The organism is Acinetobacter sp. WCHA39 (assembly GCF_002165385.1).
Classification (GTDB): domain Bacteria; phylum Pseudomonadota; class Gammaproteobacteria; order Pseudomonadales; family Moraxellaceae; genus Acinetobacter.
In genome coordinates this window covers 1-56,250 of record NZ_NHRP01000019.1, presented here as the reverse complement: position 1 = coordinate 56,250, position 56,250 = coordinate 1, and the positions used below count along the sequence as shown (strand labels likewise).

General features: G+C 40.3%; 55 protein-coding genes, 2 tRNA genes, 3 pseudogenes and 1 CRISPR repeat array. Of the genes and pseudogenes, 34 read left to right on the top strand and 26 right to left on the bottom strand.

Annotation, left to right across the window (positions count from 1 at the left end; genetic code table 11):
• The first annotated feature begins 121 nt into the window (after positions 1–121).
• From CDG56_RS11030 to istB, 4 genes are all read left to right on the top strand, one after another.
• Positions 122–505: a hypothetical protein gene (locus tag CDG56_RS11030; RefSeq protein WP_227519060.1), complete on the top strand. Its 384-nt coding sequence runs from the start codon at positions 122–124 to the stop codon at positions 503–505.
• A gap of 119 nt (positions 506–624) precedes the next feature.
• Positions 625–819: a DNA-binding protein gene (locus CDG56_RS11025; RefSeq protein WP_087547885.1), complete on the top strand. Its 195-nt coding sequence runs from the start codon at positions 625–627 to the stop codon at positions 817–819.
• A gap of 180 nt (positions 820–999) precedes the next feature.
• A complete protein-coding gene (istA, locus tag CDG56_RS11020) occupies positions 1,000–2,544 on the top strand; it encodes an IS21 family transposase (protein WP_087547884.1) in 1,545 nt (514 codons plus the stop codon).
• 8 nt (positions 2,545–2,552) lie between these two features.
• The gene (istB, locus tag CDG56_RS11015) at positions 2,553–3,302 is read left to right on the top strand and encodes an IS21-like element helper ATPase IstB (RefSeq protein WP_087547883.1); all 750 of its coding nucleotides are present in this window, start codon (positions 2,553–2,555) and stop codon (positions 3,300–3,302) included.
• A 105-nt stretch (positions 3,303–3,407) separates the two neighbouring features.
• Positions 3,408–3,855: a CRISPR direct-repeat array (repeat unit 28 nt; unit sequence GTTCACTGCCGTATAGGCAGCTTAGAAA).
• Positions 3,856–3,959: 104 nt separating this feature from the next.
• Here istB and CDG56_RS11010 read toward each other — a convergent pair.
• From CDG56_RS11010 to CDG56_RS10990, 5 genes are all read right to left on the bottom strand, one after another.
• Positions 3,960–4,706 carry an ATP-binding protein gene (locus CDG56_RS11010; protein ID WP_087547882.1) on the bottom strand — a complete coding sequence of 249 codons (747 nt, stop codon included), beginning with the start codon at positions 4,704–4,706 and terminating at the stop codon, positions 3,960–3,962.
• A gap of 10 nt (positions 4,707–4,716) precedes the next feature.
• Positions 4,717–5,253 (bottom strand): DUF1376 domain-containing protein, encoded by a 537-nt coding sequence (locus tag CDG56_RS11005; RefSeq protein WP_087547881.1) that lies wholly within the window; start codon positions 5,251–5,253, stop codon positions 4,717–4,719.
• A 65-nt stretch (positions 5,254–5,318) separates the two neighbouring features.
• A complete protein-coding gene (locus tag CDG56_RS11000; protein ID WP_087547880.1) occupies positions 5,319–5,570 on the bottom strand; it encodes a hypothetical protein in 252 nt (83 codons plus the stop codon).
• On the bottom strand, positions 5,563–6,744 hold the full coding sequence (locus tag CDG56_RS10995; protein WP_087547879.1) for a site-specific integrase: 1,182 nt from the start codon (positions 6,742–6,744) through the stop codon (positions 5,563–5,565). Before CDG56_RS10995 ends, CDG56_RS11000 begins: the two co-directional genes overlap by 8 nt.
• A gap of 19 nt (positions 6,745–6,763) precedes the next feature.
• Positions 6,764–6,973 carry a hypothetical protein gene (locus CDG56_RS10990; protein ID WP_000122748.1) on the bottom strand — a complete coding sequence of 70 codons (210 nt, stop codon included), beginning with the start codon at positions 6,971–6,973 and terminating at the stop codon, positions 6,764–6,766.
• A gap of 112 nt (positions 6,974–7,085) precedes the next feature.
• On the opposite strand from CDG56_RS10990, the gene CDG56_RS10985 reads away from it, so the two are divergent.
• A complete protein-coding gene (locus CDG56_RS10985; RefSeq protein WP_000587224.1) occupies positions 7,086–7,313 on the top strand; it encodes a helix-turn-helix domain-containing protein in 228 nt (75 codons plus the stop codon).
• Between the two features lie 335 nt (positions 7,314–7,648).
• On the opposite strand, the gene CDG56_RS10980 is transcribed toward CDG56_RS10985, so the two are convergent.
• Positions 7,649–7,724, bottom strand: a tRNA-Gly gene (locus CDG56_RS10980).
• 45 nt (positions 7,725–7,769) lie between these two features.
• A tRNA-Gly gene (locus CDG56_RS10975) sits at positions 7,770–7,845 on the bottom strand.
• 227 nt (positions 7,846–8,072) lie between these two features.
• On the opposite strand from CDG56_RS10975, the gene CDG56_RS10970 reads away from it, so the two are divergent.
• The 5 genes from CDG56_RS10970 to CDG56_RS10950 all read left to right on the top strand — a co-directional run bounded on the left by CDG56_RS10970 (position 8,073) and on the right by CDG56_RS10950 (position 10,905).
• Positions 8,073–8,381: a BolA family protein gene (locus CDG56_RS10970; protein WP_087547878.1), complete on the top strand. Its 309-nt coding sequence runs from the start codon at positions 8,073–8,075 to the stop codon at positions 8,379–8,381.
• 9 nt (positions 8,382–8,390) lie between these two features.
• A complete protein-coding gene (locus CDG56_RS10965; RefSeq protein WP_004756701.1) occupies positions 8,391–8,783 on the top strand; it encodes a SirB2 family protein in 393 nt (130 codons plus the stop codon).
• Positions 8,784–8,863: 80 nt separating this feature from the next.
• Positions 8,864–9,706, top strand: a complete 843-nt coding sequence (locus CDG56_RS10960; protein ID WP_087547877.1) for a ParA family protein — start codon at positions 8,864–8,866, stop codon at positions 9,704–9,706.
• A gap of 9 nt (positions 9,707–9,715) precedes the next feature.
• Complete coding sequence (locus CDG56_RS10955) at positions 9,716–10,105, top strand: hypothetical protein (RefSeq protein ID WP_004680087.1); 390 nt, start codon at positions 9,716–9,718, stop codon at positions 10,103–10,105.
• A 209-nt stretch (positions 10,106–10,314) separates the two neighbouring features.
• A complete protein-coding gene (locus CDG56_RS10950) occupies positions 10,315–10,905 on the top strand; it encodes a LysE family translocator (protein WP_171295147.1) in 591 nt (196 codons plus the stop codon).
• A gap of 12 nt (positions 10,906–10,917) precedes the next feature.
• Here CDG56_RS10950 and CDG56_RS10945 read toward each other — a convergent pair whose 3' ends face one another.
• Positions 10,918–11,556, bottom strand: coding sequence for a DedA family protein (locus CDG56_RS10945; RefSeq protein ID WP_087547875.1), 639 nt, complete (start codon positions 11,554–11,556; stop codon positions 10,918–10,920).
• A 253-nt stretch (positions 11,557–11,809) separates the two neighbouring features.
• Between CDG56_RS10945 and CDG56_RS10940 the strand changes: the two are divergent.
• A pseudogene (locus tag CDG56_RS10940) lies at positions 11,810–12,025 on the top strand (DoxX family protein); the annotation flags it as partial.
• Between the two features lie 67 nt (positions 12,026–12,092).
• Here CDG56_RS10940 and CDG56_RS10935 read toward each other — a convergent pair.
• Complete coding sequence (locus CDG56_RS10935) at positions 12,093–13,319, bottom strand: DUF445 family protein (protein ID WP_171295146.1); 1,227 nt, start codon at positions 13,317–13,319, stop codon at positions 12,093–12,095.
• 443 nt (positions 13,320–13,762) lie between these two features.
• Between CDG56_RS10935 and guaA the strand changes: the two genes are divergently transcribed.
• Positions 13,763–15,331, top strand: coding sequence for a glutamine-hydrolyzing GMP synthase (gene guaA, locus CDG56_RS10925; RefSeq protein ID WP_005155336.1), 1,569 nt, complete (start codon positions 13,763–13,765; stop codon positions 15,329–15,331).
• Between the two features lie 268 nt (positions 15,332–15,599).
• On the opposite strand, the gene CDG56_RS10920 is transcribed toward guaA, so the two are convergent.
• Positions 15,600–16,874: a GGDEF domain-containing protein gene (locus CDG56_RS10920; protein ID WP_171295145.1), complete on the bottom strand. Its 1,275-nt coding sequence runs from the start codon at positions 16,872–16,874 to the stop codon at positions 15,600–15,602.
• A 295-nt stretch (positions 16,875–17,169) separates the two neighbouring features.
• Between CDG56_RS10920 and CDG56_RS10915 the strand changes: the two genes are divergently transcribed.
• The 3 genes and pseudogenes from CDG56_RS10915 to CDG56_RS10905 all read left to right on the top strand — a co-directional run bounded on the left by CDG56_RS10915 (position 17,170) and on the right by CDG56_RS10905 (position 19,262).
• Entirely contained in the window at positions 17,170–18,117 is a 948-nt protein-coding gene (locus CDG56_RS10915; protein ID WP_087547871.1) for a pirin family protein, read from the top strand.
• A pseudogene (locus tag CDG56_RS10910) lies at positions 18,114–18,513 on the top strand (OsmC family protein). The gene CDG56_RS10915 and the pseudogene CDG56_RS10910 overlap by 4 nt, the downstream one beginning before the upstream one ends.
• Positions 18,514–18,608: 95 nt before the next feature.
• Positions 18,609–19,262, top strand: a complete 654-nt coding sequence (locus CDG56_RS10905) for a glutathione S-transferase family protein (protein ID WP_087547870.1) — start codon at positions 18,609–18,611, stop codon at positions 19,260–19,262.
• Between the two features lie 62 nt (positions 19,263–19,324).
• On the opposite strand, the gene CDG56_RS10900 is transcribed toward CDG56_RS10905, so the two are convergent.
• The 6 genes from CDG56_RS10900 to CDG56_RS10875 form a co-directional block, all read right to left on the bottom strand.
• The gene (locus tag CDG56_RS10900) at positions 19,325–19,930 is read right to left on the bottom strand and encodes an SPOR domain-containing protein (RefSeq protein WP_087536711.1); all 606 of its coding nucleotides are present in this window, start codon (positions 19,928–19,930) and stop codon (positions 19,325–19,327) included.
• Positions 19,931–20,123: 193 nt separating this feature from the next.
• Positions 20,124–21,923, bottom strand: coding sequence for an arginine--tRNA ligase (argS, locus tag CDG56_RS10895; RefSeq protein ID WP_087547869.1), 1,800 nt, complete (start codon positions 21,921–21,923; stop codon positions 20,124–20,126).
• A gap of 170 nt (positions 21,924–22,093) precedes the next feature.
• Positions 22,094–23,014: a Dyp-type peroxidase gene (locus tag CDG56_RS10890; protein WP_087547868.1), complete on the bottom strand. Its 921-nt coding sequence runs from the start codon at positions 23,012–23,014 to the stop codon at positions 22,094–22,096.
• Between the two features lie 162 nt (positions 23,015–23,176).
• Positions 23,177–23,986 (bottom strand): zinc ABC transporter permease subunit ZnuB, encoded by an 810-nt coding sequence (gene znuB / locus CDG56_RS10885; RefSeq protein WP_087536714.1) that lies wholly within the window; start codon positions 23,984–23,986, stop codon positions 23,177–23,179.
• Between the two features lie 3 nt (positions 23,987–23,989).
• Positions 23,990–24,778: a zinc ABC transporter ATP-binding protein ZnuC gene (gene znuC, locus CDG56_RS10880; protein ID WP_087547867.1), complete on the bottom strand. Its 789-nt coding sequence runs from the start codon at positions 24,776–24,778 to the stop codon at positions 23,990–23,992.
• Entirely contained in the window at positions 24,751–25,248 is a 498-nt protein-coding gene (locus CDG56_RS10875) for a transcriptional repressor (protein ID WP_087536716.1), read from the bottom strand. Before CDG56_RS10875 ends, znuC begins: the two co-directional genes overlap by 28 nt.
• 216 nt (positions 25,249–25,464) lie before the next feature.
• Here CDG56_RS10875 and CDG56_RS10870 point away from each other — a divergent pair, with 216 nt between their 5' ends.
• The 10 genes from CDG56_RS10870 (at position 25,465) to CDG56_RS10825 (ending at position 33,632) form a co-directional block, all read left to right on the top strand.
• Positions 25,465–26,304: a metal ABC transporter substrate-binding protein gene (locus tag CDG56_RS10870; protein ID WP_087536717.1), complete on the top strand. Its 840-nt coding sequence runs from the start codon at positions 25,465–25,467 to the stop codon at positions 26,302–26,304.
• Positions 26,305–26,475: 171 nt separating this feature from the next.
• Positions 26,476–26,874: an ATP synthase subunit I gene (locus tag CDG56_RS10865; RefSeq protein ID WP_087547866.1), complete on the top strand. Its 399-nt coding sequence runs from the start codon at positions 26,476–26,478 to the stop codon at positions 26,872–26,874.
• Positions 26,875–26,973: 99 nt separating this feature from the next.
• A complete protein-coding gene (gene atpB / locus CDG56_RS10860; RefSeq protein WP_004665210.1) occupies positions 26,974–27,849 on the top strand; it encodes a F0F1 ATP synthase subunit A in 876 nt (291 codons plus the stop codon).
• A gap of 82 nt (positions 27,850–27,931) precedes the next feature.
• On the top strand, positions 27,932–28,177 hold the full coding sequence (gene atpE, locus CDG56_RS10855; RefSeq protein ID WP_000424060.1) for a F0F1 ATP synthase subunit C: 246 nt from the start codon (positions 27,932–27,934) through the stop codon (positions 28,175–28,177).
• Between the two features lie 39 nt (positions 28,178–28,216).
• The gene (locus tag CDG56_RS10850) at positions 28,217–28,687 is read left to right on the top strand and encodes a F0F1 ATP synthase subunit B (RefSeq protein ID WP_004881997.1); all 471 of its coding nucleotides are present in this window, start codon (positions 28,217–28,219) and stop codon (positions 28,685–28,687) included.
• A gap of 12 nt (positions 28,688–28,699) precedes the next feature.
• A complete protein-coding gene (locus tag CDG56_RS10845) occupies positions 28,700–29,236 on the top strand; it encodes a F0F1 ATP synthase subunit delta (RefSeq protein ID WP_004905545.1) in 537 nt (178 codons plus the stop codon).
• Positions 29,237–29,278: 42 nt separating this feature from the next.
• On the top strand, positions 29,279–30,823 hold the full coding sequence (gene atpA, locus CDG56_RS10840) for a F0F1 ATP synthase subunit alpha (protein WP_087544534.1): 1,545 nt from the start codon (positions 29,279–29,281) through the stop codon (positions 30,821–30,823).
• Between the two features lie 77 nt (positions 30,824–30,900).
• Positions 30,901–31,770 (top strand): F0F1 ATP synthase subunit gamma, encoded by an 870-nt coding sequence (gene atpG, locus CDG56_RS10835; RefSeq protein WP_004665202.1) that lies wholly within the window; start codon positions 30,901–30,903, stop codon positions 31,768–31,770.
• 30 nt (positions 31,771–31,800) lie between these two features.
• Complete coding sequence (atpD, locus tag CDG56_RS10830) at positions 31,801–33,195, top strand: F0F1 ATP synthase subunit beta (RefSeq protein WP_087544536.1); 1,395 nt, start codon at positions 31,801–31,803, stop codon at positions 33,193–33,195.
• A 17-nt stretch (positions 33,196–33,212) separates the two neighbouring features.
• Positions 33,213–33,632 (top strand): F0F1 ATP synthase subunit epsilon, encoded by a 420-nt coding sequence (locus CDG56_RS10825; protein ID WP_004665198.1) that lies wholly within the window; start codon positions 33,213–33,215, stop codon positions 33,630–33,632.
• A gap of 297 nt (positions 33,633–33,929) precedes the next feature.
• Here the strand turns inward: CDG56_RS10825 and CDG56_RS10820 are convergent, their stop codons facing one another.
• From CDG56_RS10820 to CDG56_RS17320, 4 genes and pseudogenes are all read right to left on the bottom strand, one after another.
• Positions 33,930–34,625: a phospholipase D family protein gene (locus tag CDG56_RS10820; RefSeq protein ID WP_005155294.1), complete on the bottom strand. Its 696-nt coding sequence runs from the start codon at positions 34,623–34,625 to the stop codon at positions 33,930–33,932.
• A gap of 104 nt (positions 34,626–34,729) precedes the next feature.
• The gene (locus tag CDG56_RS10815) at positions 34,730–35,275 is read right to left on the bottom strand and encodes a glutathione peroxidase (RefSeq protein WP_087547865.1); all 546 of its coding nucleotides are present in this window, start codon (positions 35,273–35,275) and stop codon (positions 34,730–34,732) included.
• A 116-nt stretch (positions 35,276–35,391) separates the two neighbouring features.
• Positions 35,392–36,165 (bottom strand): AraC family transcriptional regulator, encoded by a 774-nt coding sequence (locus CDG56_RS10810; RefSeq protein WP_087547864.1) that lies wholly within the window; start codon positions 36,163–36,165, stop codon positions 35,392–35,394.
• Positions 36,166–36,178: 13 nt separating this feature from the next.
• Positions 36,179–36,307, bottom strand: a pseudogene (locus CDG56_RS17320) (MFS transporter); the annotation flags it as partial.
• Between the two features lie 136 nt (positions 36,308–36,443).
• Between CDG56_RS17320 and CDG56_RS10800 the strand changes: the two are divergent.
• On the top strand, positions 36,444–37,352 hold the full coding sequence (locus CDG56_RS10800; RefSeq protein WP_087536721.1) for a DMT family transporter: 909 nt from the start codon (positions 36,444–36,446) through the stop codon (positions 37,350–37,352).
• A gap of 403 nt (positions 37,353–37,755) precedes the next feature.
• On the opposite strand, the gene CDG56_RS10795 is transcribed toward CDG56_RS10800, so the two are convergent.
• Genes CDG56_RS10795 through CDG56_RS10785 form a run of 3 tightly spaced genes read right to left on the bottom strand, consistent with a single transcriptional unit; the run spans position 37,756 to position 40,654 of the window.
• Positions 37,756–38,325, bottom strand: coding sequence for a Sua5/YciO/YrdC/YwlC family protein (locus CDG56_RS10795; protein WP_087536722.1), 570 nt, complete (start codon positions 38,323–38,325; stop codon positions 37,756–37,758).
• 33 nt (positions 38,326–38,358) lie between these two features.
• A complete protein-coding gene (gene dprA / locus CDG56_RS10790; protein ID WP_087536723.1) occupies positions 38,359–39,489 on the bottom strand; it encodes a DNA-processing protein DprA in 1,131 nt (376 codons plus the stop codon).
• 13 nt (positions 39,490–39,502) lie between these two features.
• Positions 39,503–40,654, bottom strand: coding sequence for a LysM peptidoglycan-binding domain-containing protein (locus CDG56_RS10785; RefSeq protein WP_005155273.1), 1,152 nt, complete (start codon positions 40,652–40,654; stop codon positions 39,503–39,505).
• Between the two features lie 120 nt (positions 40,655–40,774).
• On the opposite strand from CDG56_RS10785, the gene def reads away from it, so the two are divergent.
• The 3 genes from def (at position 40,775) to CDG56_RS10770 (ending at position 43,930) form a co-directional block, all read left to right on the top strand.
• Positions 40,775–41,305, top strand: a complete 531-nt coding sequence (gene def, locus CDG56_RS10780) for a peptide deformylase (protein WP_004680037.1) — start codon at positions 40,775–40,777, stop codon at positions 41,303–41,305.
• 50 nt (positions 41,306–41,355) lie between these two features.
• Positions 41,356–41,766 (top strand): DUF2946 family protein, encoded by a 411-nt coding sequence (locus CDG56_RS10775; RefSeq protein WP_087536731.1) that lies wholly within the window; start codon positions 41,356–41,358, stop codon positions 41,764–41,766.
• 73 nt (positions 41,767–41,839) lie between these two features.
• Entirely contained in the window at positions 41,840–43,930 is a 2,091-nt protein-coding gene (locus tag CDG56_RS10770; protein ID WP_087536724.1) for a TonB-dependent copper receptor, read from the top strand.
• A gap of 44 nt (positions 43,931–43,974) precedes the next feature.
• Here the strand turns inward: CDG56_RS10770 and CDG56_RS10765 are convergent, their stop codons facing one another.
• Together CDG56_RS10765 and CDG56_RS10760 are read right to left on the bottom strand one after the other, a co-directional pair.
• The gene (locus tag CDG56_RS10765) at positions 43,975–44,736 is read right to left on the bottom strand and encodes a hypothetical protein (protein ID WP_087536725.1); all 762 of its coding nucleotides are present in this window, start codon (positions 44,734–44,736) and stop codon (positions 43,975–43,977) included.
• Between the two features lie 313 nt (positions 44,737–45,049).
• Entirely contained in the window at positions 45,050–48,544 is a 3,495-nt protein-coding gene (locus tag CDG56_RS10760; RefSeq protein ID WP_162620875.1) for a PAS domain-containing hybrid sensor histidine kinase/response regulator, read from the bottom strand.
• Positions 48,545–48,729: 185 nt separating this feature from the next.
• On the opposite strand from CDG56_RS10760, the gene CDG56_RS10755 reads away from it, so the two are divergent.
• Positions 48,730–49,062, top strand: a complete 333-nt coding sequence (locus CDG56_RS10755; RefSeq protein WP_005155260.1) for a DUF485 domain-containing protein — start codon at positions 48,730–48,732, stop codon at positions 49,060–49,062.
• Between the two features lies 1 nt (position 49,063).
• A complete protein-coding gene (locus tag CDG56_RS10750) occupies positions 49,064–50,779 on the top strand; it encodes a cation acetate symporter (protein WP_034602428.1) in 1,716 nt (571 codons plus the stop codon).
• A gap of 51 nt (positions 50,780–50,830) precedes the next feature.
• Here CDG56_RS10750 and CDG56_RS10745 read toward each other — a convergent pair whose 3' ends face one another.
• Positions 50,831–52,039 (bottom strand): oxygenase MpaB family protein, encoded by a 1,209-nt coding sequence (locus CDG56_RS10745; RefSeq protein WP_087547863.1) that lies wholly within the window; start codon positions 52,037–52,039, stop codon positions 50,831–50,833.
• Positions 52,040–52,124: 85 nt separating this feature from the next.
• On the opposite strand from CDG56_RS10745, the gene CDG56_RS10740 reads away from it, so the two are divergent.
• The 3 genes from CDG56_RS10740 to CDG56_RS10730 all read left to right on the top strand — a co-directional run bounded on the left by CDG56_RS10740 (position 52,125) and on the right by CDG56_RS10730 (position 55,590).
• On the top strand, positions 52,125–52,721 hold the full coding sequence (locus tag CDG56_RS10740) for a TetR/AcrR family transcriptional regulator (protein WP_087547862.1): 597 nt from the start codon (positions 52,125–52,127) through the stop codon (positions 52,719–52,721).
• A gap of 45 nt (positions 52,722–52,766) precedes the next feature.
• A complete protein-coding gene (locus CDG56_RS10735; RefSeq protein ID WP_005155251.1) occupies positions 52,767–53,462 on the top strand; it encodes an ion channel in 696 nt (231 codons plus the stop codon).
• A gap of 151 nt (positions 53,463–53,613) precedes the next feature.
• On the top strand, positions 53,614–55,590 hold the full coding sequence (locus CDG56_RS10730) for a BCCT family transporter (protein WP_087547861.1): 1,977 nt from the start codon (positions 53,614–53,616) through the stop codon (positions 55,588–55,590).
• The last annotated feature ends 660 nt before the right edge of the window (positions 55,591–56,250 follow it).

Below are 56,250 nucleotides of genomic sequence, written 5' to 3'. Positions count from 1 at the left end.
AACAGATACGAGTTTTGAAGCCATGATTCAATTGTGCGCGAGTTTAATTAACTCTCGGTAATTCTCAACAGACCCTAACAATGAAATACATAATTGGCAAGCAAAACATTTCTGGGAAAAAATGGGACTTAATCAGCGTTATAGAGCTAGACGCTGCAAACGTCTTATGTATGCTGGTTTGAGAGTTCTATTAAAATGTAATTATTTAGAATTAGATATCGAAAGCTCTAAAAAAAACGCTTTCAGTTATAAGGAAACCCCACACTTAAACAAATTAAGGGAGTTATATAAAAAACAAAAACTTACAGAATTATTTTCAACTAAAAAGTTGGTTTTATTAGATGAATTACAAGAAAAAGAGAATATTATTGAATTCATAAACGATTTATTATTAGACGATAAATCTTTAGAGAAATATTTTATTGATCATAAAAAAACATTAGAGAATGATATTAAAAAAATTAACTCTAACATTAGATTTATGGATGATATTTTAAATATATAAAATATTAATGAATTAAAATTATTATAATAAAATCATAAAGTTAATTTATATTTATTGTGCTTGACTTAAGGATTTTCTTCTTTTATTTTTTCGTCAAATTTATTCAATTTTCATTAAAAATGATCAAATCAATTACTCAAGTTAGAGAAGAATTTTCCGGTGCTGGAAAGTCCATAGCTGAATGGGCTAGAGAGAATGATTTTTCTCCTGATCTTGTCTATCGGATTTTAAAGAACAACAAAATTCCTAAACGTGGTGAAAGTCATAGGATTGCTGTCAAACTTGGAATAAAGGAGCAAAAAATTATGGATTAGTTAATCTCATTATTTGTTAATTTTATCGCAGAAAGTATAAAGACTCATGCGGGAACATGAGTCTTTATAAATTTGTCTTTACTTAGCGTAGCAAGACAAATTGATTCTAAGAAACATTGATATATTTATCAATGTTCAGGGTGCTTTCTGCCTCTTTTTTTTGTAGAGGAGGCCAAATCTATGCGTATTGAAACTGACAAAATACGTAGTGTCGTTAGATTGCTTAATTTAAATTTTAGTCAAAGAAAAATTGCTCAGCAAATTGGTATTTCTAGAAAATCTATTAGTACTATCCATGAAAAGTTAAAAATTTTTCCTTTAAAAAACTCCGAGTTAAATTTATTAACCAATAATGAATTACTCGAGTATCTTGAAATTTCTCGTATTATCAATTATCCAACACGTAAGATCTATCCTAATTTTAGTTATATTAATCAAGAGCTTAAAAAGAGGGATATGACACTTGAGTTATTGTGGCAAGAGTATATTGTGGAAATTCCAAATGGTCTTTCATACCCCCGATTCTGTGCAGTTTTTAATAAATATCGCAAAAAACGTCATGCTTCCATGCGGCAGTTTTATAAAAGTGGAGAAGCTTTACTTGTTGACTTTTGTGGACGCACAGTAGAAATCATCTCACCTATAGATGGTTCAAAAAGTTATGCTCAAGTATTTGTTGCCGTTCTTGGAGCATCTAGTTATATGTTCGCATATGCAGTACCTTCTCAAAAAGTTGAACACTGGTTAGAATACTTCATAAAGACTTTTGAACATATAGGTGGAGTACCTGATACAGTTATTACGGATAATCTAAAAGCAGCTGTCATTAAAAACAACAGGTCCGGATTAGCACTTCAAAAAGATTTTGAAGACTTTGCTGCACATTATGATTTTGCAATTCTTCCAACAAGACCACGTAAGCCTAAAGATAAAAGCCCTGCTGAAGTAAGTGTCAAAATTGTACAGTGTTCAATATTAGCGGCCTTAAGAAACCATAAATTCTTTTCAATTGAAGAATTGAATCAGGCCCTCCAACAAAGGTTAGATATAATTAATAAAAAAACGACTCGACGTTTTACCATTAGCCGCTACGAACAATTTTTAACATTAGATAGTCATGATCTAAATCCCTTACCATTTTACCCATATGAATTATGTACTTGGAAAAGAAATGTCCGGGTTAGTGATTCATATCGAGTCGAATATAAAACGAATAATTATTCTGTACCCTATACACATATACATTTATATGTCGATATTAAAATCACAGCATCCGCTATCCATATTTTTTATGAGCGCGAGAAAATTGCTGAACATTTAATTAACACAGGTACCTACCAAGATGTTTGTTTAGATGAGCATATGGCACCAGAACATATAGCTCAGAAAGGTCTATCGAGAGATGAAATCATTTATTGGGCTAATCGCATAGGTACCCATACTACTCAGTATGTTCATCATATTCTTAGTCAAAAACGTGATCTTGCTAAAAAAATTCGATCATTAAATAAGTTTAGAAAATGGGTAGTTGAAAATCAAAAATCACATTGTTTAGAAGAGGCTTGCTATTTTGCAATGCAACGTCAGATTTTTACTATAAAGCGTTTACAAAGCCTCATTTCAAATAATGCCTATCAAATGCCACAACCGTCAGATGAAATTTCGTATTACGCACCTACTGCTCATTCGAATATTCGTGGTGTTGAGTACTATTTACACAATTGAGGCATATCATGCTTAAAAAATCAGTAAAAACCAAGTTAGAACAATTGAAATTAAAAGGCTTTCTTCGTTCAGTAGAAAGTCATATGGATCAAACGTTTGAAAATGGATCTTCTTTTGAAGACTTTTTAGATTTTTGTTTAGATGCAGAATTAAATGATCGCGCTAATCGAAGAATCAACCGGTTATTTTCGCAAGCAAAATTTCGCTATCCAAATGCCAGATTAGAACATATAGATTATGCGGCTGAGCGAAAGATCACAAAGGCAGATATTAATCGTTTTGCAAATTGTGAATGGATAAACGATTGCCGTGGATTAATTATATCTGGCGCAACAGGAGTTGGTAAATCTTGGCTAGCATGTGCAATCGGAGCAGAAGCCTGCCATCGTAGTTATAATGTAATGTATTTTAACGCGATAAGTTTATTTGATGAAATTAGTAATTCAATTGCCTTAGGAGAAATTAAAGATTTTAAGAAAAAAATATGTTCTACAAAATTACTCATCATAGATGATTTCGGATTAGGTGGTTTTAATCAATCATTAGCGCCATCATTTCTTGATATCATTGATAAACAATCACAAAATGGTGGAATACTAATTACAAGCCAAGTTCCTAAAAAGTTGTGGTTTGAACAATTTCAAGATCTATCTATTGCAGATGCAGTTATGGATAGAATTTTACACCGTTCATATGATTTAGAAATTTCAGGAAGATCTTACAGAGAAAAAGTTTTCGCTAAAAAGAAGACTAGTTAACTTCGACCTATGTGGTCTACTTGAAATAGTAATTGATGGTAGACCACGAACAAGAATAGGTGGCTGAATTATCCAGTAATTTGCAATCGCGCTACAAAGGCGCATGTTCACTGCCGTATAGGCAGCTTAGAAAAATGCGTAACCAACAGTACCCACATTAGCTAAGTTCACTGCCGTATAGGCAGCTTAGAAAATGCATCTTCCGCAATCTCCATTCCATATACAGTTCACTGCCGTATAGGCAGCTTAGAAACACAAAGATGCTATCAATGAAATCGCAGAGCTGTTCACTGCCGTATAGGCAGCTTAGAAAGACCATGGCATATTTAGCATAAGTTGATGTGTGTTCACTGCCGTATAGGCAGCTTAGAAAGAATAGAGAATGAAACACGATATACAACCCCAGTTCACTGCCGTATAGGCAGCTTAGAAAACCTTCAAGTACTGCCAAATCACCATCATCACGTTCACTGCCGTATAGGCAGCTTAGAAATTCAAGGTGGGTTTGATACAGCTCCAAGCTGTGTTCACTGCCGTATAGGCAGCTTAGAAGTATTATTTTCAGTTATACTTATGCAAGCGAGATATTCTGTAAGTAATTCTTGTAATAAAAGCCAATTATTTCAGTGAGATAATTGGCTTAAGTGAGAGTTGCGATTATCCGCTAATTCGTCGGTCATCCCAATAACACGGCACTACAATCAAATGGTTCTCATGCAACCGTGACCATAATCGGACACCTAAATCCCGTTGCATATTCTGTAATGTGAAATTGGAAATTAGCAGCGTCGACTTCATATTGTCATAACGGCTATACAGAACCTTATGCACCATCTCCAGACGTTTCTCATGCCGGTCATGCAGGCCATATTCATCAATCACTAATAAATCAAAACTGGAGAAATGGTCGATGACTTCTTTCTCAGCGCGTGAAGTGTCTGACCAGGTATCCATCATTTTTTGAGCAATTTCTGCACTGGTATAGTAGCGTGCAGATTTTGTACTGTTATGCAGAATGTTGCGAATAATTGATGCGCTCAGATGGGTTTTACCTGTACCCGGTGTACCAATCATCAACATGTTCGGATTGTGACCAGAAATAATCTGCTGCGCAAAAGTTTGACATAGTTTGATGGCATTGTCTTGAGCAGGACATGCAACTACAAAATTCTTGAAGCCACGGTCCAGATAGCGTTTATTGAGCCCTGAGTTTTTGATTTTCTGTTGTAGCAATCGCTGTTGCAGTTCATCCTCATAGGCTGCATTTGAGTGATGGACGGTTTCTTTAGCACACAATTTACAGAGCCTGTGACCTGCAATTTCCATCAGGGGTATATGATGGGTAGCGCAAAGTGTTTCCGTTGTTTCTGCGCGAAACTGGAGTGTTTTAAGCATGGTATTCATGACTGATCTCCTAAATCCACTTTGAATTTTCTAAAAAATTCTCATTTTTTTCTTCAAAATTTGAAGATGAAGATGAAGATGAAGATGAAGATGAAGGGCATGATTCAAGCATGGCTTGAGTAATACTCGAGCTCTTCTCAGGAGTTGCTTGAGCATTTACTTTTCGTTGCTTGGTTGATGCTTGAGCATTACTAGCGGATTTCCCCCAACGTGCTTGAGCTGCATTTTTAGCTTTATCAGATTTCATTTGCTGATTTTGCAATGCCTGGCTTTTTAAACTGCTTAAGAAATTTGAATGAATCTGCTCAGACTCGACTTCAAACAATTCTAGGGCCATCAGCGTATTTAACAAAGTTTTAGCCTTGGTGTGCTGCGGTAATTTCGTGATGCTGCATACCGTTGCTAAATCATGAGGAATGGCACCATTTTTCCAGAAATCCATCATTAACAGCAGTGCCGCACCAATTTGTTCTGCTGTCATTCGTGCAAATTTCGCCTGTAGGTCGCCAATATAGAGTGGCATCCAAATTGAAATATCTTTATGCATATGTTCACCTTTTTATAGGTATAAAGGGGCTAAGGTCATCGATTTGATGACCTTTTATCTTTGTTTTATGGATGAGCGAGACTCATTAAGCGGAGACGGGCCTGTTGAGCCAAGTCATCGTAATGAGCTTGCCCTTCATCCAGCATTCGCTGTAACCAGAGTCTCAATGCTTGGTGATCATCGAAGCATTTGTTGATCTCCAGCAAAAATGCCAGATTGTGTAGTTTGGGAATGTGTAGCTCATGGATTAATTCACGAGCGACCATATCTGCTTCAGGACTGACGACCACACCACCAAAGAAAGCTTTACTATTCATGTGCAAGCTCCTCTGTATTTAGTTTTTCCAGCATGGCTTCAAAAGCACTGCCATCGCGACGCGTAACATTGGGGATGTAACGGCTATAGACCCGGAATAGCATTTCAGTCGTTGAATGCCCCAATTGACGTGCGATCCATTCCGGATTCTCTCCCGCCGATAGCCAGAGTGTTGCTGCGGTATGACGTGTTTGATAGGCTCTTCTAGGCTTCAATCCTAGAAAGCGCAAGATCGGATGCCAGACACGTTTATTCACCAGACGGTAATCGAGAGGTCCACCGTCACGGTTGCAGAAGACGAAGTCCGATTTTCCGTTGTTGAGGCTTTTCTGTTGCAGAAAGGCCTGATAAACCCGATCACTCATTTGGATGGTACGGTCAGAACCATAAGTTTTGGTTCCACCAAGCACACCATTCACTAACGCTTCACGGATATGGATCTCACGACGTTGCAAGTCGATATTTTTCCATTGCAATCCATCGATCTCACTGGTACGCATACCCGTAAAAAAGCGAATGGTGTAATAGGGGCGGAAGTCTTCACGCACCGTGGTAAGAATTTTATGTACCTCTTCCAGAGAAAAGGGAGTGACTTCAATCTTGCTTTCCTTCAGATTGTTAATATTTTTATAAGGCGACTCAAACTCGTATCGTTCAGCCGCATCATTGAGTATCATACGTAAAGGCGTCATGATTTGATTAATCCGCGATGCTTTCAGACTTGTTTGATCTTTTCCGTGTGTCACTTTGGCGAGGGAAGCACGGAAGTTCAGCAAGTCTGACTTCTTGATTTTCGAGAGAACTTGATTACCAAAAGCAGGAATCAAATAGTTTTTGATCACAATTGAAACCTTTTGCTGGTATGAGATTCTCCATTCAACTTGTTTCTGCTTAAACCACAATTCAGTAAACTCTTTAAAAAGAGGCACTTTGGTCTGTACAGCAATTTGCTGACTTCTTTTTTCCTTAAACTCCTCAACACGGTTACTTTTTGGAAAGTACTTTTCGTATTCAAAAGTTCCCAAAGTAATTTCAGCTTCAAGCTGTTCGAGACGTTTTTTCAAAATGCGTCGGTTATAAGCATTGTCTTCAAGATTGGTTGTTTCTCTGCAACGAATGCCCATGTAGCGAAAGTCGGCAATCAGTTTGCCACTTCGTTCCCGGATGGTAGCCATCAGTTAAACCTCCTAAGCCTTATTGCAGGGCATCCATGCTTAAACCAGTGAATTTAAGCATTTCAGTTTCAATGCGTTCCCAAACAAAAAGAATTTTGCGGCCACCAAAAGGACGGATGTAGTGAACACCTTCGATAAAGACACTGTCCTTTAGCTGGTTGCGAATAGTACGAGCGTCGTACTGGATTTTTTCAGCCAGTTGCTGGGCTGTGAGATAGGTATATGACATAATAGAGCCTCATATTTTTTACTAGGTAACTAGGAAAAATTATTCCTAAGACATAAATTATCATATTTTTATGTCGTTGCAAGTACTTTTTATGATTTAAGTAGGAAATTTTATGATTATTTCAAACTTGGCAGTTTTATTAGCAGAAAGGAAACTTAAGGTTGCTGATTTGGTAAGAAGTACTGGAATTAATAAATCTACTTTGCACAAACTTTATAATGATGAATCTGTACGGATTGATTTTGAAACCATTGATAAAATTTGTATTGCATTAGATGTGGGAGTGGGTGATTTATTGATTTTTAAGAAAATTGATAATAATCAAAATGATAATGATTAGTTTGGTCACAAATGGTCACATCAAAAAGTAAAATGGTCACAAATTATTGAATGATTGGTAAAAAAACACTGTGCTTTGAAAAGAGTTAGGTGTTTTTTACAGCCAAAAAAGCTCTGAGGGGGCTAAAAAGTAGAGATGGAATGAGAGCATTTGAGATCAATTAAGACCATTTTTATTGTCGTGGGCACGCCATGGTCACATCTTGGTCACAAAATACAAATTACATTAAGAATATTTTTTATTGAATTGAATCACAAAGGAAGGCGGAATTTTCAAAAATATAATAAAATCAACAAGAAAAAAGCCCTAATCTTTCGACTAGGGCCTTTTAAATTTGGAGCGGGAAACGAGACTCGAACTCGCGACCCCAACCTTGGCAAGGTTATGCTCTACCAACTGAGCTATTCCCGCATATTGAGCAGTTTTTACTAAAACTTACACTTAAAAAAACCAATCTGGAGCGGGAAACGAGACTCGAACTCGCGACCCCAACCTTGGCAAGGTTATGCTCTACCAACTGAGCTATTCCCGCGTGCCAGCTATAATACATTAAGCAAAACAACGGTCAATAACTTTATGCAAAGAAATTGCTTAATTGCATAAAATAAAAGCATTTTCAGCCTAAAAACCAAGAAAAACGCACTTTTACTCAGGATTGGGTAATTCAGACATCGAAGTCGCTGTGAAATCTCAACAGACCCACCACTTTTAGTCATGTATACTTGGCAGCTATCTCAATCTGACCTGACAGAGTGACCGATGAATTTAGAACAACAGTTGATTGAACGTTTACAAACCTTGGCACCCATCCATCTTGAGGTGATCAATGAGTCGGCAGGGCATGGGGGATATTTCCCAGGCAAGGAATCCCACTTTAAGGTGATTGTGGTGAGTGAAGAGTTTCAGGGGCTGCGTCTGGTACAGCGCCATCAAAAGATCTATGCCGTTGGGGCAGGGTTGATGAATCCTGGGCAGATTCACGCACTGGCAATTCACGCCTATATTCCAACGGAATGGCAGGGGCAGGCACCTGCAAGCCCTGAATGTGCTCATGCACCAAAAAACTAAGGATCAATCATGGACGCACATTTACTCACTAAAATTGTTCATATGTCGGCTGTAAGTCTATTGATTCTGGTGTTTTTTACCCGTGCGGCAACCCTATATATGGGTGTCAGGGACCAGCAGCCGAACCACCATGCACGTAAAGGCTTTGTTGCATTACAGCATCTATCCCTCACCCTAATTATTGTGACGGGTGCGGTTCTACTGTTTATGAATAACTTTGATGTACAGCCATGGTTTTATGCCAAGATCATTCTATTTTTTGTGTTGTGGTCTTCCCTGATCAAAACCTACAACAAAGATGACAGTATCTTGTTGGTGCAGCGGCGTGCTGGTTTATTGATAGGTACGGTGGCGCTGGTGGGGATTCTGGGGCTGGTCATCATTAAACCAGTTTTTGCGTAATTGTTTGACATTGTTTTAGTAATTGTTTTTGCACTAGGTTAAACTGCGTGCAGTTTACAAAAATCTTGTAGAGGGAAATCATGTTAACTCGTGTGGTATTTAACCAAAAAGGTGGTGTAGGGAAATCAAGTACTACAGTCAACTTAGCTGCAATTAGTGCTAAGCAAGGTTTAAGAACTTTGGTGATTGATCTTGATCCACAAGCAAACTCAAGCCAGTACCTTTTGGGTGAAGATGCTACCTATTCTGCCGATAAGGCAGCATTGGAGCCAAACATTGAAAACTTCTTTGAGGATATTTTGGGAAGCACGCAGCAAAAGGGCTTGATTGGTAACGCAATTGGTTCAATTTTGAAAGCACCACGTGGTAAGGGTTTAGAAAGTTACGTTCATCGAACCTCTTTTGAAAACTTAGATGTGATTCCTGCAAGCCCAAGTCTTGGTGCTTTGGAGCATGCATTAGAAAGCAAGCACAAGATTTATAAATTACGTGACTCAATTCAGGCGCTCAGCGCCCGCTATGACCGTATCTTTATTGATACACCGCCAGCATTTAACTTTTTTACGTTATCAGCATTAATTTCAGCAGACCGTGTGCTGATTCCATTTGACTGCGATGTGTTCTCAAAGCGTGCGTTACAAACTTTGATTGAAAATGTGATCGAAACCCAAGATGATCATAATAATCGCTTGGAGATTGAAGGGATTGTGGTCAATCAGTTCCAGTCTCAAGCAAAGTTACCGCGTGAAGTGGTTCAGCAGTTAAAAGATGAAGGTTTGCCTGTTTTAGAAAGCATGTTACCGCCATCCGTGTTGATGAAAGAATCACATCAAAAGAATTTACCCTTGATTCATTTGGCATCTGAACATAAATTGACCGTCGCTTATGTCACGCTGTTCAATGAGATTGAGTCAAAGAAATAAGAGAATCTTATGAAACGCTTATATTGGATGCCTGTGTTGGCAGCGAGTATGTTGTTGGGTGCCTGTGCATCGACGGTTAAACCAGCCTACGTGTCACCCACTCAGTACCAGTCGCTCAATTGCCAGCAGTTGCAGGCAGAGTACAACCGTATCCAGCAGTATATTGATAATGGCGTGCAGACACCAAAACGTACAGGTGTGGGCGTGGGTGTTGGACTTGGTGGTGGCTGGGGCAAAGGCGGATGGGGTTTTGGTCCATCCATCTCGGTTAATATGGGGCAGTCCATGAACACCAAGAATACCGAGCTTGCCAACGTGCTTGGACAGCAGGATGCCATTGTGCAGGCGGCACGGTTCAAGGGTTGTCCAATTATTGTGAAGCAACGTCCAAAATCATAAGTGTTGATCTTCTGTCACCGTGGTTTGCCACGGTGACATATAACTAAATTTTAGCAAAATGTTTCAATAAATAATCAATAGAATCAATATATTGTAAATTTTAAACCACTGATCCTGCGTATTTTTCCTCTCAGACAACATCCTAAAATTTGTGTTCTTGTCCCAAATTCGTTTAAGGTGGCGGGCGTGTAGGGTTATTCGGTATGTCTATGATTGAGAGTTGGTTTTTTGTTTTTGCGATGATCGCGGTGTTATTGATTCCTGGGCCGACCAATGCTTTGCTCGCCAGTTCAACCCATCAACAAGGTGTGTTGAAAACCCTGCCGTTTATTCCTATGGAATGGTTGGGCTATGTCTATAGCATCGGGTTGTGGGCACTCTTTATCCATCTGTTCCATCCCATCTGGCCAGCACTCACCCACATTCTGCATGTTGCCAGTGTAGCTTATGTGTTATGGCTGGCCTTTGATTTATGGAAAAGTTCACACCTGCAAAAACATGACCAGCATCACCCACATATCCGAACGCCAGAGTTGTTTGTCTCGGCCTTGCGAAACCCTAAAACCTTGCTGCTGGCGGCAGGAATTTTTCCCAGTGAAACATGGGACTCGGTAGAGAATACAGTTCTGGTGTTTGCGGTATTCAGTGTGGTGCTGATCCCTGTTTCAATCTTCTGGATGGTGTTTGGCCGTGCCTTACTGGCAGGTAGCCTGGTTGGAATCAAGGCCGACCATTTATATAAAGGATCGGCTATGCTGCTGCTGATGTGTATGTTGCCAATGATCTTTCGTTTCTTCTAGGCAGACATTGAATTATTGTGCTTTACGGTTATCCAGTTTCTGGCGAATAAAACCAATCACACCTGGCAGGATACTGATAATGATGATGCCAAAAATGAGGTGGGTGAAGTTGTCTTTCACAATTGGCATATTTCCGAATAAATAACCGAGGGTAATGAAAGAGGCAACCCAACAGAAAGCGCCAACCACATTATAGGTCAGGAAAAACTTATAATTCATGCTGCCTGCACCCGCAACAAAAGGCGCAAAGGTACGTGCAAACGGCACAAAACGAGCAAAGATTATGGTTTTTCCACCATGACGCTGAAAAAACTGCTGGGTGTTGATCAAGTGTTGCTGATTGATAAAACGTGAGTTGATTTCAAATACACGCGGGCCAATGTAGCGGCCAATATGGTAATTGACGGTATCACCCAATACCGCCGCAATAAACAGCAGGATTCCGAGTGCCCAGGGGTCCATTGCACCTGTTGACGCAGCCAGCGCACCCGCAGCGAACAACAGGCTGTCACCTGGTAAAAATGGCATCACTACGAGACCAGTTTCAACAAAGATAATTAAAAACAGAATGGCATAAATCCAGATGCCATAATTGGTAATGAACTCTAAAAGATGTTCGTCAACGTGCAGAATAAAATCAATGAGTTCCATGAAGCTGTTAACAGTATGAATTTGAGCTAAATCCTAGCAGTGCCTCTGGGGAAAGTCAGTATAAAAAGCAAAATAATTGGTAACTTTACAATGTGGTTGAAAAATAGTGGGGATACGGCTAAAAAGACTTTTTTGTTGCAAATATGGAATGATGTATTCACAAATATGCTGCTTATTGCAAAATAAAATATTCCTACACTGGTATCATGTTAAAAAACAAACAGTATGGAACTGATCATGTTTAATACGAATGTTATTATTTGGTTTTCAGGCACGCTTTGCAGCCTTTGGACTGGCTATTTTCAGCATTATCACTGCATTTATCTTCCACAGTGCCGATGATCAAGCGCAACACATCAACTTTATGAAAAATCTGGTCATGTCAGGTGGCCTGTTTTATTTAATGCTGCATGGCGCAGGCCGTTTGAGCCTTGATCACGCAATTGAAAAGGTTGCCCATACCCATTAAATAACTTCAATTGATATAAAAACAGGAAGCCAATTGCTCCCTGTTTTTGCTGGTATGGATTTTAGATTTACAGCATAAAGTGAATTTGCATTTCCCCAACAAGGAAGCCGAGTACTGCGCCAACAATGATCAATGACCATTCATCTTCTTTAAATGCAGGGCGGAGCATACCTTCAAATTCTTCAGGACTGAGCTGTTGCATCCGCTCTACCAAGGTATTGCGAACATCCATGGCATCTTCAGCATAGGACTCTACATAACGCATGGTTTCTGGTAGTTGCTGTAAGATACGCTCAGCGACTTCTGCTTTCAGATTTTGATATTTTTCACCACCAATCGCATAAACAACCAATGGACGAACAATCCCTGCCTGTAGGTCAATTTCTTGTTTGACATGGCGACTGACAAGTTCGATGACTTTATCTGAATTTGTTCCAGAGAAAAGCTCTTCCATCATATTACGGGATGTGAGTAATTGTTTAGAAATGAGCGCTGCATAGTCTGCCGCGACTTCATTTTGACGCTTGATGAACAAACCTTGCCATGTGTAGCCCAAAATCTTCTTTGGGTACAATGGTCTAAACATCATTTGTAAAGCCATCCAGTCACTGAAAAAGCCGACAAAGCCACCGAACATTGGCAGCATCCAAGGATATTTTCCTTGAGTGACCACCCAGCACAACATTTGTACAACACCGATCGCAAAACCAAAGACAAAGCCGACATTACTAAAGAATTTAAACTCTTGCTTACCGACTTTTTTGAAAATTTCGTTGAGAAGACGCTTATCTTTGAGGAGATTGCTAATCACCATGTGTTTGATGTCAAAGTATTTGATCACATCTTTTTGCACTTCGCCCATGATATGTTCAACAATCTCAGGGGCTTTGGCTTGAACTCGCTTAATTAATTTCTTGCGTGCGAACTCAGGCATACCTTCCCATAAACCCGGTTGATATTGTTGTGCAACTTCGCGAGTAATATCCTCGGCAGAGGCCATTAACGGTTTTTCAATTTCCTGAGCAATACGTTTGGGATCCAGTCTGGCAAAAATTTCTTGGGGCTGAATTAACTTTGAGGTCATTAACTCAACGGCTATGGTCGCCATTTTTTCAGCTTTTCGTGGGACGATGCCTTGCCATCCGATTGGAAGACCAAATAACCTTAGTCCCTTAAATTCAAGTGGTGCAAACATCATTTGAATGGCAATAACTTTCGTTACATAGCCAATAAAGCCACTAATAAATGGGATCGAAATATATAACCAGAAATTCTGTTGAAAATCCGCAATCATTTCTTGAAACATTATTTTATTGGTCCTTCAAGTCCTAATTGTTGCTCATGATAGGGCAAGCCATAGATGATAGTGAAATATTTTACAATATTGACTGAGCCAATATCTTTTAGGCTTTTAGTTACCTTTTTATTTTTCCTCTTTCCAAGGATAGTGCAGTCGCACAAAAAGGAAACGATGATGCCGACTGCATACCTTTCCGTGGTAATGCATATTTTCGACTCATCATCTTAGCACCAATTTTTGCTTTTTGTTGATCGGAATCAGCAAGAATTGTTGATTTAATTCTCTTTTTCAACACGTGCTTGGGGAATTTTAGTTTAAATATCAGTCGTAATTGATCATACATGCTAAAAAATAAGATAGATGATGAATTGCGGTGCGCCAAAGTGTGAAAAATGTTAGAATATGGCGCTTAATTCATTTGCCTTTAATGTTTAGCCATGACGACCAATACTCAAATTACTGAAGATCGTATCCTTATTTTGGATTTCGGCTCTCAATATAGCCAGCTGATTGCACGTCGCGTACGTGAAGCGGGTGTTTATTCTGAAATGTATGCTTTCGATATGTCTGAAGAAGACATTCGTGCGTTTAATCCAAACGGGATTATTTTGTCAGGTGGTCCTGAGAGCGTACATGAAGAAGGTAGTCCACGTGCGCCACAAGTTGTATTTGAACTTGGTGTACCAGTATTGGGTATTTGCTATGGCTTACAAACCATGTCTGAACAGCTTGGTGGTAAAGTAGAACCAGGTACAGTTCACGAATTTGGTTATGCTGCTGTTGATGTATTGGTACGCGATCAATTGTTGGGTGATCTCAATGATGGTGACGACAAGCTTAATGTTTGGATGAGTCATGGCGATAAAGTCAGTGTGATTCCTGAAGGTTTCTCTGTTACTGCAAGCACACCAAGCTGTCCATTTGCCGCGGTAAGTGATGAAGCACGTCGTTTCTATGGTGTTCAATTCCACCCTGAAGTGACCCATACGGCGAAAGGCGCAGAGTTATTATCGAACTTTGTGCATGGGATTTGTGGATGCCGTAATCTCTGGAATTCTGAAAACATCATCGACTTGCGTGTTGAACAATTACGTGAGCAAATTGGTGATCAAAAAGTTCTGTTAGGTCTTTCTGGTGGTGTTGATTCTTCTGTTGTTGCTGCACTTTTACACCGTGCGATTGGCGATCAGTTGACTTGCGTATTTGTAGACAATGGTTTACTTCGTTTAAACGAAGGTGAACAAGTGATGGACATGTTTGCGAAAAACATGGGTATCCGTGTGATTCGTGCTGATGCTGAACAGCGCTTCTTAACTGCGTTAGCGGGTGAAGTTGATCCTGAGAAAAAACGTAAAATTATTGGTCGTGAGTTTATCGAAGTTTTTGCTGAAGAAGCACGTAAACTTGATGGTGTAAATTTCCTTGCACAAGGTACGATTTACCCTGATGTGATCGAATCTGCTGCAACCAAAAATGGTAAAGCACATGTAATTAAATCACACCACAATGTGGGCGGTTTACCTGATGATTTAGCTTTTGAATTGGTTGAGCCGATTCGTGATTTGTTTAAAGATGAAGTACGCCGTCTAGGTACAACTTTAGGTTTACCACATGAAATGCTTTATCGTCACCCATTCCCAGGTCCAGGTTTGGGCGTGCGTATTTTGGGTGAAGTGAAAAAAGAATATGCGGATATTCTTCGTCTTGCGGATGACATCTTTATGCAAGAGCTTCGTGCAAGCGGTTGGTATGATAAAACTGCGCAAGCATTTGCGGTATTCCAACCTGTAAAATCGGTCGGTGTTGTCGGTGATGGTCGCCGTTATGCATGGGTGATTGCACTTCGTGCGGTTGAAACAGTTGATTTTATGACAGCTCGTTTTGCACATCTCCCTTATGATCTTGTAGATAAAATCTCAACGCGTATCATGAACGAAATCAAAGATGTTTCACGTGTTGTATATGACGTGTCATCTAAGCCACCAGCAACGATTGAATGGGAGTAAAACTGGCAAGCAGCAACGCTGCTTGCCAGTTTTACGCCAAAGGCTATGCCTGCGGCAGAGGGATTTCAAGAAACAACATTTCTTGCCTAAATTACGCCATGAACGAGTTTTAAAGTGAAACTTTAAAACGAAGTGCAAGATGCCTGCGGCAGAGGGATTTCAAGCATGAGTGCGTGTTTAAAGCAACGCTTTAAACCAAACGAAGCTGCTTGCCAGTTTTACGCCGAAAAAGGACGCAATTGCGTCCTTTTTTATAGTTTAGACCGATCTAGATAGTCGGAAGGTCAAAACTGGCCACTTGGTTGCGTCCGTTTTGCTTTGCACGATAAAGCGCAATATCTGCTTCTTTGATCAGTGAATGTAAATTTATATTGTCTGAATTTAGTTTTGACACACCAACCGAAACGGTGAAACTAATTTTGATATCATTTCCAATACAGACAGGGTGAGACTCGATATTTTTTCTTAGACGCCCTGCAATCATAATGGCATCTTCCAGTGTCGTTTCGGGAAGCAAGGCAACAAATTCTTCGCCTCCAAAACGCGCGAGAACATCGGCACGGCGCATTTCCTTACGTGCAAGTTCGGCAAATTTTTGCAATACCTGATCGCCAATATCATGGCCATAACTGTCATTAATTCTTTTAAAATAATCCACATCAAACATCAGTAGACAGATGGATTGATACGGCGGCCAAGCATGAATCATCTTATCTGCAATCAACTCAAATTGGCGACGATTACTCAGCTGGGTGAGTTCATCTGTATGGGCAAGTTCACGCAGCAGGTGTCGATCCCATTCCTTCAGCATAGAACGTAAAAATGCACGCCGCGCATTTAAGGTGTTGTTCCAACAGACATATAGGCTAAAAAACATCATTGGACTATAAACCAGCGCAAAAATCACACTGTGTTGCACATCATTGATGCGTATTGCGCCGCAAATAATCACCAAGCTAATCAGTGTGGTGGCTAAAATAGAGGGGCTGAATCGGACATGAATTGCAAAACAACCCAGTAAGACAAAAATAGGTGCGGCGTATTGATAAGATGCTACATTGGGGCTGTTCGATTGGCTTAGCAACCAAAACCATAGCCCAGCGGCGCATGCACTCGACACTGGTAGCAATAAATCGTGAATCAGCACATTTGTAATATGTTTAAAACTTAACCAGTTAATAAGCATGAAAGTGAGCGCCAGTGCAACACGACCAATGCCAGATTGCAGGCTAACATCAGGAATTAACAACCAATCTATGAAAAAATAGACCAGAAATAGTAACTGCGCCAATAAGTTAATTTGTATTAAATAATGGCGCTGATTAACATTTTGGTATTGATAATAACTTTGTTTAAATTGAGCTGGGATAGTTGCAATACGGTCGTCTAGCGCTTGTTCCAACGCAGTACGATTTTTCGAGTCGAGCAGTTGCTCGGACGTAATAAAAGTTTGATTCAGTTTTTGATGAGCGGAACTAAAGAGCAGGGTACTAAAACCTTGCTCATGCCCCAAATTGGGGTTCTGTACAGCGCCTTTCATCATAGGCCGCTCCATTGCATACACAATGCATTATTGTTGAAATTTTAAACTTGATTTATTGTTTTGTTTATCAAACGATAAATTTCTGTTGAAATTGATAACGAGGTGTAAAGGGTTTGGCTGTGTGCCAATTCATCGTTATTTTATCTTAAAAAATAACCAAGATTATACCCCCATTTGTGGGGGTGGTCATACAATAGAGTGCTAATGATGAGCGAATACGATAACGTAAGCGTGGTTGTTTGTGCGCAGCACTAAGCATTGAAAAGACTTAAACGAATCACTTCAGGATAATAAAATGAGCAATAGCCATAACGGTGAACGGTCACATTCAGATGATTATGCAAAATATACTGACCAACGGATTCAAGACGTGCAGTTGCGGAGTGCTGAAATTGGCAAGGGCACTATCATTAAGCGCGCCTTGCCGAGTCGTCAGAAGCGTTTGGTGGGGGCATGGTGTTTTCTGGATCATGCAGGGCCAGTGAGTTTTCCCGCTGGAGATGGTTTGGATGTAGGACCGCACCCACATATTGGTTTGCAGACTTTTACATGGATGATTGAAGGCACCATGATGCACACCGATAGTCTTGGTTCAAAACAACTGATTCGTCCTAAGCAAGTGAATTTAATGACGGCGGGGCGAGGAATTTCGCATACCGAAGTTGCACCCGACATTGAAACCAAAATGCATGCAGCACAGCTTTGGATTGCTTTGCCTGATGACAAGCGCAATATGGAGCCAAAGTTTGAGCATTATCCAGAACTACCTGTGGTTAGTAAGGATCAGGTTGAATTTACCATTTTAGTGGGGGATTTTCTTGATATGGTTTCTCCTGTGCAAGTGCATACACCTTTGGTTGGTGTGGACTTAACCGCACAAGCGAATACTAAAACCCGTATTCCACTCAACCCAAACTTTGAATATGCTTTTATGGCACTTGAAGGCATTGCTCAGGTCAATGGGCATGAACTCAATGCCGATAATATGGTGGTGTTGGAAACGGGGCTGACTGAAATCGAAGTTGAACTGACTGAAGGTCATCGTGTATTACTCATCGGTGGTGAACCGTTTGAGTCGCCAATTTTGCTGTGGTGGAACTTCGTTGGACGTACGATGCAAGATTTACAACAAGCACGAGAAGATTGGATCAATCATGATGCCCGTTTTGGTGAAATTCCTGATTATCAAGGGAAGCGTCTCGAAGCACCTGTACTGCCTGAGCAAATGAGGGCATCGAAATGAGTATAATAGCGAGTGCAAAAGTTCTAACTTTACCTGAACCGTGGAAAGGGGAAGTCACGAGTGGAACACACCAATTTCTAACCGATAAACCCGAATCTTTTGGAGGGCATGATACGGAACCTGCACCTTATGATTTTCTGACTGCAAGTTTAGCATCATGTACCATGATTATCTTACGCATGTATGCGCAGCATAAACAAATAGACTTGGGTGATTTTCAGTGTTGAAGTTGATTTTCATACCAACCGCGAACAGCAAGAAAAGATGATACGTCGTATTATATTTGAGCAGATTCCATCACCAGCGTTACAAGAGAAGTTGCTGAATGTATGTAGTAAAACATCGGTGACGAAAACTTTGTTACGCAGTTTAGACATACACACCGTGATTGTTTGAGACTAAAATGCTATTGTGCTTGGGCAAATCATAATTCTAAACGTAACTGTGAGAGGGATTCATACAGCAGTTGCGTAGACAAAGTAGGCACAAAAATGATTACCTTACATTACTTACAATGCTCACGTTCGTTCCGTATTTTGTGGGCATTAGAAGAGCTTGGTATGGACTACCAAGTTGAGTATTATCAGAGATTACCTAGCTACGCAGCTCCTGAAAGTTTGAAACAGATTCATCCGCTAGGTAAAGCACCAATTTTGGTGGATGATGAGAATATCATTGTGGAGTCGGCTGTTATTTTGGATTATCTGCAACAGCAGTATGATGTTAAACAACAGTTCAAACCGCAGCAATTCAAAGATCAGCTCCAATACTCGTATTGGATGCACTACGCTGAAGGCTCTCTCATGCCTTTATTGGTGATGACTCTCGTCATCAATAATGTGAGTAAGCATGTTCCGTGGATTATTCGACCTGTTGCTGAAAAAATTACCGATGGCGTGAAAGCTGGCTTTGTTCGCCCTCGAATGAAAGAACATATGCTATATCTGGAGCAGTATTTGGGAGAGCATGATTATTTTGCTGGAGCTTTTTCTTTTGCAGATATTCAAATGGCATTTCCACTGATTGCAATTCAAAAACGTTTACATGGTAAATATCCAAATATTCAAGCCTTTGTCCAACGTGTTCAGCAGCGTCCAGCGTTTCAGCGAGCTGAGCAGAAAAGCCTGCACTCTCAATGTGCTTAAAGCCAGATATAGAATGAGAAAGGGGAAACAGATCGTTTCCCCTTTCTCATGTTATCAATGTATTAACGCTTGATTACGATGGAGTCAATGCCGCTATGTTGCAAGGTTTGTTGAGCAGCAAGTGCTGCATCTTGGCTATCATAAGGACCAGAGAAAACACGATACCATGTTTGCCCATTTTCAACCGTTTTTATAACATCGGCAGATAAACCATTCAGAATAATTTCTGCACGACGTGCATCAGCACTGTCAGGATCAGGATAGCTACGTACTTGTAAGATATAACTGGCTTGATCTGGTGCAGTTGGTTCAGTCGAGGTGATCGTTATTGGATCTTCAGTGGTCGTTTCAGGTTTTGGTGATTCAATAATCACGACATTACCTTGTTGTTTGGTTTCAGGGACAGCCTGTTCAGGGATTGGAGTAACTTGTTGTTGTGGCAACAAATCGTAGAAACGATAATCTTTGTTGGTATCTTCTTCTTGATAATGATCGGAGGTTACCTGATTTTTTGCTGGAACAGGTTGCCATGGTTGCCATAGCATGAGCATGACACCAACACATAGAATCGCAAGAATCGCGACAAGCATTCCCAACCATTTTGGAATGAGTGGTTTTTTGGGTTTGTTTGGTCGTTCAGATACACCACGTTGCGTTTTTCCAAACACCTGAAATTCCTCTTGATTCTATTATGTTATGGGTCACTTGAATCTGGTTAAAAACAAAGCATTATGTTTGAAGATAATGCTTTGTTTAAGATATTGCCGACCAATGATAGGCTAAGTTTAAAAGTAGATCTGTATAGCGTTGTTAACAACAATATTTCAGATTCAAACTTTTTATTGCAACTGTGTGTATTGATTACATCGCTTCAGGAGCAGATACACCCAGTAACTCTAAACCATTACGTAAAACTTGTTGTACGTTAATTGAAAGTAATAAACGCGCTTGTGATAAAGGAATATTTGTTTCATCAACAAATTTAACGCCATCTTGAGCATACCATCCATGAAATAGCGCAGCTAAGTCTTTTAGATAATTACCAATTTGATGTGGTTCGTAGACATTCGCAGCACGAATCAAAATTTCAGGATAAGCTGCTAATTTAGCGAGAATCTCTGTTTCAGTCTCTAATGCTAAGAGATTAGCAATTTGGCGAGCAGATGCGACATCAAATGTAATGCCTTTCTCTTTCGCGCGGTTCAAAATGCTATTTACACGTGCATGGGCATACTGAATGTAGTACACCGCATTGTCTTTGCTTTGAGAAACGGCAAGGTCTAAATCAAAGTCGATATGTTGTTCAGATTTACGCATCACGTAGTAGAAACGTGCCGCATCGTTGCCAACTTCTTTACGTAGATCACGTAAAGTCACGAATTGACCTGAACGAGATGACATTTGTACCATCTCACCACCACGCCATAAACTCACGAACTGAACTAAAAGAACAGTCAGTTTCTTAGAGTCGTAACCCATTGCATCAATCGCAGCTTTTACACGTGAAATATAACCGTGGTGATCTGAACCCCAAATATCAATCAGATCAGTATAACCACGTTGTAGTTTATTCAAATGGTAAGCAATGTCAGATGCAAAATAAGTGGTTTGACCATTACGACGTTTGACCACACGGTCTTTCTCATCGCCAAATTCAGTTGATTTAAACCAAATATTGCCATCTTTTTCATAGAGAAAGCCACGTTGATCAAGCGTCGCAAGTGCTTCATCAATTTTTTCGGTTAGCGAAGCTTCGCTAAACCATTCATCAAAAGTCACGCCAAAGTCAGCAAGGTCATCTTTGATATCATCCAAAATGGCATGTAAAGCCGCTTGGTGAAATACGCGATAGCCCACACCTAACTGTTGTTGTGAATTGGCGATTAAGCCATCAATGTGTTTTTCTTTATCACCAGACAGAATAACTTTATTGCCTTCGGCATCGAGTTCATCTGCATACTGCACATCTTCAGGCACATGATTGTAAATGTCAGCAACTGGACGAACGTGTGCATCGCCATCTTGATCAATAATGCTTTGTGCGATTTCTTTAACATAGTCGCCTTGATAGGCATTTTTAGGGAAAACAAGCGTTTGCCCAGTCAACTCTAAATAACGTAAATAAGTTGATGTTGCCAAAATATCCATTTGGCGACCTGCATCATTGACATAGTACTCACGGTCAACTTGTGCACCTGTTGCTTCTAAAAGATTCGCAACAGTCATGCCGTAAGCTGCACCACGACCATGTCCCACATGCAGACTAGATGTTGGGTTTGCAGAAACAAATTCGACTTGGATTTTTTTAGCTGCATTGGCTTGGCTGCGTCCATATTGGTCTTTTTGTGCTTGAATTTGATCAAGTACAGCGAAGCGTTGGTCTGCGTTTAGAAAGAAGTTAATAAAACCAGGACCTGCGATTTCTGCTTTTGTAATGTCGGCGACTTCAGGTAGTGCTGCTAAGATTTTTTCAGCTAAATCACGTGGTTTCATTCCCGCCGCTTTGGAACCAATCATGGCGATATTTGAGGCGAAGTCTCCGTGACTTCGGTCTTTGGTACGGGTTAAATGGCTCGTGTTTGTCCAATCTGAAGGAAGTACCCCTTGTTGTTGAAGGGATTGTACCGCATGATCAAGAGCTGCTTGTATTGCCGTATTCATAGTTACCGAAATAAATGTCGCAGAAAAACGTCAAATATAGCAAATTTTAGCAGCTTAAGGGGAGAGTGATTGAAGTGGAATTAACATATTCATATAAATCTTTTCAGACTTTTATTTTTCAATGTGGTGATGGGGATGCTATATCCACGATAGATATAGCATTTTTCTCTTTAAGCTTGTAAAACCTGTTCGAGTAATTCATCACTTGGTGCGAAATAATATGCCCCATCAATCGCAGTAGTGAAATGTAATAAACGGTCATGAATACCATCACCTGTAGTACCAAACATTCGTTTTAACATGGCATCAATAATGCTCAAATTATTGGTATAGGCAACAAAAAATAGACCTTGTTCACCTTTACCATCACCATAAGGCAAACTGTGACGCAAGATTTCCATTTCTTCGCCATCCTCATCTTCTACCACGGTACGTGCGACATGCGAATTTTGGGGTTTGATGTCATCATCAAGTTCAATAGATTCAAGTTTGGTACGTCCAAAAACATGTTCTTGAGCATCGACTTTGAGTTGTTGCCATTTTGCTAAATTATGAATATAGCGCTGTGCGAAAATAAAACTGCCATCTGCAAAAGCCCCTGCTGTTTCTGCAAGGAGGGCAGCTTCAGCACGGTCGTCTGGGAATTGAGGATTTTCTGTACCATCAATAAAGCCTGTCATATCGCGACCATCAAAGAAACGGAAGCATGCACGCTCATCTAAAACATCAACTTTGCTTTGAATACCATTGAAGAAAGCTTGACTGATCGCAAAGCAAATATCAGCACGAGCACTCGCAATGTGTATAAATACATCCGCGGGAACCACAGGCATGTCAAAAGCCCCATGTTGCGGGTCAAGCTGTCTAAAGTCCTCAGGTGTCTGAGAATAAAGCTTTGACCAAAGCTCAGGACCAAAGGCAATCGCTGTTTTAATTTGATCGTTAGGGTGTTGGGTAATCAGACGATCACGGGTTGAGAGTAGAGCTTCAATCTGCTGTTTGAGTTCAGAAATACTTAAATCTTTTAAACGCAAAACAATAAAACGGGCATGATCAGAAGGTAATGGAAGAATGACGGATTGAGCAGTCATGAAGCTCTCCTTGGTTCGTTATTTTTAAATGATACAAAGATATGATTTTGCCCGATGTAAGCAGTGCTTAATAGCTTATTTTTGACGATTTTTGCGATATTGATAATCGTTAAATAATAGTCGACATAGCATCCAAGTATTGAATGCTAAGGTTGGAAACATTTAATTGGTTTTAAAATTCGGTAAGAATTTTTGTACTGCAAAAATAACGGCAAAGCAAAGCGCCATACATAAAACGATACTGAGACCTGTGGCAATATTTAACGCCGCACTAGACCATAAGCCAACCGTCACAGCCAATTGAGCCAGTAAGAATGCCCAAATCACCATTTGTTTAGGTGAATGTGCAAGTAAGCGTGCGCTTAGTGCAGGAATCACCAGTAATGCACCCATGAGGAGTGAGCCAACAGCACGGAGCGCAAGTACCGTAAATAACGCCAATAACAGCATGAAAATCAAGCGTTGCCAATTAGCTCTCACCCCTTCACTCATTGCAATATCGGGATCAATTGCAATTTGAATTTGTGCAGACCATGAACGATACAAAACGATAAGCGAACCTACAATCACGACCGCAAACATGGGTAAATCAGACCATTCAATACTAAGAAGGTCGCCAAATAAGTAGCTTAATAATTCGGGGCGTAAACTCGGAATATGCTGAATTAATAACAAACCAGAGCACAGTAATGTCGCTGAACTTAATGCGAGTAAGGCATCATTAGGGAGGCGAGAGTCATGCAGTACCCATAAAATACCAACCAGTAAAGCAGCCAGAAAAGCGACCCCTAACCAAAAGGGTAGATGTAGTAAGGCCGCAATAGCGACGCCTAATAGCGTGCCATGTGCCATGGTATCAGCAAAAAAAGACATTCTGCGCCAAAGCATCAGACAGCCGAGTGGTGCTGTCAGAAATACCAAAAGTGACCCCATAATCCAAGCAGGTAATAGCAGTTGTAACCATTCCATCATCGCTTAGACCTTCGGTTCAGGGTGAATGTGTGGGCGTGGATCATGAGAACAGGGTTCCGCATGATCGCTATGTCCACAATGATTGTGATGATGCTGATAGAACATCCGTTGCGTACCAAAAATCGCTTGGTATTCAGGATGCTGCTGAATACTTTCAGGTAAACCACTACAACAAATGTGTTTGTTCAGACAAACAACGCGATGTGTACCTTGCATCACCCATTGTAAATCATGTGACACCATTAATACCGCGCAGCCGTAGCGTTCAGGTAGGCTTCTCACATAGTCGTAAAGCTCAGCTTCGGATTGAATATCCAAACCTTGCATGGGTTCATCAAGCACTAGGATATCGGGTTGGCGGAGTAGTGCACGTGCCAGTAAAACCCGTTGTCGTTCTCCACCTGAGAGTTGTTGTACTTTGGAGGCTTGTAATTTTTGAATGCCCGTATCTCGGATAATTTCTTCGCGTAAATCAGCGGCACAAATTTCTAAATCAAGTAAGTCTTGAACACGTAAGGGAAGACTGGCAGAAGGGTTGAATTTCTGTGGAACGTAAGCGAGTTTTAATTTCTTGGAAAAGAGCACCTTGCCTTTATTGGGCGACATAATGCCAAGCAGTACTTTAATTAAAGTTGATTTACCTGCACCATTTGGACCAATTAGTGTCACAATTTCTTTTGCCTGCAATGCAAAATCAATATTTCTTAAAATATCTCGTTCGTCGCGTCGAACAGAAATATTCTCCAACTGAATAAGTGGAGCGCTTATTGGCGTGTGTTGCACTGATGACATTTTCCAGAAATTTCAATAATGCTGTGTTGGGCAGCAAATTGGTCAGAAGCAGCAAGTTGATCGAGCTGTTGAATTAATCCTTGTGCTGAAGCCTCTTTCACTGAATGACATTCAGTGCAGATCAGAAAAGCAGCTTGATGCCCTTCACGTGGGTGGCAACAAGGAATATAGGCATTAATTGAGGTCAGTCGATGAATTAGACCTTTTTCTAATAAGAAGTCTAAAGTTCTATAAACTGTAGGTGGGGCAGCAGGGCGGTCTGCTTGACCTTTGATTTTAGCCAGTAAGTCATAAGCGCCCATTGGAGCAGAAGCATTTAGAATGAGTTCAAGCACTTCTTTACGTAAAGGTGTTAAGCGAGCGCCAACTGCAGTACACAAAATTTCTGCTTCAGCAATGCGAGCCTTAATATCGTGATGACCGTGAACACCATGTAAAGCATTGTTATGTTCATGTGAACAAGAACTCATAGGTAGACCTCATTGTTTTTGTAGAATCTATTGCTTTTCATGCGCTCATCGCCTTTATGATATTGCAATAGACTCATTATCATAACATGCAATTCAATATAACCATCTATATAAGTTGAAGCTCGGCAGGCGAGCGTGACAAATCTAAAAAAGACATAGGTGTTTTTTAACTTTTGTTATATTATAACACGCTTCGCTGAGTTGAGTAATGTTGTGATGTCCCGCCTAATAGTATTTGTTTTCTTTTCAATGTTAAGCACATGGGGATGGACTCAAAGTTTAGTTGTTTCAACGCATCCAATTTATTTAATTGCTAAAGAGGTTACAGCAGGCATAGAAGAGCCTGTTCTGTTACTTGGCGATCAAACAGGACATGATGTACAACTCACACCCGCTCATCGTAAGGCGATTCAAGATGCTTCGCTGGTATTGTGGCTAGGTAAAGTACATGAAGCACCTTTAGATAAGTTGCTTAATCAAAACCCTAAAGCAATTGCACTTTTAGATTCTGGTATTTTGACGATTTTACCGCAGCGTAGTTTACGCGGTGCTGCATTGGCAAACACTGTAGATAGTCATGTGTGGTTAGAGCCAAACAATGCAGTGCGAATCGCTTTCTTTATTGCAACTTTACGTTCACAACAATATCCAGAAAATAAAGCCAAATACATGGCGAATGCAAAAGAGTTTTCGCAACAAATGCTGCAGGTTTCACAGCAATATGAAAGTTCCAATAAAGCAAAACCTTATTGGTCTTATCATGATGCCTATCAATATTTAGAAAGAGCACTCAATTTGAAATTTGCTGGAGCATTGACTGATGATCCTCATATTGCACCTACAGTAGCTCAAATTAAATTCTTAAAAGATAGTCGCCCTAAAACACAAATGTGCTTGTTGGCTGAAACATCAGCAAGTCGTGGTCAATATCAAAAGCTAAATCCAGTCGTGTTCCAACCAGTTGATGAAAGTATGCGTGGTCAAGATAATTTTGTTGCTGCATGGAAAAAATTGGCTACAAAAACTGATAAATGCGTATTAAGTACACAAAATTGATGAGAAAAATAAAAAACCAGTTGACTCTATCGTCAAAAAATGGACCAGCGAAAAAAACAGACTTAAGTCGAGAAAAGATTGCATGTTCATGGGTGTAACTCTATAATGCCTGCGATTCGAAACAATCATGATTAAAACTTGTCAAGCAGTTATGCTGTAAGTGGGTAAAAAATGAGCCGAACTAGTCGCTTGATTGACCGACGATTAGCAAAAGCTTTGGTCTTCTTACAGGCGTGTATGATTCCTGTTGCAGCTTTGCTTGCATGGATGATGAAAGACACTACTGCTGCCCTGAGTGCTGCGCTTGGAGCGCTGGTTTGTTGGTTGGCGCATTGTTATTTTGCCTGGCAGTCGTTTAGAACGGCAGGCGCAAGAGCATCAAAACAAGTCATGCTGAACATGTATCGAGGGATGCTGGGTAAGTTTGCAATCGTGATCGTGGGTTTTATTTTAATTTTGAGCAATGTTAAACCGCTGTCACCGGTTGCGTTGTTTTGTGGATTTATCCTCGTTCAGGCCATGTCGTGGGTCGCGCCATTTTGGGTGTCACGTCTACAAAAACGAGTTTAAAACACATTTAAGATTTTTTGGAAGTGTGAGTGAGATTATTGCAGTTCGCAGAATTCGCTTCGCTTCTTTTTAATGATTGACATTGACCAGGTGTGATTTATGGCTGCTGAAGAACATGCCCTGACTTCGACCGAGTATATCAAGCATCACTTGACCAATATGACCTATGGCAAAATGCCTGATGGTACATGGAAGTTGGCTGAGACTGCTGAAGAAGCTCATTCGATGGGGTTCACTGCAATTCACTTGGATTCAATGGGTTGGTCTATCGGACTTGGTGTTATTTTCTGTTTGTTATTTTGGACAGTTGCGAAAGCTGCAAATGCTGGCGTTCCAACTAAATTCCAATCTGCAATCGAAATGATTATCGAGTTTGTGGACTCAAGTGTTCGTGATACTTTCCACGGCAAATCACGTTTAATTGCTCCTTTATCATTGACCATCTTCGTGTGGATTTTCCTCATGAACGCAATGGACTTGATTCCTGTTGACTGGATTCCTTTCCTAGCTCAAAAGATTGGTGCAAGCGTGTTTGGTATGGACCCTCACCACGTTTATTTCAAGGTTGTTCCATCTACAGATCCTAACATTACCCTTGGTATGTCATTGTCTGTATTTGCACTGATCTTGTTCTATAGTATTCGTGAAAAAGGGATCGGCGGTTTCGTCGGTGAATTGGCACTTAACCCATTTAACCCAAGTAACCCAGTTGCAAAAGCGTTATTGATTCCAGTGAACTTAATTTTGGAATTAGTAACTTTTCTTGCTCGACCAGTTTCGTTGGCTCTACGACTGTTCGGTAACATGTATGCGGGTGAGTTAATCTTCATCTTAATCGCGTTATTACCGTTCTGGATTCAATGGGCGTTATCTGTGCCTTGGGCTATTTTCCACATTCTTGTAATTACGTTGCAAGCATTCATCTTTATGATGCTGACCATCGTTTACTTGAGCATGGCAAGCGAAAAGCATTAATGGTATTGCCTAATTATCAATCGATGGTTAGGCTTAAATTTTAGTTTAATTTGGTAATAACCTAACCTCTGAGGAATTTTTCATGGAACTCACTTTAGGTCTAGTTGCAATTGCATCTGCTATCTTGATCGCTTTTGGTGCTTTAGGTACTGCGATTGGTTTTGGTCTTTTAGGTGGTCGCTTCTTAGAAGCTGTTGCTCGTCAACCAGAATTGGCTCCACAACTTCAAACTCGTATGTTCTTAATCGCGGGTCTTCTTGATGCTGTGCCTATGATCGGTGTTGGTATTGGCTTGTTCTTCATCTTCGCTAATCCATTTGTAGGTTAATAGCTTAATTCCTAAATCCACATATTGAGGAATAGCGAAATGAATATCAACCTCACATTGATTGGTCAAGCAATTGCATTTGCGATGTTCGTCGCATTCTGCATGAAGTTTGTTTGGCCACCACTAATCAATGCGATTAGTGAGCGTCAGCGTAAAATCGCTGATGGCTTAAATGCTGCTGAAAAAGCAAAAGCTGACCTTGCTGATGCGCAAGCACAAGTTAAGGCAGAATTAGATGCAGCAAAAGCACAAGCGGCTCAATTGATCGAACAAGCGAACCGTCGTGCAGCACAATTGGTAGAAGAAGCGCGTACCCAAGCATCTGCTGAAGGTGAGCGTATTCGTCAACAGGCGAAAGAAACTGTTGATCAAGACATCAATGCTGCTCGCGAAGAATTACGTCAACAAGTTGCTGCTTTGGCAGTTGCTGGCGCAGAAAAAATTCTGAACCAACAAGTTGACGCAGAAGCTCATAATGCCATGCTGACTCAGCTGGCTGCTAAACTTTAAGCGAGGCGAAATATGGCTGAACTCTTGACGTTAGCACGCCCGTACGCCAAAGCAGCATTTGCTTATGCATCTGAGCAGAATGCAACTGACGCTTGGTCAAATGCGTTACAACTGCTCAGTGCTGCGGTGCAAGACGAAGCATTTTCCGCTTATTTAAATCGCCCTGAGCTGACTCCTGCGGAACAAGTAGGTCTTTTTGCGAAAGTTTTAGGTGAAGATCAATCTCAATCAGTGTCTAACTTTTTGACACTTCTTGCAGATAACGATCGTTTAGTTTTATTGCCTGAAATTGCTGCAGAATACGAATTACTTAAATCGCAGAACAACAACACGTTGGAAGTGGAGATTGAATCTGCTTTTCCAATGGATGCGACACAAGAGCATATTTTAGCTCATGCGCTTGAAAAACGTTTTAACAGAACTGTACATGTGACTGTTAGCGTTAATCCAGCGTTAATCGCAGGTGTTGTGATTCGTGCAGGCGACCAAGTGATAGATGACTCTGCGCTTAACAAGCTTGAAAAAATGCGGACTCGTCTTCTTGCCTAACAGCAAAAAGACTGAACTTAAAAAAGATTGAGGAATAGCGCAATGCAACAACTGAATCCATCCGAGATCAGTGCGCTCATTAAACAGCGTATCGGCGATCTGGACACCAGCGCGACCGCTAAGAATGAAGGTACCATCGTCATGGTATCTGACGGTATCGTGCGTATTCACGGTCTTGCGGATGCAATGTACGGTGAAATGATCGAATTCGACGGCGGCTTATTTGGTATGGCACTGAACCTAGAACAGGATTCAGTGGGTGCCGTTGTTTTAGGTAACTACCTAAGCCTTCAAGAAGGTCAAAAAGCTCGTTGTACAGGTCGTGTATTAGAAGTTCCGGTAGGTCCTGAACTTCTTGGCCGTGTCGTAGACGCTTTGGGTAACCCAATTGATGGTAAAGGCCCTATTGATGCAAAACTAACTGATGCTGTTGAAAAAGTAGCACCAGGCGTAATTTGGCGTCAATCTGTCGACGAACCTGTTCAAACTGGTTATAAATCAGTTGATACCATGATCCCTGTAGGTCGTGGTCAGCGTGAGTTGATTATTGGTGACCGTCAAACTGGTAAAACAGCAATGGCGATCGATGCGATCATCGCTCAGAAAAACTCTGGCATTAAATGTGTATACGTTGCGATTGGTCAAAAACAATCAACAATTGCAAACGTTGTACGTAAGCTAGAAGAAACGGGCGCTATGGCGTATACAACTGTTGTCGCAGCTGCGGCAGCTGATCCTGCAGCTATGCAGTATTTAGCTCCGTACTCAGGCTGTACAATGGGTGAATACTTCCGTGACCGCGGTGAAGATGCGTTAATTATTTATGATGATTTGTCTAAGCAAGCTGTTGCTTACCGTCAAATTTCATTGTTATTACGTCGTCCACCAGGTCGTGAAGCGTATCCAGGTGACGTATTCTATCTTCACTCACGTCTTCTTGAGCGTGCTTCGCGCGTTTCAGCTGACTATGTTGAGAAGTTCACGAACGGTGCAGTAACTGGTCAAACTGGTTCTTTAACTGCGTTACCGATCATTGAAACTCAAGCAGGTGACGTATCTGCATTCGTACCAACGAACGTAATTTCGATTACTGACGGTCAGATCTTCTTAGAAACATCATTATTCAACGCGGGTATTCGTCCTGCTGTGAACGCGGGTATCTCGGTATCGCGTGTTGGTGGTTCTGCTCAAACTAAGATCATCAAAAAATTGTCTGGTGGTATCCGTACTGCTTTAGCACAATACCGTGAATTGGCTGCGTTTGCTCAGTTCGCTTCTGATCTTGATGAAGCAACTCGTAAGCAACTTGAGCATGGTCAACGTGTAACTGAGTTAATGAAGCAGAAACAATATGCTCCTTACTCAATTGCTGACCAAGCTGTATCTGTTTATGCATCTAACGAAGGCTACATGGCTGACGTTGAAGTGAAGAAAATCGTAGACTTTGATGCTGCGTTAATTGCTTACTTCCGTTCAGAAAAAGCTGCGTTAATGCAACAGATCGATGAAACTGGTGATTATAACAAAGACATCGAAGCAGCAATCAAATCAGGTATTGAGAGCTTCAAAGCGACTCAAACTTACTAAGTTTACCTTTAGTTAAGTTTGGTTCACGGATCAACCTTCGAAAGCTCGAAAGGGCTTTCGAATACTAGGTTAAGCGTATGGCAAATTTAAAAGAAATTCGCGCCAAAGTAGCTAGTATCAAGAGCACGCAAAAGATTACTCGCGCGATGCAAATGGTAGCTGCTTCTAAAATGCGTCGTGCGCAAGAGCGCATGGCTCAGGGCCGTCCGTATGCCGATAATATGCGCCGTGTAATTGCTCACTTAGTTCAAGCAAACCCTGAATACAAACACCGTTATATGGTTGACCGCCCAGTTAAGCGTGTTGGCTATATCGTGGTGTCTTCAGATCGTGGCTTGGCGGGTGGCTTGAACATTAACTTGTTCAAGAAAGTTGTGCAGCATGTCAAAGCACAACAACAGCAGTCAATTGAAGTTGAATTTGCTTTGATTGGTCAAAAAGCGGTTTCGTTTTTTAAGAATTACGGCGGTAAAGTGCTTGGTGCAACGACCCAACTTGGCGATGCGCCGAGTTTGGAACAGTTAACTGGCTCTGTACAAGTTATGCTTGATGCATTTGATAAAGGCGAATTAGATCGCATCTACCTCGTTTCAAATGGTTTTGTCAATGCAATGACTCAACAGCCTAAAGTAGAACAACTTGTTCCTTTAGCACCAGCGCAAGCAGGCGATGATCTCAACCGTACTTATGGTTGGGACTATATCTACGAACCAGAAGCAGAAGAATTGTTAAATGGTTTGTTGGTTCGCTACATCGAGTCTATGGTTTATCAAGGTGTGATTGAAAACGTTGCATGTGAGCAGTCTGCTCGTATGGTCGCGATGAAAGCGGCGACAGACAACGCAGGACAATTGATTAAAGACCTACAACTCATTTACAACAAGCTGCGTCAAGCCGCGATTACTCAGGAAATTTCCGAGATCGTTGGCGGTGCCGCTGCCGTTTAACATTATTAAGTTTGAATTGAGGAGACAGCAATGAGTAGCGGTCGTATCATTCAGATCATCGGCGCGGTTATCGACGTCGAGTTTGAGCGCAATAGCGTTCCTAAGATCTATGACGCTCTCCAAGTTGACGGTACTGAAACTACTTTAGAAGTTCAGCAACAGCTTGGCGATGGTGTTGTTCGTACCATCGCAATGGGTTCTACAGAAGGTCTTAAACGTGGCCTTAATGTAACTAGCACAAATGCACCGATTTCTGTTCCAGTGGGTCCTGCTACGCTTGGTCGTATCATGGACGTATTGGGTCGCCCTATCGATGAAGCAGGTCCTGTAGCGACTGAAGAACGTTTGCCGATTCACCGTCAAGCACCTTCTTATGCTGAACAAGCAGCTTCTACTGATCTTTTAGAAACTGGTATTAAAGTCATTGACTTACTTTGCCCGTTCGCGAAAGGTGGTAAAGTTGGTTTATTCGGTGGTGCGGGTGTTGGTAAAACCGTTAACATGATGGAGTTGATCAACAACATCGCGAAAGCACACTCAGGTTTATCTGTGTTTGCTGGTGTTGGTGAGCGTACTCGTGAAGGTAACGACTTCTATCACGAAATGAAAGATTCTAACGTTCTTGACAAAGTAGCAATGGTCTACGGTCAGATGAACGAGCCACCAGGTAACCGTTTACGCGTAGCGTTAACTGGTTTGACTATGGCTGAATACTTCCGTGATGAAAAAGACGAAAATGGTAAAGGTCGTGACGTATTATTATTCGTCGACAACATCTACCGTTATACACTTGCGGGTACTGAAGTATCAGCATTGTTAGGTCGTATGCCATCTGCGGTAGGTTACCAACCGACACTTGCAGAAGAAATGGGTGTTCTCCAAGAGCGTATTACGTCTACTAAGTCTGGTTCGATCACATCGATCCAAGCTGTATACGTACCTGCGGATGACTTGACTGACCCATCACCTGCAACAACGTTTGCTCACTTAGATGCAACAGTAGTATTGAGCCGTGATATCGCATCTTCTGGTATTTACCCAGCGATCGATCCACTTGACTCAACTTCACGTCAGTTAGACCCATTGGTTGTTGGTACTGAGCATTATGAAATTGCACGTTCTGTACAGAACGTATTGCAGCGTTATAAAGAGCTTAAAGACATCATCGCAATCTTGGGTATGGATGAGTTAGCAGAAGAAGATAAATTGGTTGTTTACCGTGCGCGTAAAATCCAACGTTTCTTCTCTCAACCATTCCACGTAGCTGAAGTGTTTACTGGTGCTCCTGGTAAATTAGTACCGCTTAAAGAAACGATTCGTGGCTTTAAAGGTCTATTAGCTGGTGAATACGATCACATCCCAGAACAAGCGTTCTATATGGTTGGTGGTATTGACGAAGTGATTGCTAAAGCTGAGAAACTCTAATTTAAGGAGATCATCTCATGGCGACTATGCAATGTGATGTCGTAAGTGTTAAAGAGTCTATTTACTCTGGGCAAGTTACGATGTTAATCGCAAAAGGTGCGGGTGGTGAGCTAGGTATTTTACCAGGGCACGCGCCACTTGTAACTTTACTCCAACCGGGACCGATCCGTGTTCAGTTGGAAAATGGTACAGAAGAAATCGTGTATGTATCAGGCGGTGTGTTAGAAGTTCAACCTCATGTTGTTACTGTGCTTGCAGATACTGCAATTCGTGCTGACAACTTGGATGAAGCGGCAATTATGGAAGCTCGTAAACAAGCTGAACAATTGTTAGCAAATCAAAAGAGTGATTTGGACTCGGCTGCTGCTCTTGCTGCGCTTGCAGAAACTGCGGCTCAGCTTGAAACCATCCGTAAAATCAAGAATCGTGCAATGTAATTGCAGATTTAAGATTGAGAAAGCCACCGAAAGGTGGCTTTTTTATTGATACATTTTAAAAAAACGGGTCAGTTTGATAAATGCTGAGCTCGAAAAGTATAAACAAATGAATCAAATCGGGCATGATTTTCCAAATCTAAGCAAGCAGAAAGCTAATACTTCAGTTTCTATGCCATCGTATCAGATACAACCCATCAAAATGAGTTATGAGATTTAATATTGCTAAGATCATGTAATAAGTATTCTTATTCTCTAAAAGCTCAAGTATTTCTAATAAAGATACTTGAGCTCAAGAATTTAAATACTCATATCAGCAAGCCAGAGGAAATAACCACCGTAGCTATTAAATTTAAATTCACCACCAACATTTTTCCCTTCATCTGTTAATTGGTGCCTACCTTTATCATTAATCATGAGAAAGCCTTTAGCTACAAATTTTTCTAAAAGCTCATTTGTTTTCAGTTTATGTTTGGCAGCAAGTTTTGAAGTTGTTAATTTGCTAAAATCATCTTGTTCACTATTTTCTTGGCTTATTTCTGTATCTTTCACCTCATCAAGAGAAATTCTAACTTCATCGCTGATTCGAATAATGCGTTGGGCTTCTTCATAAGCATCTTTGAACACTAATTCATCATGATCTTTTTCAATCAAAATTCCCATCTCATTATTATTCACTTGGCTAAACTCATATAAGTTTAGACTGGAAATTATACAAGTTGATTCATTGATGTAACATTTAGCATGAAGGTTCTTACAGAAGCTCACCCTTACATAATCAAGTTTTTGCATCCATTTGATTTCATCAGGATGTAAATCACTTTTGCCATAAATTATACGAATATCAATTTTAAGACGATTTTTATCTTCAAGAAGTTCCTTTATACGATCATTTAGTTTTAAAAAAGGGCTAATTAGGATAAGGCGTTCTTTTGCATTTTTAATTAATTCTTCTAGATAAAAATTAGTTGCACTTGTATTAAGAAATTTAGACATGTCGTTCCAACATTTATGTAAATATTAAAATTAAAGTAAAAAAATTATAATATTTATTTTAATAAAGAGAATAGTTAAACCATTCTCTTTATTAATTTTTTATTTTATTTTGCTAATTCAGCTTCAATCGCACTGACGATACGTTCATCATCTGCGGTAATGTCAGGTGCAAAACGCGCTACGATTTCCCCATTTTTATTAACTAAGAATTTCTCAAAATTCCATAGTACTTCAGGTGGATTGTTTGGTGTTAAGCCATAATCAACGAGGTCTTTCCACCAAGGTCCTTCACCAATACGTTCTGGAATTGCTTGTGTGAGTGTTTGATATAAAGGATGTTTGTCTTCACCTGCAACAGAGATTTTTGCAAATAAAGGGAAGTGGACGTCATAGTTGAGTGAACAGAATTGTTCGATTTCATCATTTGTCCCTGGTTCTTGCTCTAAGAAGTTATTTGCAGGGAAGCCTAAAATTTCTAAGCCCTGATTTTTTTTCGCTTGATAAAGTTTTTCTAGGCCTTCGTACTGTGGTGTTAAGCCACATTTTGAGGCTACGTTAACAATTAGTAGAACTTTACCCTGATATTGCTCAAGATCAATGTCTTGACCTTTAATATCTTTAACTGGAATGTGATAAACCGACTGGCTCATGGAATACGTCCTAATGTTGTTGTGACAAGACTTGTTTGTTTTAACTGCTAATTTCGTACAGTGCAATCCTCTTGATATGAATCCATACAAATTATGAGCAAAAGCACGTCTTGGATTTATATCGAGGCATTTTTGAGTTGAATAGGAGTTTGTCCTGTATAGCGCTTGAAGAATTCAATAAAGCTAGAGCTATGGTGATAACCTAAAGTATATGCCAATTGTTTAATGGTCGTGCCTTGACGAATTTGATTGATTGCAAAAATAATTTTGGCTCGATTGCGCCATTCTGACAGAGAGAGTAGCAATTCTTGTTGGCTCAGCCGTAACACATGGCGCTCACTGACCGTAAAGTTATACAATACTTGTTGTAGGCTCATATGAAATAATTCAGGATTCGCAAGTTGATCGAGGATCGGAGCTAAGGTTGGATGCGTGCTTTGCGGTAAATAATGTGTATATGCTGGGGCTTGCTTTAGTTGATCGAATAACAGTTGTAATAAATGTTCAAGATATTCAGGCGCAGGATTTTGCTTTTGTTGCTCTAGAATTTGAATGACCAAAGAGCGAAAAAAAGATTGAATACTAAAACAGCGGCAGACATCGCCTAATGCATCTCCGAAACGAGGATGAAGTCGGATGCAAATATAATGAATTTCATGTTCAACAGGCAGTGATTGGTGTTCTGTGCGTGGTGGTAGCCATAGCCCATAGCTTGGCGGTGATAAATAATATTTTCCTTCAATATCAAATTCTAAAGTGCCATTGAGACTGAAGTTAAAATCCCCCCAAAGTGAAGAATGAGGGCTGACAATATCATCTTTCTGATAAAGAAATTCATGTACTTCGATACCATTTAAAAAAGATAATTTTTCAGTCTCATCATACTTCATTCAGTGTTCTCATTTAATTTTCACAAGTGACTTTAAGATTGTTCAAACCTTTTGCTAAGGTGAAAAGATGGATACAGACGGAGGTAATAAAGCTGATTACAGCATAAATTAAGATATTTTTATTGAAGTGATCAAGCGTATAAGTCTCAAGTTGTAAATTTGGATCTGCTTTTAGATTTGATGTCGACATAGCGGTATAAATGTCTGAAATACGATATTTCAATTATTTTAGACATCTTTCAGAATAATCCTAATCTAGAAATATTGTGAGATGGCTGATGACTCAGTTAAGTAGATACCAAAAATGGGCATTTGTACTGCCATTGATAGCAGTCTTAATTTGGTCGTTAAATATTGCAGTGACTCGTTATGTTGCGGACTATATTTCACCCGTCAGTATTAGTTTTTATCGCTGGTTTGTTGCCTTTCTCATTTTGACACCATTTATGTTGCCCAAAGTATGGAAACAGCGAGCTTTGATTCGCCCATATATTCCTAAATTAGCAGTTCTGAGCGCTTTTGGAATGGTTTTATATCAAGGGCTTTCTTATACAGCAGCACATTATACCACTGCAACAAATATGGGTATTGTAAATGCCTTTGTTCCAGTTTTTACCATTTTTATCTCTTATATTATTTTAAAAGATAAGCCAAATCGATTTGCGATTTTTGGCAGTTTCCTATCATTTTTCGGCCTACTTTATGTAATGAGCCAAGGGCATTTCTCTCGCTTATTTGATCAAGGAGGTCATTGGGGAGATGCTGTTATGGTCTTGGCTGTAGGTTTTTATGCATTTTATGGCGTCTTTCTAAAAAAATGGCAAGTACAATTGCCATTGATGACCAGTCTCTATATCCAAATCGCTTTTGCGTTGCTATACCATCTTCCATTTCTACTTTGGTTGGGCTTAGATGCAATTAATGTAGATAATGTAGCAAGTGTATTGTATGCAGGTATTTTTCCATTGTTGATCGCACCTTTATTATGGATGATTGCTGTACAAAGCATTGGTCCAAACCGTACTAGTATTTTTATGAATTTGATACCTGTATTTACTGCAATTATTGCAAGTGTATGGCTATCTGAGCATTGGACGATCTACCATACCTTAGGCGGTGTGACGATTTTGGTCGGTATCATTTTAGCGCAAAAGAAAACGGAAAAAGCACCTGTAGAATTGATTTAAAGCGCCACTTAAATATGAAATGATCGTATAAAATTGGTTGAAATAGCGACAAACACATCAAAATTTTTATTTAATGAAGATTATTTCTATATGATTTTCAAATATATTTTAGATATTTACCAAGTTTGTGACCAAAAAAATTTCAATAAAAATAGAAATATAATTTTATTGAAATTTTAAAACTGACAAAAATGGTACGCTTTTCACATTTTTTGTTAGAGAAATAATATATTTGTATAAATCAAATGATTGATCCATAATAGCTTTCAGAGTAGCTAGATTCATTTTTAATGATGAATATACTCAACCAATTTGCAGACCCTCTGGATGTGATTATACACATCCTTTTTATGCTCAGTTATCCCTATATAACTGAGCTTTTTTTTATTCACTATTTACATAATCAAGCGCGAATTACTTCACCTGTTAATGCGTTGAGAATTCGACTAGGTTCTTGGCTAAGTCCTAAATCGCCCTCCAAATAATTCAGGGATGCACCAAAATAACCTTGAGCTTGTTCTAAATTTTGTGCTGGGTTTAGTCCGGCAGGATTGGCACTGGTCGATACAATAAAGCCGCCAAAGGCATTACAAAGTTCGACGCACAAAGGATGCGTGGTTACACGTACAGCAACCAATGGATGTTGACCTTTAATCCAAATAGGAATGTGCTCATCAGCGGGAAGTAACCACGTAGTTGCTCTTTCAGTTGCTACACGATCCGTCCAACTATCAATCACTTGCTTACGTATCTTTGGGGATAAGCTTTGTAACAAATGCTCAACTTGCCCTAAGTGACCTGCTAATAAAATGACTCCTTTTTCAATTGGGCGATGTTTTAGCTCAAGAATGTTTTGAAAAGCTTGTTGATTGAATGGATCGCAGCCTAAGCCCCAAACAGCTTCTGTTGGATAAGCAAGAACTTGTCCTAGCTTCAAAAGCTGTGCTGCTTCCGAAATTGATGAGGTAATCATGGGATTATATTTAGCGACAAAGATAGGGTTATTTTAATGAATTGGACGACAACGTAAATAGCGACCGCCCTGTTGTATACAGAAACCAAGTAATTCTAATTCCATCAATTGAGCTGTAAGTTCTGCGATCGGAATTGGATGACGTTGAGCAAGTTCATCCAAGTCTTGTCCAACCCAGTCGAGACTTTGATAAAGAGCAATCAAATGTGTTGGTAAGCTTGGTGTGATGGTTACATGTTCTTCTGGAATTTGTTGTTGTACTTGCCATTGTGTAGGTAAGGCTAGATCTTCAATAATTTGTTCTGGATGATCAACTAAAGTTGCACCTTCACGAATTAATTGATGACAGCCTTGATGATACTCACTGTAAATATGTCCAGGAATGGCAAATACCATTTTCCCTTGATTGGCTGCTTCATTTGCTGTGATCAGTGAACCACTTTTCAAAGCGGCTTCTACAACCAAAACCCCAAGACTTAGACCACTAACGATACGATTACGGCGTGGAAAATGCTGCTGTAAAGGTAGGGTAGTCGGAAGAAACTCAGTGACAAGAGCGCCTGTTTGAATAATTTCTTGGGCTAGTTTGTTATTTTGCGATGGATAAACTGTGTCTAAACCTGTTCCAGTCACCGCGATTGTCCGATGATGGGCTAAACCGCCACGATGAGCCGCTTCATCAATTCCGTGGGCTAAACCGCTGCTGATGTAAAATCCTTTTTCACTTAAATAATACGCAAAATCATAGGCAACTTGTCGTCCATGAGGACTCGGCTTTCGACTTCCAACCATAGCAATCTGGGGCTGTAATAATGCTTGTAGCTGGCCTTGACCAAATAAAATAGGAGGGTGATCAGAATAAGGTAAAAGTTGAGTAGGGTAGTCGATATCTTCAGGGGTTAAAATAAAATCGGTATGCTTACAAATCAATTGCACCATGTGGTCAAATTGCTGCTTTCCGTGCGGGGTTTGGAATTCTTCTAGACGTTTTAAATGATTTTTGTGTAAACCGAGCTGTTGCCATTCAGAAAGTCGATGTGTTTGGACTGCTTCCGCACAATTACCGAAATAGTTTCGAATTTTTTGAAAACTAGAAAGCGAGTGTTGAACCAAGTACCACACCAACACAGTATGATAATGATGGGGCGATAGCTGATTCAACATTTCTAATTAGAGATTAGTTATCAAGACGAGGCGGCTTGATATTTGAACCAATTTTAATTGGCAACTCACTCTCTAAAACATAGCCGTAGCTGATGCGATCAAAACTTTTGAAAATCATAATACTACCAACATATTGACCTGGTAACTTTATACTTTCTTTGGTCTTTGGATCACGAACAGTTTCGCCATCTTGGTACGTACTAAAAACTTGTCCGATTTCAATACCATCTGCTGTACCACGGTCAACAGTGACGACACCATTTTTCGCAGCTGTACCTATAGACCCCATGACACGGATGACTTTACCGCCATCTTTCACCTGATTTGGTTCAGTTGGGTAGAATAAAGTAGGTAACATGGCATCTTGTTCAAGCATAACACGATCACCACGACGTACTTCACCATTATAACTATCGGTTAATTCAAAGGTTGTAATGTCATTTTCATTGGTAATCGCAACACCAGAAGCGACTTGCGTGAGCTCAACACCTAGATTTTGTTTCTTCCCTGTTTCATCAAGCACGATATATGGTTCACCTTCACGGTATACGCCATAACGTTGACCATTTTCGATACCTTGACCACGTACATAGATGATCTGACCTTTGCCTGCAAGTACACGATTATCCGCTGTACCCAAGACATATGGGGTATTTGCAATCGCACTCGCTGGAAGTACAGAAGTTCGCTCTAACCATTGTTGAATATCAGCTAATGGAATAACAGGGACGCTATTGTTCAAAGCTTCAATACGAACTTTTGGACGTAAAGTAGAAGTATTGCCAGAGTAACGACGAATGATACCGTCACAACCATCACCTTCATCTTTACCAATCAGTGGCTTACCGTTCAAACTACAAAGTAGCAAGCGATCACCAGGATAAATCCAATGTGGATTCTTGACATGTTTATTGCTTGCCCAAATTTCAGGCCAGCGCCAAGGCTTGCTTAAAAATTTGCCTGAAATATCCCAAAGTGTATCGCCTTTTTTCACCACATAGACATGTGGTGCACCCGCTTTTAAGGATGGTGGGTTTGCGTTAGGGCTTGCTGCATGAGTAAGGTTTATGCTCATGCCTAATCCTGCACAAATTGCAGCAGCAATCAGTTGTTTTTTTAACCCCAAGGCATGAAATGATGGTATGCCGTTTAAAACCTTTTTCATTATCATAATTCCTAAAAATTATCTGTGTAGTTGCGTTATAATAACGACTTTACACACAATTTTTTGATCAAGCATTCCCTTCAGTTGGTTTCCTGATCAATGGCATAAATGAGGAACGGTATGGCCTTATTACCTATTTTAAGTTTTCCTGATCCCCGTCTTCGTACCATTGCTAAGCCAGTCGAAGAAGTCACTGATGATATTCGTCAGCTTGCAGCAGATATGTTAGAAACCATGTACGAGGCACCGGGTATAGGTTTAGCGGCAACTCAGGTTGATCATCATATTCAGCTTATTGTCATGGACCTTTCTGAAGAGAAAAATCAACCGATGGTGTTCATCAACCCCAAAGTTACTCCACTGACTCAAGAGACTCAGCCGTACGAAGAAGGCTGTCTCTCTGTGCCTCAAATATACGACAAAGTTGCGCGTCCGTCACGTGTAAAAATCGAGGCAATTAACCTTGATGGTCAAGCATTTGAGTTAGAAGCTGACGAACTTCTCGCAGTTTGTATCCAACATGAAATGGATCACTTAAATGGCAAACTTTTTGTTGATTATTTATCGCCATTAAAACGTCAGCGTGCACGTGAGAAAGTTGAAAAAGTTGTACGTCAACGCGATAAAGAAAAAGTTGCGGTTAAACGTTAACAAATGTTTTTCGGTTATTAAAAGTGCCCTTATTGTTTCGTAGTGGTTTAATGCTTGCATTCACCGCAGTCTGTTTACAGATTGCGGTGTTTTTGCAGCCACTGCTGCCGAAGCAATATCAGATTGCACCTGTCTGTGAAACGATTACCCAAGCGTTATTGTTGCCCAAATTAAAAGCTGAACAGCAGTCTGTATCGCACAATATGCGTCATCATTCACATCAGCTTGAACAACATCAAAGCTTGATGTCGAAACATGATCATCACGATCCAAATCACCAGTGTCAATACTGTACGGTGTATGCCAATTTGGTATTACCGCCTGAATTCGGCGTGAAAGAGGTTTTAGTTCGAATCCAAATCCGTTTAGTCGCGTATCAACAGGCATTTAAGCATGTTTATTTTGCACTGCAACGGCTATTCTTATTACCTCAAGGGCGAGCACCGCCACTCTTTGCATAAATTAAAACGTCAATTTCATTGGGGTTTTCAAAACTCTAGCCTAGTTTTACTTATGTTTTAAGAGAGACCGATCATGGCTCAACCTAAATTTTTATTACAGCCCCTTACGGTTGCGATTCTTGCTGCCTCAAATAGCACATTATTATGGGCAAATATGGATGTCCAGTCCGATAAAACCCCTGTTGTATTAGCACCTATTGTCGTTACAGCACAGCAGCCAAATGATGCAAATGGATTGATTATTCACGCTGATCCTAAGCAAGCAATTCAACCTATTCCCGCAACAGACGGTGCAGATTATTTGCAAAACATTATGGGATTTAGTGCCATTAAAAATGGTGGAACCAATGGCGATGTCACCTTTCGTGGCATGTTTGGTTCACGTATTAAAATGTTGGTTGATGGTAGTGAAAATTTAGGTGCGTGCCCGAATCGTATGGATGCACCAACTTCTTATATTCAGCCAGAAAGCTTCGATAAAATTACGGTGATTAAAGGGCCGCAAACTGTTCAGTACGCAACGCCTGGTTCGGCTGCAACTGTCATTTTTCAGCGTCAACCTGAAAATCTTAGCAAAGAACAGCCTTATCGTGGCCAAGCCAGTATTTTGATGGGTTCATATGGTCGTCTAGATCATAATATTGAAGCGGCAATTGGCGATGAAACCAAATATGCTCGTTTAAATGCCAATCGATCTGTTGCAGATGATTATAAAGATGGCAACGATAAAAGCATTCATTCAAATTGGGAGCGCTGGAATGCCGATCTTGCCTTAGGCTGGAAGCCTTCAGAAGATTCTTGGCTAGAGTTTCGTGCGGGTAAAGCAGATGGCGAAGCGGCATATGCTGGTCGTAGCATGGATGGTTCGCAATTTAAACGAGAAAGCCTTGGTCTACACGCTGAACAGAAAAATATTACAGAGGTGATCAAGAAAGTTGAAGCCCAAGTGGACTACAGCTATAACGATCATATCATGGATAATTTTAGCTTACGTACGCCGCCAATGACGACCATGAATATGCACGGAATGAATATGACTGTGCCAAATAAAATGTCGATGCGGGTTGATCGTCGTACTTTAAATACCCGTTTAGCTGTAACGACAGATTGGGATAAATTTAGCGTCATTTCAGGTGTAGATACGCAGCAGAATAAGCATGGTGGTGATATGGTCATGTATGCTATGCCATCAATGAATTCGCCTTATGCTGAAGATTTGAAATTTCAATCTTATGGTGCATTTAGTGAGTGGACTTATGCGATTGATCAAGATCAAAAAGTCGTAGCAGGAGCGCGTGTCGATCAAGTCAAAATAGACAATCTGCAAAATGCGAAAAATCGTAAAGATACTTTACCAAGTGGTTTTGTACGCTTGGAAAAGAGTCTCCCAGAACATGGTTTAAAGACTTATCTAGGTTTGGGATATGTGGAACGTACACCTGACTTTTGGGAGTTGTATAGCACCACGACAGATCATGGTGTAGGTTCCACAGATATGATGGGTAAAACCACATATAAAATGGTGGATAATCTAGACAATCTGAACAATGAACGCACTGCACAATTGGATCTCGGTTTGCAAGCAGAGCATGGTGCATGGAGTGCTTGGGCATCAGTTTATGCTGGATTAATCAAAGATTTCATCCTACTTGAATACAATACACCAGATAAAAGAAAACCACTTGCGCGTAATGTAGATGCCACAATTGCTGGGGCAGAGGTCGGGGTGGGTTATCAATTTAATGATCATTTCCAAGCGGATCTTTCAACCATGTACGCTTGGGGAGAAAATACTTCGGATCATCGCGCATTACCGCAAATTGCACCTTTAGAGGGTCGACTAAATTTACGCTATGTTGATGAAAAATATAGCTTAGGTCTATTGTGGCGTGCTGTTGCAAAACAAAATCGTATCAGTTTGAATGAGGGTAATGTAGTGGGTTATGACATGAATGAAAGTAAAGCATTCGATACCCTAGCTGTAAATGGAACTTATAAGCTAACTAATGCAGTCGATGTTTCAGTCGGGATTGATAACGTTTTAGATAAGGCTTATACAGAGCACTTAAATAAAGCGGGTGCGTCTATGTTTGGTTATGCTGCAACTGAGCAGTTTAATAATATTGGACGTAATTACTGGATGCGGATGAGCATGAAGTTCTAATTAACAAAAAACAAGGTGGCTGAGCCACCTTGTTTTTTCTGAGTTTAAGCCAAACAGTCTTGTTTTGGCATTAAGCTATCGCAATACAATGGATTTAGTGCGCACTGTAAATCATCAATTTGTTCTTGAGTTACATAGTTTTTTGCGATGAGATATTCGGCGACTCGATCATCACGTAAACTTAAGAAAGCAGCGTCATAAACACCTAAATCTACAAATAAAGCCGCTGTTTCCAAGCTATTGAAATGATCTAAAAATACATCGTTTTCATGCATCAAAAAAATGTGTGTCAGTTCTGCATTGGCATCTACGTTTAAACGTTGTGCTAATTGCTCTGGGCGAGTTTTAATAAATAATAAATCTGATAGTTCATCGAACTGACTTTTATCCAGTTGATTTTCGCCATCTTTGACATGAGCTAACCATGCTTTAAAGACCAACACGGCACCACCACGAAGTAGCATACTCCACATTTGATGACGAGTTTCATGATCCAAATGAGCGGATTCTGTTTCTAATACATCCAAGAATTTTTGTTCTTGTAACGCTAGTTTTTCAAATAGTCCTAGACCTTGTGGTTGATAAGCTGCTGGTGCAAATACATCAAAATTCAGCTCATGGAATACATTGAGGGCAAGGGGGACGGCTGCTTGATAAAGTGTATTCAATGCTTTTAGATGAGTATCATCTAAGTTGCTCTGTACAAAAATATCCTGCCAGTTGAGCTCTGGTAATAATGCATTTGCACTGTATTGGCGATAAAACTGTAACTCGTTATGTTCTGAAGTGGCTTGATTGCTATTCATGATCATGTCCTTTATGGCGATTGTGTTAGAAACCTAAAACAGTAAAGACATCGGTTCCTATCATTTTGATCAATTTATGCGTGATTCAGAAAACAAGTAGAATACGACTAAAGTTGTATATGTGTTTTTTGTGGTAATATTTATTAACAAAAACAATATCTTAATTAATTGTAAGTAAGTGTACAAACGTTCACTAGTGTAAGTGAACGTTTTTGCCATAGCCAATAAATTTTTGAGCATTTTGGTCAATTTATTGTCATTTTAATGCGCTTTTTTTGATGGTTTTTGCCTATGTTTCAAAATATTTTGCCATTTAGCTCATTGGCATAATTTTTAAAGCAGAAAGCCACGCACGTAAACCCGCAGGTTTGAGCGGTTTTTTCAATAGAACAATATTTTGCTGTTTCAAATATTGAGGCAACTCAGGATCAGAATCTGCTGTAATTAATGCGACTGGAATGTGTGCAGGGCGATATTGTTCAATAAAATCTAATCCCCGTTGATCATGATTTAAATGCTGATCGATTAACCACACTTGAATATCTTCTTGTTCAATTAGTTTTAGTGCTTCCGACGGTTCAGTCGCGGTAAAAATTTGATAGCCCCATTTGCTTAATAAAGTCCGCATACCTTGTAAAATAGTTTCATCATTGTCTAAACAAAGCACTTTATATGCAGTATGTTGCAGTGCGGTCACATGCGTTGTAGTCGCTTGAATTTTTGGTGCTTCGGCGAGCGGGACTTCGATCATAAAGCAAGAACCTTTACCTAATTCTGAGTAGACATGCACGGGGAAATCGAGCAGGCTGGTCATACGTTGAACAATCGCGAGACCAAGCCCAAGTCCTTGTTCACCCCAAGGGGAGGTATGCCCACAACGCTCAAATTCTTGGAATAATTTCACCCGTTGTTGTTCATTGATGCCAGGTCCTGTATCCCAAACACCGATTCGAATATGGTTTGGTCTTTGTGCAGAACGTAATACACCAACAACGACACGACCTTGTGCTGTATAACGCAATGCATTACTAACGAAATTTTGAATAATTCGTCGCATCCATTGTGGATCGGTATCAACCCAGAATTGAGTATCGTGTACAGACAGTTGAATATTACGCTGCGCTGCAATTGATTTGAATTGAAGTTCAAGATCACTCAATAAGTCGTGTAATGAATACGCTTGGCGTTTTGGTTGGATGGTTCCACCTTCTAAACGGGCAATATCGAGTAGGGCAGAGAGCATGCTTTCAGCACCATACAGTGCGCGATCAAGTTGTTGTAAGGTTTGTTGATCTTCAGTTGAGCTGACACTCTGTTCCAATGCCGTACTGAACAAACGTGCTGCATGCATCGGTTGCAGCAAATCGTGACTGGCCGCTGCTAAAAATCGACTTTTAGATTGATTGGCTTTATCGGCTTGTTCACGGGCAAGTTGCTGTTCAGCTAGTGCATTTGCAAGCTGTTGAGTTCGATCACTCACTCTTTCTTCAAGAATCGCTTCATTTTCGCGGAACGCAGTAATATCGGCGAAGGTGGTGACGAATCCTCCACCCTCAATAGGATTACCGCGCATTTGAATGACCAAGCCATCTTTACGAATCCGTTCAAATTCATGGGCGCTGCCAACTTTCATCCAGTGAATTCGTTTACGCACATGTTCTTCAACTGAACCGGGTCCACATTCACCCCGTTCTGCGTTATAACGGATTAAATCCGCGATTGGACAACCGACATAAACAAGGTCTTTAGGATAATCAAATAAGGTAAGATATTGATTGTTCCATGCAACCAAGCACATATTTTTATCAACAACACTGACCCCTTGAGTCATATGGTCGATCATTGTCATCAAAAGATTTTGGTTAAAGCGTTGCCATTGTGAAGCTTGATCGAGAATATTCGCGACTTGCCCTAATGCTAATCCATTGTTGATCATGGCGGTGGTGAGTAAAGTACGTGCTGATGCAGCACCAATAATGCCTGCCAAGTATTGTTCAGTGAAGCGCCACCACATGCCATTTGCTACATGATTTTCATTGAGTACGACATGATTTTGTTCACAAAATTGCTGGAATGCTTGAGTCGTAGGGCGATCACCTGTAATACGTTTAGCCAGAGCCAATAAATCGCCAACTTTGAGCCGTGCTGCATTTTGCGGTAAATCGGTTAAATCAAGGTTTGTCTGGGTAGAGGGTAACGGTTTGCTTTCATAGTAGAAAAAGCTTTCAGCCTGAATCTGTTCCGCAACACTTGGGCGGTACAAACGAGAACCCCAAATATAGCAAATAATATTCAGTCCCAAAGACCACATGACACCATGGGTCAATGGTGCAAAAGATTCAAAACCAAGCAAAGCTTCTGGACGTAAGCTATTAATATCGAAAGGTCCAAACAATAATAAATGTTGTGCGAACGCTTGATATTGTTCTGGGAGACTACGTAACAAAGTAGGAAAGAGCAGTGTGTAGCTCCACATGATGAAGCCTACGATCAGACCGACATAGACACCTTGACGGCTTGCACCACGCCAATATAAACCACCAATGAGTGCTGGCGAAAATTGCGCAACTGCGCTAAAAGCCAATAGGCCAAATACTGATAATTGATTAATGTCATTAAAAAAGTGGAAGAATAAAAAACCCAGTAACATCACACTGATAATACTAATTCTTCGAGTCAGTTTGAGTACTTTTGGTAATTGTTGATCATGTCGAGAGATAATCTTAAAGTGCCATAAAGCAGGCATAATTAAATCATTACTGAGCATGATAGAAAGTGCGACTGAGGCAACCAGTAACATACCTGTTGAAGCAGAGAAACCACCTAAAAAAGCGAGTAATGCCAACCAATCTTGCTGATAACTTAGAGGGAGCGCCAATACCGCAATATCAGGTGTACCTAATGTATCAGGGAGGGAGTGTAAGGCCCAACTGGCGATAGGAATAATCGCCATAATGGTTAAAATTAAATAAGCTGCAAACCAGCGTCTAGCCCCACGAATATGTTTTTCATCACGTAATTCGACTACGGCAACATGAAACTGTCGTGGTAAACAAATCATAGCTAGCGCAGCGAGTAAGGTTTGTACCCAGAAGGTTTCAGGAACCCCTAATTGTTGCAAATCTTGAAAATGTTGAGTGACATCATTGCTGACTTGTTTGATATTTTCTGGGGATTGGAATAAGAAAAAAACTGCAACGCTAAGTAATGCAAACAGTTTTACAAAAGATTCAAAAGCGACTGCAAGCATTAAGCCGCCGTGCTGTTCAGTATGTGCAATATGCCGCGTGCCAAAAATCATAGCCAAAATCGCAAGTACTGCTGTAAGTAATAACACACTATTTGTGCTGGTATGAACATGTGCATTCTGTTCGAGTACAACGGAGGCACTCAATGCAATCGCTCTTAATTGCAAAGCGAGATAGGGGATAATTGCAATCACTGCAAGAATAGTGACTAAGGCTGCGAGACTACCGCTTTTGCCATATCGGGCAGCAACGAAATCGGCAATTGAAGAAATGGCATGATGCTGACGAATCCGTCCTAACCGTTTCCAAATGTCGTAACCAAACCAAATAAAAAGTAATGGTCCTAAATAAATTGGTAAGAAAATAATACCTTCACGGACAGCTGCACCTGTTGCGCCGTAGAATGTCCAAGATGAGCAATATACGCCTAAGGTTAAGCTGAACATCAACATGCGACCACGTGTACTTAAGCGACTGGCATGTTTTTCTCCAAAAAAAGCACAGCCGAATAACAGCGCGATATATAGGGCAAGTGCCCCAATAATAAGCCAATTGTTCATATTGCTCACGTGATCAAACTCCATTTTCTATCATACCCGAAGCATCAAAAGGGTTATGAGCAGAGATTTGTATTTAGAGACCAAAGTCTAAGTTACGAGTCAAGCATAATCTTGTTAATTTAAATAATGAAAAATCCCTAGTAAAAAAGGGGTCCACGGCTGGACACAAAAATAAGGAGTTAATGATGGATGACTCACAGGTAGAACGCATTCTACACAATCCAAAGTTTCAAGAAATGGTCAGCAAAAAACGTACATTAAGTTGGACATTAACAGCAATCATGTTGTTTATCTATGTCGGATTTATGCTTTTAGTTGGCTATAACAAAGAGTTCCTAGCAAGTTCTTTTAGTGGTGGTGTAACAACATGGGGCATGCCCCTCGGTTTAGGCATTATCGTACTGTCATTTTTATTGTGTGGTGTCTATTCATACATCGCCAATAATAAACTGGATCAGTTGAATGAAGAGGCTCTCAAGGAAGTTGAGGCAATCACACATGAAAAAGGGATGCACTGAGATGAAAGGGACGTCATTCAAAGCGAAACTGTTCGCGCTTGCAAGCCTATGTTGTTCTCAAGTTGCATTTGCTGGCCCTGATTTAGGTGCAGCAGAGCAACAGGCAACGAACTGGCATGCAATCATCATGTTCACCATTTTTGTTGGTTTCACTTTGTTTATTACTAAGTGGGCAGCAAAACAAACCACGAATACAGCTGATTTCTATACCGCAGGTGGTGGAATTAGTGGCTTCCAAAATGGTTTAGCGATTGCAGGTGACTATATGTCAGCCGCATCGTTCCTCGGTATTTCAGCACTTGTGTTCAGTTCAGGCTTTGATGGTTTGCTCTATTCACTTGGTTTCATGGTCGGTTGGCCAATCGTACTTTTCCTTGTTGCTGAACGTTTACGTAACTTAGGTAAATATAATCTTTCTGATGTAGTTTCTTTCCGTTTGGAAGAAAAACCAGTTCGTACCTTAGCTGCATTAAGTTCTTTAGTTGTGGTTGCATTTTATCTGATTGCTCAAATGGTAGGAGCAGGTCAGTTAATCAAATTACTTTTTGGTTTGAACTATAATATTGCGGTTGTAATCGTCGGTTTGTTGATGATGGCATACGTAATTTTTGGTGGTATGTTAGCAACTACTTGGGTACAAATCATTAAAGCCGTAATGTTACTCAGTGGCGCAACATTCATGGCATTCATGGTGATGAAAGCTGTTGGCTTTAGTTTCTCAAACATGTTCAATCAAGCGATTGGTGTGTATAGCCAATCTCATAGCATTAGCTGGGATGAAGCTGCAAAAATCATGGGGCCTGGTAAATTGGCTGCAAACCCGATTGATGCGTTATCACTTGGTCTTGCATTAATGTTTGGTACAGCAGGCTTACCACATATCTTAATGCGCTTCTTCACTGTTAAAGATGCGAAAGAAGCTCGTAAATCAGTTGTAGTTGCAACAGGTTTCATTGGTTACTTCTATCTGCTCACCTTCATTATCGGTTTCGGTGCGATCTTATTCGTTTCTAACAACCCTCAGTTCCTTGATGTCGCTAAAGCAGCGGTAACAGGTAAATTAGAGTTGGTTGGTGGTAACAACATGGCTGCGGTTCACTTAAGTGATGCAGTTGGTGGCGACTTGTTCATGGGCTTCATCTCAGCAGTTGCATTTGCAACAATCCTTGCTGTAGTTGCTGGCTTAACACTTTCAGGTGCTTCTGCGATTTCACATGACTTATATGCAAACGTATTCAAAAAAGGTCAAACTACGCCTCAATCTGAATTACGTATGTCAAAAATTGCGACTTTAGGTCTAGCAATCTTTGCCATGATTCTAGGGATTTTGTTCGAAAAACAAAACGTTGCATTCATGGTTGGTTTGGCATTCTCAGTTGCATGTTGTGCAAACTTCCCAGTACTCGTATTGTCTATGTTCTGGAAAGGTTTAACGACTCGTGGTGCAGTCATTGGCGGTATTGTTGGTCTAGTGACTGCAGTAACCCTGATCATTCTTTCTAAAGCAGTTTGGGTTGACACGTTGAAAATTTCAGACACCGCAGTGAATCCATTCAATGGTCCTGCAATTTTTGCGATGCCATTATCTTTCCTTTGCTGCTGGTTCTTCTCAGTAACTGACAAATCAGCTCGTGCAGAGAAAGAGCGTAAAGCGTTCGATGCTCAGTTTGTTCGTTCACAAACAGGTATTGGTATCTCTGGTGCATCTGATCACTAAGTAGATCGAATCCTAAGAATTAAAGCCCTCAACATTTGAGGGCTTTTTCTATTATTGATGCATACTGGCCAGTTGTTGCGCTTGATTACGATAGAGTGACAAACCGATTCGTTGCAAATGCCGTCCTTTTTCTTCAAGCAGTTGATTTAATTTTGGAATATGTTTGGCGCCTGTATACAACGCTAAATTCCGACCAATCAGATAATAGGCAAACCATGAGGCTGACTGTGGTGCTAAACCCAATTTCTGCATTTTTTTACGTCCAATAAAGAACTGGGTAATTTCGAGGTGTTGCTTATAGGCGAGTTTTTGCTGAAAAGAGCGTAGGTAACGATATTTCCGTTCAAAGGGTTCTTTGGAAAGACTAGAGCCAAGACAAACACTGCTCTCATCAGATTGAGGATGTGCAAACTGCATCCAGTACATGAGTTTCCAGCCATCAGCTTCATTATCCACTAACCATTTTTCTTCAATGCCCATCAACCAGCCTGCGTATTTCCAGAAATGTAAAAAGCTGTCAATTTCTTGCTTGTTTGGAAAAATACCCAAAGCCCGAATACCCAGCAATACCACACCGCTAAAGGCAATATTTGTCATGGCCTGATCATATTGATTGATAGGCAAACCCCAGGTTTCAGCATCCCATTTCTCAGATTTTTGTAATTGATAGCGTACCAGTGAATGAATGAAGCGCACAAAAATAGTAGAGGTGAAGCCTTTGCTAAAACGTTCAAAACCATCTTGTTCAGTGATATCGACCCACCATTTAGTTGTTTCGGCTAAGCGTGTTCCCGCCTGTTTTTTTAGTGCACCTGTCAGGACTAGGGGTTGATTAAAACCAGGGTACAAATAACCTGTCATTAGCGATAGATCTCGTAGGATCAGTCCGTTATTGATGCCTAGGCGATAGGTAAATTTAAGTGCTTCATCGACTTTGGCTTGGTCGTACCAAACGGGTTTTTGCTCAATGAGCTGAAAAAAATTGCTGAGTTCAGGAATCTCATGCGGCAGCTTGTCCAAACCCTCATATAGGGCCGTTTCAAAATACTTGCGGTGCTGTTTTGGGTTTTGCAGCACCCAGCGCAACACCTGATCCATCGGCTCATCACCACTTTGCAACGCTGTGTTCAAGGAGAGATATTCTTGATAATTCGGTTGAATTTGTTGATGCGTCATATAACCAAGAATTTTGGTTTTAATATTTGATTGAATCATGTCTTCAAACGCTGCTAAGCGTTTAGGTTTAACGATGCTTTGCATTGCATAAAGCCCCTGATTGTTATTTAATCAAAGCTTAATATGAATAAATATTCGTATTCAATTCGCATTTTCCTTGAGGCTGAGCATGAGAAAAAGACCACAGCAGCAACGTGCAAAAATGATTGTCGAAAGTATTCTGGAGGGAACGCAAAAATGCATTTCTGAATATGGTGTATTGCATGTCACTACACCGAAAATCTCTGAAAAATCAGGGGTAAGTGTTGGTTCGATTTACCAGTATTTTGAAAACAAGGAACAGATTGTGGCGGAACTGCTGCTACGTAAAAGTGAGGATCTGGGGCAGGCATTGAAACAGTTGGTGATGCTGCAACAGCAAACCAGTATTCAGGACGTCATCACATTAAGCATTGCCTTTGGCTTTGAATCGTTGAAGTCTGATCAGGGCTTTTTTATTGAAATCCTCAAGAACTGGCATGCCTACAGTGATTCAGACGCGGCACAGGTGCTGGAAAGGCATTTTCTGGAAATTGGGATGTACCTGTTTGGGCGTTACTATCCACACTGGGACTTTGAAACACTCAAGCATAAGTCATTTGTGATCATTAACAGCACCCTGTTTACCATGATGCGTTATGCCAGTAAAAATACCTTTTTAATTGAAGAACAACGTTTGCAACAAGAACTCTCTAAAATGATTGTTGCCTTTTTAGATACGGTGTGATGCCATTAACTTAATGAAAATCATAACAATCACATGGAAAACAACATGCAAAGCTTAAAACAATTTTGGGGCAGTTTTCGTTTATTACCTTCTGCGTGGTTGTTGTTGGTGCAATTGGCATTATTAGTTATGGCGATGTTGACTTATGGAGATAGTGAATATCGTGCCTTAACTTGGTCACTAGGTGTTTTAGCTCTCTTAATTATTGCCAAGGTCATTCGCCAAACACCAGTATTCACATTTTGGGGCCTAGTCTTTGTCAGTGGTGCTTTTCTGTTTTCAATTTTAATTTTTATTGGCTATGACAATTCAAAAATTCAAATCATCGCTTATAGTTTTGAAGCATTAGCGTATTTTTATGCTGCTTATGGATTATTACGTTATATGTTTGCAGATCGTTATCTCACCAAAGATGAATTATTTGCTGCAGGTGCAGTTTTTACCCTCATCGCTTGGGCATTCGCCTTTTTATATAGTATTTGCCAGTTGCTTTTACCCCATAGTTTTCAAAACCCAAATCAGCCACAAGATTTACAAGTTTGGCTCGATTTATTATTTCTGAGTTTTAGTCTGCAATCAGCAACGGGTTTATCTGATTTGATGCCAATTAGCCCAGCCGCTAGAGTATTAACCATGCTACAAATGTTTGGTGGGGTGATGTATCTCGCTGTCGTGGTTTCTCGATTAATTGCATTACAATACATTGCCCATTTACCTAAGCAATCGAGCGATAAAGAATAAATACAGTTACAGCATTACAACTGCTTTATTTTTCACATTTTTTATAATCAGTATCGAGTTTTACACCGCTGAACTCGCTTTTATTCACTATGTGAATGTCTTATTTGACCCTTAGGGTCTGTCATTATCATTAAAAAAATATGGGGGAATTATGCCTTCCAAGCCATCTTCGCAGTTTGCGAATGTGAATCCAAACGTGTTTTTAAGCACGGTGATTATCATTGCGATTTTTATCGCAATCGTCATTATCGCACCCAGTTCCTTTGAATTTCTGACACAACAACTGAAGCAATGGATTACAGATTCCTTTAGCTGGTTCTATGTCCTGTCTGTTGCGGTGTTTTTGATTTTACTGATTTATATTGCCTGTTCGGCCAGCGGCAAAATTAAATTAGGACCAGATCATAGCCAACCTGAATATAGCAATGGTTCGTGGTTTGCTATGCTGTTTACCGCAGGTATGGGCATCGGTTTGATGTTCTTCGGTGTTGCAGAACCTGTGATGCACTATGTCAGCCCACCGAGTGGTGATCCTGAAAGTATCGCATCTGCACAACAAGCCTTAAGGATTACCTTTTTCCACTGGGGTTTACATGCATGGGCAATTTACGCCGTGGTCGGATTGGCTTTGGCCTATTTTGCTTATCGTCATAATCTGCCGTTAAAAACCCGTTCAGCCTTATACCCTATTATTGGTAAGAAGATTTATGGTCCTTGGGGCGATAGTATTGATACCTTTGCCACCATCGGTACTGTTTTCGGGGTAGCAACCTCTTTAGGCTTTGGTGTTACTCAGATTAATTCTGGCTTACATTATTTATTTGGAGTGGAGCAAAGTAGCCAAATTCAAGTGGGTTTGATTGTCTTTGTCAGTATTCTCGCTTCAATGTCAGTATTTCTCGGTTTGGATAAAGGCGTAAAACGTCTTTCTGAGTTGAATCTGGTCTTGGCTTTGGTACTTTTAGCCTTTGTATTTATTGCTGGCCCAAGTATCTATCTACTACAAACGACCATTCAAAACATGGGTTCGTATATGTCGAACCTATTTGGTATGACCTTTAACCTCTATGCTTATCAACCGAATGGCTGGATTGGCGGTTGGACCATTATGTATTGGGCATGGTGGATTTCATGGTCGCCATTTGTGGGGATGTTTATTGCCCGTGTATCACGCGGCCGAACCATCCGTGAGTTTATTGTGGGTGTATTACTGATCCCGACAGGTTTTACCATCATCTGGATGGGGTTCTTGGGTAATGCTGCGCTGTTTAACATTATGCAAGAACATAATGTCAGTCTCATTCACGCCGTACAAAGCGATTCATCTGTAGCTTTATTTGAATTTTTGAATCATTTGCCATTTTCAGGAGTGATGAGTTTATTGGCGACGGTATTGGTGATGCTCTTTTTCGTCACCTCTGCGGATTCGGGTGCGCTGGTTACCGATTATCTCACCGCTAAAACCGAGAATTCTCCAACATGGCAAAGATTGTTTTGGACGGTGTTGATGGCAGCATTGGCCATTATCCTGCTGTTGGTTGGTGGTCTGTCTGCATTGCAATCCTCTATTATTATGAGTGCATTGCCTTTTACTTTTATTATGCTGCTGATGAGTTGGGGCTTACTCAAAGCCTTGAAGTTAGATGTCACTAAAATGAAGGCCATTCAAGAGGCGCGTATTACTCCACGTGCCATCAATAATCCACGCAGTTGGCAGCAGCGTTTAGGTTTAATTATGCATTATCCGCATAGTGAAACTGAAGTTCAGCACTATATCGACACGCAAGTTCGTAAGGCTTTTGAAAGTATTCAGCGTGAATTCAAACGCCGTCACTTGGAAGTGGAGATACGTGAAATTGAAAATGGTCTGCAACTGCATGTCGATCATCACCATGAAATTAACTTTACCTATAAAGTGGTTTCGCATGCCACTGTTCCACCTAGCTTTATGTTAGGGCGGGCAGATGAGGATGAATCGAATTATTTCCAAGCAGAAGTGTTCTTAAGAGAAGGTGGTCAAAATTATGATGTGATGGATTGGACGCAAGAAGATTTAATCCAAGACATTATTGATCAATATGAACGTCATCTATACTTCTTGAATATTGTGAGAGGGAGTACTCCTTAAGAGAAAGTACGTATTGCAATACTGAGAACAACGGTTTTGAGCCATCAAAGCCGTTGTTTTTATTTTGGGTGGTGAAGTTTCAAACATCAATCGAATAAGAGACAAATTTTTGCATGGAGTAAGATGCTTAAAATAAAAGCTAAACATAAAGATAAAGTTGTTTTTTTGCTGATAATTAAAGCGTATTTATTGAAAAGTTACTAAATTACAGTTATTTATGTTGATTAAACTCACTTTTAAGATAATTAATAATTTTTAAATTATATAAATCAGTAAATTAGGTAAGTTAAAGTTTAAAAAAAAAACAACCGAATTTTAAATTTTCTAAAAGTGCTTGCGTGTGTTTTGAAATGGTGTAGAATGCACATCCATCGGCGGTGATGCAGATAAAAACTTGTTGATAAACAAGGGTTTGGCTAGATTGGTTGGATTCTTGGGTTGATTGGTAGGTTTTAAAAATATCGAAATTACCTGTTGACTTTAGTTTAGATTAGAGTAACATAGCCGACCTAGCTTGATGATGACGAATCATCGAGAAGATCATTAAGAGAATAGAAGAACAACTTGTGTGGATTTTTACTGGTTGATCGATCGAAAATATTTCATTGATTGAATGGTAAGAATTTCTCGAAGTTTATTTGAGCGAATTTTTAGTCAGAA

What these genes read in the sequence shown, in the direction of transcription:
- CDG56_RS11030 (WP_227519060.1), top strand. Translation starts at nt 122, where the DNA reads ATGGGACTTAATCAGCGTTATAGAGCTAGACGCTGCAAACGTCTTATG.
- CDG56_RS11025 (WP_087547885.1), top strand. Translation starts at nt 625, where the DNA reads ATGATCAAATCAATTACTCAAGTTAGAGAAGAATTTTCCGGTGCTGGA.
- istA (WP_087547884.1), top strand. Translation starts at nt 1,000, where the DNA reads ATGCGTATTGAAACTGACAAAATACGTAGTGTCGTTAGATTGCTTAAT.
- istB (WP_087547883.1), top strand. Translation starts at nt 2,553, where the DNA reads ATGCTTAAAAAATCAGTAAAAACCAAGTTAGAACAATTGAAATTAAAA.
- CDG56_RS11010 (WP_087547882.1), bottom strand. Translation starts at nt 4,706, where the DNA reads ATGAATACCATGCTTAAAACACTCCAGTTTCGCGCAGAAACAACGGAA.
- CDG56_RS11005 (WP_087547881.1), bottom strand. Translation starts at nt 5,253, where the DNA reads ATGCATAAAGATATTTCAATTTGGATGCCACTCTATATTGGCGACCTA.
- CDG56_RS11000 (WP_087547880.1), bottom strand. Translation starts at nt 5,570, where the DNA reads ATGAATAGTAAAGCTTTCTTTGGTGGTGTGGTCGTCAGTCCTGAAGCA.
- CDG56_RS10995 (WP_087547879.1), bottom strand. Translation starts at nt 6,744, where the DNA reads ATGGCTACCATCCGGGAACGAAGTGGCAAACTGATTGCCGACTTTCGC.
- CDG56_RS10990 (WP_000122748.1), bottom strand. Translation starts at nt 6,973, where the DNA reads ATGTCATATACCTATCTCACAGCCCAGCAACTGGCTGAAAAAATCCAG.
- CDG56_RS10985 (WP_000587224.1), top strand. Translation starts at nt 7,086, where the DNA reads ATGATTATTTCAAACTTGGCAGTTTTATTAGCAGAAAGGAAACTTAAG.
- CDG56_RS10970 (WP_087547878.1), top strand. Translation starts at nt 8,073, where the DNA reads ATGAATTTAGAACAACAGTTGATTGAACGTTTACAAACCTTGGCACCC.
- CDG56_RS10965 (WP_004756701.1), top strand. Translation starts at nt 8,391, where the DNA reads ATGGACGCACATTTACTCACTAAAATTGTTCATATGTCGGCTGTAAGT.
- CDG56_RS10960 (WP_087547877.1), top strand. Translation starts at nt 8,864, where the DNA reads ATGTTAACTCGTGTGGTATTTAACCAAAAAGGTGGTGTAGGGAAATCA.
- CDG56_RS10955 (WP_004680087.1), top strand. Translation starts at nt 9,716, where the DNA reads ATGAAACGCTTATATTGGATGCCTGTGTTGGCAGCGAGTATGTTGTTG.
- CDG56_RS10950 (WP_171295147.1), top strand. Translation starts at nt 10,315, where the DNA reads ATGATTGAGAGTTGGTTTTTTGTTTTTGCGATGATCGCGGTGTTATTG.
- CDG56_RS10945 (WP_087547875.1), bottom strand. Translation starts at nt 11,556, where the DNA reads ATGGAACTCATTGATTTTATTCTGCACGTTGACGAACATCTTTTAGAG.
- CDG56_RS10935 (WP_171295146.1), bottom strand. Translation starts at nt 13,319, where the DNA reads ATGATTGCGGATTTTCAACAGAATTTCTGGTTATATATTTCGATCCCA.
- guaA (WP_005155336.1), top strand. Translation starts at nt 13,763, where the DNA reads ATGACGACCAATACTCAAATTACTGAAGATCGTATCCTTATTTTGGAT.
- CDG56_RS10920 (WP_171295145.1), bottom strand. Translation starts at nt 16,874, where the DNA reads ATGATGAAAGGCGCTGTACAGAACCCCAATTTGGGGCATGAGCAAGGT.
- CDG56_RS10915 (WP_087547871.1), top strand. Translation starts at nt 17,170, where the DNA reads ATGAGCAATAGCCATAACGGTGAACGGTCACATTCAGATGATTATGCA.
- CDG56_RS10905 (WP_087547870.1), top strand. Translation starts at nt 18,609, where the DNA reads ATGATTACCTTACATTACTTACAATGCTCACGTTCGTTCCGTATTTTG.
- argS (WP_087547869.1), bottom strand. Translation starts at nt 21,923, where the DNA reads ATGAATACGGCAATACAAGCAGCTCTTGATCATGCGGTACAATCCCTT.
- CDG56_RS10890 (WP_087547868.1), bottom strand. Translation starts at nt 23,014, where the DNA reads ATGACTGCTCAATCCGTCATTCTTCCATTACCTTCTGATCATGCCCGT.
- znuB (WP_087536714.1), bottom strand. Translation starts at nt 23,986, where the DNA reads ATGATGGAATGGTTACAACTGCTATTACCTGCTTGGATTATGGGGTCA.
- znuC (WP_087547867.1), bottom strand. Translation starts at nt 24,778, where the DNA reads ATGTCATCAGTGCAACACACGCCAATAAGCGCTCCACTTATTCAGTTG.
- CDG56_RS10875 (WP_087536716.1), bottom strand. Translation starts at nt 25,248, where the DNA reads ATGAGTTCTTGTTCACATGAACATAACAATGCTTTACATGGTGTTCAC.
- CDG56_RS10870 (WP_087536717.1), top strand. Translation starts at nt 25,465, where the DNA reads ATGTCCCGCCTAATAGTATTTGTTTTCTTTTCAATGTTAAGCACATGG.
- CDG56_RS10865 (WP_087547866.1), top strand. Translation starts at nt 26,476, where the DNA reads ATGAGCCGAACTAGTCGCTTGATTGACCGACGATTAGCAAAAGCTTTG.
- atpB (WP_004665210.1), top strand. Translation starts at nt 26,974, where the DNA reads ATGGCTGCTGAAGAACATGCCCTGACTTCGACCGAGTATATCAAGCAT.
- atpE (WP_000424060.1), top strand. Translation starts at nt 27,932, where the DNA reads ATGGAACTCACTTTAGGTCTAGTTGCAATTGCATCTGCTATCTTGATC.
- CDG56_RS10850 (WP_004881997.1), top strand. Translation starts at nt 28,217, where the DNA reads ATGAATATCAACCTCACATTGATTGGTCAAGCAATTGCATTTGCGATG.
- CDG56_RS10845 (WP_004905545.1), top strand. Translation starts at nt 28,700, where the DNA reads ATGGCTGAACTCTTGACGTTAGCACGCCCGTACGCCAAAGCAGCATTT.
- atpA (WP_087544534.1), top strand. Translation starts at nt 29,279, where the DNA reads ATGCAACAACTGAATCCATCCGAGATCAGTGCGCTCATTAAACAGCGT.
- atpG (WP_004665202.1), top strand. Translation starts at nt 30,901, where the DNA reads ATGGCAAATTTAAAAGAAATTCGCGCCAAAGTAGCTAGTATCAAGAGC.
- atpD (WP_087544536.1), top strand. Translation starts at nt 31,801, where the DNA reads ATGAGTAGCGGTCGTATCATTCAGATCATCGGCGCGGTTATCGACGTC.
- CDG56_RS10825 (WP_004665198.1), top strand. Translation starts at nt 33,213, where the DNA reads ATGGCGACTATGCAATGTGATGTCGTAAGTGTTAAAGAGTCTATTTAC.
- CDG56_RS10820 (WP_005155294.1), bottom strand. Translation starts at nt 34,625, where the DNA reads ATGTCTAAATTTCTTAATACAAGTGCAACTAATTTTTATCTAGAAGAA.
- CDG56_RS10815 (WP_087547865.1), bottom strand. Translation starts at nt 35,275, where the DNA reads ATGAGCCAGTCGGTTTATCACATTCCAGTTAAAGATATTAAAGGTCAA.
- CDG56_RS10810 (WP_087547864.1), bottom strand. Translation starts at nt 36,165, where the DNA reads ATGAAGTATGATGAGACTGAAAAATTATCTTTTTTAAATGGTATCGAA.
- CDG56_RS10800 (WP_087536721.1), top strand. Translation starts at nt 36,444, where the DNA reads ATGACTCAGTTAAGTAGATACCAAAAATGGGCATTTGTACTGCCATTG.
- CDG56_RS10795 (WP_087536722.1), bottom strand. Translation starts at nt 38,325, where the DNA reads ATGATTACCTCATCAATTTCGGAAGCAGCACAGCTTTTGAAGCTAGGA.
- dprA (WP_087536723.1), bottom strand. Translation starts at nt 39,489, where the DNA reads ATGTTGAATCAGCTATCGCCCCATCATTATCATACTGTGTTGGTGTGG.
- CDG56_RS10785 (WP_005155273.1), bottom strand. Translation starts at nt 40,654, where the DNA reads ATGAAAAAGGTTTTAAACGGCATACCATCATTTCATGCCTTGGGGTTA.
- def (WP_004680037.1), top strand. Translation starts at nt 40,775, where the DNA reads ATGGCCTTATTACCTATTTTAAGTTTTCCTGATCCCCGTCTTCGTACC.
- CDG56_RS10775 (WP_087536731.1), top strand. Translation starts at nt 41,356, where the DNA reads ATGCTTGCATTCACCGCAGTCTGTTTACAGATTGCGGTGTTTTTGCAG.
- CDG56_RS10770 (WP_087536724.1), top strand. Translation starts at nt 41,840, where the DNA reads ATGGCTCAACCTAAATTTTTATTACAGCCCCTTACGGTTGCGATTCTT.
- CDG56_RS10765 (WP_087536725.1), bottom strand. Translation starts at nt 44,736, where the DNA reads ATGAATAGCAATCAAGCCACTTCAGAACATAACGAGTTACAGTTTTAT.
- CDG56_RS10760 (WP_162620875.1), bottom strand. Translation starts at nt 48,544, where the DNA reads ATGAACAATTGGCTTATTATTGGGGCACTTGCCCTATATATCGCGCTG.
- CDG56_RS10755 (WP_005155260.1), top strand. Translation starts at nt 48,730, where the DNA reads ATGGATGACTCACAGGTAGAACGCATTCTACACAATCCAAAGTTTCAA.
- CDG56_RS10750 (WP_034602428.1), top strand. Translation starts at nt 49,064, where the DNA reads ATGAAAGGGACGTCATTCAAAGCGAAACTGTTCGCGCTTGCAAGCCTA.
- CDG56_RS10745 (WP_087547863.1), bottom strand. Translation starts at nt 52,039, where the DNA reads ATGCAAAGCATCGTTAAACCTAAACGCTTAGCAGCGTTTGAAGACATG.
- CDG56_RS10740 (WP_087547862.1), top strand. Translation starts at nt 52,125, where the DNA reads ATGAGAAAAAGACCACAGCAGCAACGTGCAAAAATGATTGTCGAAAGT.
- CDG56_RS10735 (WP_005155251.1), top strand. Translation starts at nt 52,767, where the DNA reads ATGCAAAGCTTAAAACAATTTTGGGGCAGTTTTCGTTTATTACCTTCT.
- CDG56_RS10730 (WP_087547861.1), top strand. Translation starts at nt 53,614, where the DNA reads ATGCCTTCCAAGCCATCTTCGCAGTTTGCGAATGTGAATCCAAACGTG.